The sequence below is a fragment of the Stenotrophomonas sp. YJH_SMC_25 genome (assembly GCF_059369595.1).
In genome coordinates, this window is sequence record NZ_JCAFSV010000014.1 from 1 (window position 1) to 56,988 (window position 56,988).

At 66.9% G+C, this 56,988-nt stretch carries 50 protein-coding genes, 1 other RNA gene and 1 riboswitch (1 of these 52 only partly in view); of the genes, 36 read left to right on the top strand and 15 right to left on the bottom strand.

The window, feature by feature from the left end:
• Nucleotides 1-572 precede the first annotated feature (572 nt).
• From AC5P7E_RS17050 to pncB, 3 genes are all read left to right on the top strand, one after another.
• Nucleotides 573-1,424, top strand: coding sequence for a glycosyltransferase family 2 protein (locus AC5P7E_RS17050; protein WP_005412209.1), 852 nt, complete (start codon nt 573-575; stop codon nt 1,422-1,424).
• Entirely contained in the window at nt 1,421-2,260 is an 840-nt protein-coding gene (locus tag AC5P7E_RS17055) for a glycosyltransferase family 2 protein (RefSeq protein ID WP_005408035.1), read from the top strand. The genes AC5P7E_RS17050 and AC5P7E_RS17055 overlap by 4 nt, the downstream gene beginning before the upstream one ends.
• Nucleotides 2,261-2,361: 101 nt before the next feature.
• Entirely contained in the window at nt 2,362-3,540 is a 1,179-nt protein-coding gene (pncB, locus tag AC5P7E_RS17060; protein ID WP_005412211.1) for a nicotinate phosphoribosyltransferase, read from the top strand.
• Nucleotides 3,541-3,550: 10 nt separating this feature from the next.
• Here pncB and AC5P7E_RS17065 read toward each other — a convergent pair whose 3' ends face one another.
• Nucleotides 3,551-3,916: a hypothetical protein gene (locus AC5P7E_RS17065; protein ID WP_044569511.1), complete on the bottom strand. Its 366-nt coding sequence runs from the start codon at nt 3,914-3,916 to the stop codon at nt 3,551-3,553.
• A gap of 459 nt (nt 3,917-4,375) precedes the next feature.
• Here AC5P7E_RS17065 and AC5P7E_RS17070 point away from each other — a divergent pair, with 459 nt between their 5' ends.
• The 8 genes from AC5P7E_RS17070 (at nt 4,376) to AC5P7E_RS17105 (ending at nt 18,031) form a co-directional block, all read left to right on the top strand.
• Complete coding sequence (locus AC5P7E_RS17070) at nt 4,376-4,915, top strand: fimbrial protein (RefSeq protein ID WP_005408038.1); 540 nt, start codon at nt 4,376-4,378, stop codon at nt 4,913-4,915.
• Nucleotides 4,916-5,000: 85 nt separating this feature from the next.
• Entirely contained in the window at nt 5,001-5,729 is a 729-nt protein-coding gene (locus AC5P7E_RS17075; protein WP_005408039.1) for a fimbrial biogenesis chaperone, read from the top strand.
• A gap of 92 nt (nt 5,730-5,821) precedes the next feature.
• A complete protein-coding gene (locus AC5P7E_RS17080; RefSeq protein ID WP_005412212.1) occupies nt 5,822-8,386 on the top strand; it encodes a fimbria/pilus outer membrane usher protein in 2,565 nt (854 codons plus the stop codon).
• Nucleotides 8,377-9,411, top strand: a complete 1,035-nt coding sequence (locus AC5P7E_RS17085; protein WP_005408041.1) for a fimbrial protein — start codon at nt 8,377-8,379, stop codon at nt 9,409-9,411. The genes AC5P7E_RS17080 and AC5P7E_RS17085 overlap by 10 nt, the downstream gene beginning before the upstream one ends.
• A gap of 267 nt (nt 9,412-9,678) precedes the next feature.
• A complete protein-coding gene (gene wecB / locus AC5P7E_RS17090) occupies nt 9,679-10,863 on the top strand; it encodes a non-hydrolyzing UDP-N-acetylglucosamine 2-epimerase (RefSeq protein ID WP_005408042.1) in 1,185 nt (394 codons plus the stop codon).
• Nucleotides 10,860-13,061 (top strand): hypothetical protein, encoded by a 2,202-nt coding sequence (locus AC5P7E_RS17095; RefSeq protein WP_062607822.1) that lies wholly within the window; start codon nt 10,860-10,862, stop codon nt 13,059-13,061. The genes wecB and AC5P7E_RS17095 overlap by 4 nt, the downstream gene beginning before the upstream one ends.
• A gap of 6 nt (nt 13,062-13,067) precedes the next feature.
• Nucleotides 13,068-15,215, top strand: coding sequence for a glycosyl transferase family protein (locus AC5P7E_RS17100; protein WP_049461019.1), 2,148 nt, complete (start codon nt 13,068-13,070; stop codon nt 15,213-15,215).
• The gene (locus AC5P7E_RS17105; protein WP_062607818.1) at nt 15,212-18,031 is read left to right on the top strand and encodes an NfrA family protein; all 2,820 of its coding nucleotides are present in this window, start codon (nt 15,212-15,214) and stop codon (nt 18,029-18,031) included. Before AC5P7E_RS17100 ends, AC5P7E_RS17105 begins: the two co-directional genes overlap by 4 nt.
• Here the strand turns inward: AC5P7E_RS17105 and AC5P7E_RS17110 are convergent.
• The 3 genes from AC5P7E_RS17110 to ettA all read right to left on the bottom strand — a co-directional run bounded on the left by AC5P7E_RS17110 (nt 18,025) and on the right by ettA (nt 22,362).
• Nucleotides 18,025-19,029: a DUF4434 domain-containing protein gene (locus tag AC5P7E_RS17110; RefSeq protein ID WP_062607816.1), complete on the bottom strand. Its 1,005-nt coding sequence runs from the start codon at nt 19,027-19,029 to the stop codon at nt 18,025-18,027. The genes AC5P7E_RS17105 and AC5P7E_RS17110 overlap by 7 nt on opposite strands.
• Before the next feature lie 250 nt (nt 19,030-19,279).
• Complete coding sequence (locus AC5P7E_RS17115) at nt 19,280-20,596, bottom strand: NCS2 family permease (protein WP_024957255.1); 1,317 nt, start codon at nt 20,594-20,596, stop codon at nt 19,280-19,282.
• Between the two features lie 101 nt (nt 20,597-20,697).
• Nucleotides 20,698-22,362 (bottom strand): energy-dependent translational throttle protein EttA, encoded by a 1,665-nt coding sequence (gene ettA, locus AC5P7E_RS17120; RefSeq protein WP_005408049.1) that lies wholly within the window; start codon nt 22,360-22,362, stop codon nt 20,698-20,700.
• 251 nt (nt 22,363-22,613) lie between these two features.
• On the opposite strand from ettA, the gene AC5P7E_RS17125 reads away from it, so the two are divergent.
• From AC5P7E_RS17125 to ribD, 7 genes are all read left to right on the top strand, one after another.
• Nucleotides 22,614-23,087, top strand: a complete 474-nt coding sequence (locus tag AC5P7E_RS17125) for an RcnB family protein (RefSeq protein WP_033834700.1) — start codon at nt 22,614-22,616, stop codon at nt 23,085-23,087.
• Nucleotides 23,088-23,273: 186 nt separating this feature from the next.
• Entirely contained in the window at nt 23,274-24,527 is a 1,254-nt protein-coding gene (gene glyA, locus AC5P7E_RS17130) for a serine hydroxymethyltransferase (protein WP_059036288.1), read from the top strand.
• Nucleotides 24,528-24,651: 124 nt separating this feature from the next.
• The gene (locus tag AC5P7E_RS17135) at nt 24,652-25,125 is read left to right on the top strand and encodes a hypothetical protein (RefSeq protein ID WP_012479129.1); all 474 of its coding nucleotides are present in this window, start codon (nt 24,652-24,654) and stop codon (nt 25,123-25,125) included.
• A 6-nt stretch (nt 25,126-25,131) separates the two neighbouring features.
• Nucleotides 25,132-25,551 carry a hypothetical protein gene (locus AC5P7E_RS17140; RefSeq protein WP_005412223.1) on the top strand — a complete coding sequence of 140 codons (420 nt, stop codon included), beginning with the start codon at nt 25,132-25,134 and terminating at the stop codon, nt 25,549-25,551.
• A gap of 27 nt (nt 25,552-25,578) precedes the next feature.
• Nucleotides 25,579-26,028, top strand: a complete 450-nt coding sequence (locus tag AC5P7E_RS17145) for a hypothetical protein (RefSeq protein WP_012479131.1) — start codon at nt 25,579-25,581, stop codon at nt 26,026-26,028.
• Nucleotides 26,029-26,177: 149 nt separating this feature from the next.
• Nucleotides 26,178-26,699, top strand: a complete 522-nt coding sequence (gene nrdR, locus AC5P7E_RS17150; RefSeq protein WP_004143350.1) for a transcriptional regulator NrdR — start codon at nt 26,178-26,180, stop codon at nt 26,697-26,699.
• 178 nt (nt 26,700-26,877) lie between these two features.
• Entirely contained in the window at nt 26,878-27,963 is a 1,086-nt protein-coding gene (gene ribD, locus AC5P7E_RS17155; protein WP_114619033.1) for a bifunctional diaminohydroxyphosphoribosylaminopyrimidine deaminase/5-amino-6-(5-phosphoribosylamino)uracil reductase RibD, read from the top strand.
• A gap of 35 nt (nt 27,964-27,998) precedes the next feature.
• On the opposite strand, the gene AC5P7E_RS17160 is transcribed toward ribD, so the two are convergent.
• The 3 genes from AC5P7E_RS17160 to AC5P7E_RS17170 form a co-directional block, all read right to left on the bottom strand.
• A complete protein-coding gene (locus AC5P7E_RS17160) occupies nt 27,999-28,358 on the bottom strand; it encodes a hypothetical protein (protein ID WP_232622057.1) in 360 nt (119 codons plus the stop codon).
• Nucleotides 28,359-28,522: 164 nt separating this feature from the next.
• Nucleotides 28,523-29,407 carry a hypothetical protein gene (locus tag AC5P7E_RS17165; RefSeq protein WP_111193732.1) on the bottom strand — a complete coding sequence of 295 codons (885 nt, stop codon included), beginning with the start codon at nt 29,405-29,407 and terminating at the stop codon, nt 28,523-28,525.
• Nucleotides 29,408-29,559: 152 nt separating this feature from the next.
• Nucleotides 29,560-30,180: a hypothetical protein gene (locus AC5P7E_RS17170; protein ID WP_005408058.1), complete on the bottom strand. Its 621-nt coding sequence runs from the start codon at nt 30,178-30,180 to the stop codon at nt 29,560-29,562.
• A 187-nt stretch (nt 30,181-30,367) separates the two neighbouring features.
• A riboswitch (FMN riboswitch) is annotated at nt 30,368-30,513 on the top strand.
• Nucleotides 30,514-30,587: 74 nt separating this feature from the next.
• Between AC5P7E_RS17170 and AC5P7E_RS17175 the strand changes: the two genes are divergently transcribed.
• From AC5P7E_RS17175 to thiL, 5 genes are all read left to right on the top strand, one after another.
• Nucleotides 30,588-31,214, top strand: a complete 627-nt coding sequence (locus AC5P7E_RS17175; RefSeq protein ID WP_049397406.1) for a riboflavin synthase — start codon at nt 30,588-30,590, stop codon at nt 31,212-31,214.
• The gene (gene ribB / locus AC5P7E_RS17180) at nt 31,211-32,311 is read left to right on the top strand and encodes a 3,4-dihydroxy-2-butanone-4-phosphate synthase (protein ID WP_099472890.1); all 1,101 of its coding nucleotides are present in this window, start codon (nt 31,211-31,213) and stop codon (nt 32,309-32,311) included. Before AC5P7E_RS17175 ends, ribB begins: the two co-directional genes overlap by 4 nt.
• A 147-nt stretch (nt 32,312-32,458) precedes the next feature.
• The gene (ribH, locus tag AC5P7E_RS17185) at nt 32,459-32,926 is read left to right on the top strand and encodes a 6,7-dimethyl-8-ribityllumazine synthase (protein WP_012479138.1); all 468 of its coding nucleotides are present in this window, start codon (nt 32,459-32,461) and stop codon (nt 32,924-32,926) included.
• A complete protein-coding gene (nusB, locus tag AC5P7E_RS17190) occupies nt 32,923-33,402 on the top strand; it encodes a transcription antitermination factor NusB (RefSeq protein ID WP_012479139.1) in 480 nt (159 codons plus the stop codon). The genes ribH and nusB overlap by 4 nt, the downstream gene beginning before the upstream one ends.
• A gap of 202 nt (nt 33,403-33,604) precedes the next feature.
• Entirely contained in the window at nt 33,605-34,567 is a 963-nt protein-coding gene (gene thiL / locus AC5P7E_RS17195; RefSeq protein ID WP_080334762.1) for a thiamine-phosphate kinase, read from the top strand.
• Nucleotides 34,568-34,680: 113 nt separating this feature from the next.
• Here thiL and AC5P7E_RS17200 read toward each other — a convergent pair whose 3' ends face one another.
• On the bottom strand, nt 34,681-35,403 hold the full coding sequence (locus tag AC5P7E_RS17200; protein ID WP_012479141.1) for a fimbrial biogenesis chaperone: 723 nt from the start codon (nt 35,401-35,403) through the stop codon (nt 34,681-34,683).
• 56 nt (nt 35,404-35,459) lie between these two features.
• Nucleotides 35,460-35,975 carry a fimbrial protein gene (locus AC5P7E_RS17205; RefSeq protein WP_043033817.1) on the bottom strand — a complete coding sequence of 172 codons (516 nt, stop codon included), beginning with the start codon at nt 35,973-35,975 and terminating at the stop codon, nt 35,460-35,462.
• A 198-nt stretch (nt 35,976-36,173) separates the two neighbouring features.
• On the opposite strand from AC5P7E_RS17205, the gene AC5P7E_RS17210 reads away from it, so the two are divergent.
• The 4 genes from AC5P7E_RS17210 to AC5P7E_RS17225 all read left to right on the top strand — a co-directional run bounded on the left by AC5P7E_RS17210 (nt 36,174) and on the right by AC5P7E_RS17225 (nt 42,490).
• Nucleotides 36,174-37,145, top strand: a complete 972-nt coding sequence (locus AC5P7E_RS17210; protein WP_158230244.1) for a fimbrial protein — start codon at nt 36,174-36,176, stop codon at nt 37,143-37,145.
• 86 nt (nt 37,146-37,231) lie between these two features.
• The gene (locus AC5P7E_RS17215; RefSeq protein WP_223846469.1) at nt 37,232-39,718 is read left to right on the top strand and encodes a fimbria/pilus outer membrane usher protein; all 2,487 of its coding nucleotides are present in this window, start codon (nt 37,232-37,234) and stop codon (nt 39,716-39,718) included.
• Nucleotides 39,715-40,218 (top strand): fimbrial protein, encoded by a 504-nt coding sequence (locus tag AC5P7E_RS17220; protein WP_012479145.1) that lies wholly within the window; start codon nt 39,715-39,717, stop codon nt 40,216-40,218. The genes AC5P7E_RS17215 and AC5P7E_RS17220 overlap by 4 nt, the downstream gene beginning before the upstream one ends.
• A gap of 271 nt (nt 40,219-40,489) precedes the next feature.
• The gene (locus AC5P7E_RS17225; RefSeq protein WP_087802842.1) at nt 40,490-42,490 is read left to right on the top strand and encodes an acyltransferase family protein; all 2,001 of its coding nucleotides are present in this window, start codon (nt 40,490-40,492) and stop codon (nt 42,488-42,490) included.
• A gap of 102 nt (nt 42,491-42,592) precedes the next feature.
• Here the strand turns inward: AC5P7E_RS17225 and AC5P7E_RS17230 are convergent, their stop codons facing one another.
• The 4 genes from AC5P7E_RS17230 to AC5P7E_RS17245 all read right to left on the bottom strand — a co-directional run bounded on the left by AC5P7E_RS17230 (nt 42,593) and on the right by AC5P7E_RS17245 (nt 46,743).
• Complete coding sequence (locus tag AC5P7E_RS17230) at nt 42,593-43,978, bottom strand: FAD-binding oxidoreductase (protein ID WP_012479147.1); 1,386 nt, start codon at nt 43,976-43,978, stop codon at nt 42,593-42,595.
• Nucleotides 43,975-44,553, bottom strand: a complete 579-nt coding sequence (locus AC5P7E_RS17235) for a metal-dependent hydrolase (protein WP_012479148.1) — start codon at nt 44,551-44,553, stop codon at nt 43,975-43,977. Before AC5P7E_RS17235 ends, AC5P7E_RS17230 begins: the two co-directional genes overlap by 4 nt.
• Before the next feature lie 110 nt (nt 44,554-44,663).
• Complete coding sequence (locus AC5P7E_RS17240) at nt 44,664-45,032, bottom strand: YraN family protein (RefSeq protein ID WP_012479149.1); 369 nt, start codon at nt 45,030-45,032, stop codon at nt 44,664-44,666.
• Nucleotides 45,022-46,743 carry a penicillin-binding protein activator gene (locus AC5P7E_RS17245; RefSeq protein WP_049459446.1) on the bottom strand — a complete coding sequence of 574 codons (1,722 nt, stop codon included), beginning with the start codon at nt 46,741-46,743 and terminating at the stop codon, nt 45,022-45,024. Before AC5P7E_RS17245 ends, AC5P7E_RS17240 begins: the two co-directional genes overlap by 11 nt.
• An 81-nt stretch (nt 46,744-46,824) precedes the next feature.
• Here AC5P7E_RS17245 and rsmI point away from each other — a divergent pair, with 81 nt between their 5' ends.
• Both rsmI and rnpB read left to right on the top strand, forming a co-directional pair.
• A complete protein-coding gene (gene rsmI, locus AC5P7E_RS17250; RefSeq protein ID WP_005408070.1) occupies nt 46,825-47,643 on the top strand; it encodes a 16S rRNA (cytidine(1402)-2'-O)-methyltransferase in 819 nt (272 codons plus the stop codon).
• A 155-nt stretch (nt 47,644-47,798) separates the two neighbouring features.
• Nucleotides 47,799-48,150: RNase P RNA component class A (rnpB, locus tag AC5P7E_RS17255), an RNA gene on the top strand.
• A gap of 138 nt (nt 48,151-48,288) precedes the next feature.
• Here rnpB and AC5P7E_RS17260 read toward each other — a convergent pair.
• Complete coding sequence (locus tag AC5P7E_RS17260; protein WP_049397418.1) at nt 48,289-48,759, bottom strand: DM13 domain-containing protein; 471 nt, start codon at nt 48,757-48,759, stop codon at nt 48,289-48,291.
• Between the two features lie 101 nt (nt 48,760-48,860).
• Nucleotides 48,861-49,637 (bottom strand): NRDE family protein, encoded by a 777-nt coding sequence (locus tag AC5P7E_RS17265; RefSeq protein ID WP_065183610.1) that lies wholly within the window; start codon nt 49,635-49,637, stop codon nt 48,861-48,863.
• A gap of 323 nt (nt 49,638-49,960) precedes the next feature.
• On the opposite strand from AC5P7E_RS17265, the gene mraZ reads away from it, so the two are divergent.
• The 7 genes in view from mraZ to mraY are tightly spaced (at most 14 nt apart) and all read left to right on the top strand, a layout consistent with a single transcriptional unit that may run on beyond the window.
• The gene (mraZ, locus tag AC5P7E_RS17270; protein ID WP_004143635.1) at nt 49,961-50,407 is read left to right on the top strand and encodes a division/cell wall cluster transcriptional repressor MraZ; all 447 of its coding nucleotides are present in this window, start codon (nt 49,961-49,963) and stop codon (nt 50,405-50,407) included.
• A gap of 14 nt (nt 50,408-50,421) precedes the next feature.
• Nucleotides 50,422-51,390: a 16S rRNA (cytosine(1402)-N(4))-methyltransferase RsmH gene (rsmH, locus tag AC5P7E_RS17275; protein WP_012479154.1), complete on the top strand. Its 969-nt coding sequence runs from the start codon at nt 50,422-50,424 to the stop codon at nt 51,388-51,390.
• Complete coding sequence (gene ftsL / locus AC5P7E_RS17280) at nt 51,387-51,650, top strand: cell division protein FtsL (protein ID WP_005412242.1); 264 nt, start codon at nt 51,387-51,389, stop codon at nt 51,648-51,650. The genes rsmH and ftsL overlap by 4 nt, the downstream gene beginning before the upstream one ends.
• Nucleotides 51,647-53,491, top strand: a complete 1,845-nt coding sequence (locus tag AC5P7E_RS17285) for a peptidoglycan D,D-transpeptidase FtsI family protein (protein WP_114619026.1) — start codon at nt 51,647-51,649, stop codon at nt 53,489-53,491. The genes ftsL and AC5P7E_RS17285 overlap by 4 nt, the downstream gene beginning before the upstream one ends.
• Nucleotides 53,488-54,996, top strand: a complete 1,509-nt coding sequence (locus AC5P7E_RS17290) for a UDP-N-acetylmuramoyl-L-alanyl-D-glutamate--2,6-diaminopimelate ligase (protein WP_150359471.1) — start codon at nt 53,488-53,490, stop codon at nt 54,994-54,996. The genes AC5P7E_RS17285 and AC5P7E_RS17290 overlap by 4 nt, the downstream gene beginning before the upstream one ends.
• Nucleotides 54,993-56,387 (top strand): UDP-N-acetylmuramoyl-tripeptide--D-alanyl-D-alanine ligase, encoded by a 1,395-nt coding sequence (locus tag AC5P7E_RS17295; protein WP_005412245.1) that lies wholly within the window; start codon nt 54,993-54,995, stop codon nt 56,385-56,387. Before AC5P7E_RS17290 ends, AC5P7E_RS17295 begins: the two co-directional genes overlap by 4 nt.
• Nucleotides 56,377-56,988: the 5' portion of a phospho-N-acetylmuramoyl-pentapeptide-transferase gene (gene mraY / locus AC5P7E_RS17300; protein ID WP_004154219.1), read on the top strand. Its footprint extends 474 nt past the window's final position; 612 of the gene's 1,086 nt are visible here — the first part of the coding sequence; it begins with the start codon at nt 56,377-56,379; the stop codon falls past the right edge of the window. The genes AC5P7E_RS17295 and mraY overlap by 11 nt, the downstream gene beginning before the upstream one ends.

Below are 56,988 nucleotides of genomic sequence, written 5' to 3' on the forward strand. Positions count from 1 at the left end.
GCTCCAGCAACTGTTCGGGCGGATCAAGGGAGATTCCGGCGTGGGCGCCAAGCTACATGGCGATCGTCGAGATCCAGGCTCGTACGGCGGCCCACGCCGGCTCTCGACACCTACGCTGACAGATTTTCATCAGATAAGGCTTGGTCGCCGCATCCATGCGGCTCACACCCCGCAAACCCACAGTGCCCCGCCTTCGACAGTTTCCTGCTGCTGTTGGTAGGTGTCGACCTTGGTCGACACGATCCACGCCATGCGTGGATGCTTTTCGATTCCAATTCGAAATATTCGATTCTGATGGAGATTCATCCACGCATGGCGTGGATCTACTGCAGATCGCGGAGATCTGTCGAAGGCGGGGTGGGTCCGGTTGCGGGGGTGTCCGCGGCATGGATGCCGCGGCCAAGCCTACAGGGACGTATTCACGGCGTCCCCCGCAACCGGACCCACCCCGCCATCCCACGGATAGCCGGCTTCTGCTGTTGCTTCGGCTTCGGCCTCTGCGGGTGCCGGGTGCAACCCGGCCGATACCCTCCCGGTGCTAGGCTGTGGCTAACGACAACCACGGAGGCGGGATGGGGGCGATCGTGTTGTTGCCGCTGTGCGTGGACGATGCCGCGCTCGACCGCTGCCTGGCCGCACTGGATGCCGGCACCGCGCCGGGCACGGCGGTCTGGTTGGCCGACGATGCGCAGACCGGGCCGCGCGCGCAGGCGGTGGTGGAACACTGGTTGGCGCATACGCCACTGCAGGCCGAGTACACCCGCCGCGCGCGGCCGCTGGGCGAGGTGGCCCACCTGGACGAGATGTTGCGCGCCTGCGATGGCATGGACGTGGCGGTGCTGGCACCGGACAGCGTGCCCGCGCCGGGCTGGCTGCAGCAGCTGCAGGACACCTTCGCCCGCGATGCCGCCATCGCCACCGCAACCCCGTGGTGCAATGCCGGCGAAACCGCTGCGTGGCCACGGCTGGGCGAAATCAATCCCGAACCCCATGATCCGGCCCTGCTGGCGCATACCTGTGCCACATTGCCAACCCTGCACCCCGAGCTGCCGTCCGCAGTCACCCATGCGGTGCTGGTGCGGGGCAACGCGCGTCGACGTGCCGGGGGCCTGGACGTGGACAGCTACGCCGGCTGGAACGCGGCGCTGGTGGACCTGAGCCTGCGCATGGCCGGCCTGGGATGGCGCAACGTGCTGTGCGAGACCGCCTTCGTCAGCCGGGCAGGGGAGGCGGTCAGCCGTGACGGCGATCTTGAAGCGCTGGCTGCGCGCTGGCCGGGCTGGGTGCCAAGGTTGGCGGACTTCCTGATGCACGACCCGCTGCACGGGCTGCGTGCCGACCTGCAGCAGCGCATGCGGCAGGCGATAATGCCGAAGGAACAGGGCGACCTGTTCGTTCCTTCCGCGCCGGAGCCACCCGTTTGAATGTTGCCATCGCCGCCATCGTCGTCACCTACCAGAGCGGCAGCACCATCGATGCCTGTCTCTCCCGTCTGCGCCAGGCGCAGGACGTGGCCGAGATCCGGGTGATCGACAACGGCTCGATGGATGGCACGCTGGATATCGTGCAGCGCCATGCCAGCCACGACCCGCGCGTGCGTTTCGTCGGCAATCCGGACAATCCCGGCTTTGCCGCCGCAAACAACCAGGGGGTGGCCGATTCGCACAGCCCGTGGCTGGCCTTCATCAACCCGGACCTGATGGTTGAGCCCGATACTCTGGCCGAGCTGCGCAGTCGTGCCGAACGGTTGGGGGATTGCCTGCTGGGTGTCGAACAGCTGGACGAGCATGGCCATGCCGACGAGGCCGTGCGCCGTCGTGATCCGGATTTCCTGTTGATGCTGCGTTCGCCCGGCAAAGGCTCGAAGCTGTCGGTCCCGCGCGATCCGCAGCAGGCGCTGCAGCGGGTGCCGGCGTTGTCTGGCGCGCTGCTGCTGATGCCGCGTGCGCTGTTCGACCGCATCGGTGGCTGGGACGCCGGCTATCGCCTGCACGCCGAAGACCTGGACTTGTGCCGGCGCGCGCGCGAAGCGGGGGCGGTGGTGGCCATCGCCAATGACCTGCAGGTCGTCCACGTTCGTGGCGTCTCCAGCCGTTCGCGGCCGTTCTTCGTGGAATGGCACAAGCACCGGGGCCTGTGGCGCTATTTCCAGAAGTTCGAAGCGAAGCAGCGTTCGCTGCCGGTGCGTGTTGCGGTATGGGGCGCGATCTGGGCCCACGCCCTGATGCTGGTGCCGCGCCTGGTGCGCAAGTCGTTGTAGAGCCGAGCCCACGCTCGGCTGCATGGATAGGGTCATCCACGCGTGGTGTGGATCCACTGGCCGCGCCCCCGGTTCACCCTGCTGGGCGCATAATCCGCCCCATGCCTATCATCCAGTCCCTGCTCGACACCGACCTGTACAAGTTCACCATGATGCAGGCGGTGCTCCACCAGCACCCCGGTGCCCAGGTGCAGTACCGGTTCAAGTGCCGCACGCCCGGCATCGACCTGGCCCATTACATCGACCAGATCGACGAAGAGATCGACCACCTGTGCAGCCTGCGTTTCAGCGACGCGGAGCTGGATTACATGCGTGGCCTGCGCTTCGTGAAGCCCGACTTCGCCGATTTCCTCGGCCTGTTCCACCTCGACCGCAAGTACATCCAGCTGCGCGCGTCGAAGACCGTGCCCGGCGAGATCGAACTGGACATCACCGGCCCGTGGCTGCACACCATCCTGTTCGAAGTGCCGCTGCTGGCGATCATCAACGAAGTCTGGTTCCGCAACACCACCACGCCTGACTTCGCCGAAGGCGAGCGCCGCCTGCAGGCCAAGGCCGCGCTGTTGCGCGATACCCCCGGTTTCGAACAGTGCCGCATCGCCGACTACGGCAGCCGCCGCCGCTACTCGCGCGACTGGCACGCGCGCCTGCTGCCGCTGCTGCGCGATGCACTGGGCCCGCAGCTGGTCGGCACCAGCAACGTGCACTTCGCCCGCCTGTATGGCATGACCCCGCACGGCACCATGGCCCATGAGTATCTGCAGGCCTTCCAGGCGCTGGGCCCACGCCTGCGTGACTCGCAGGTGGCGGCGCTGGAATCGTGGGCACGCGAGTATCGCGGCGACCTCGGCATCGCGCTGTCCGACGTGGTCGGCCTGGATGCGTTCCTGCGCGACTTCGATATGTACTTCTGCAAGCTGTTCGACGGTGTCCGCCACGATTCGGGCGATCCGTTCGACTGGGGCGACCGCATGCTGGCGCACTTCCAGCAGCGCCGCGTCGATCCGCGCAGCAAGGTGCTGGTGTTCAGCGATGGGCTCGACATCGCCAAGGTCATGCGCCTGTACGACTACTTCCGTGGTCGCTGCCAGGTCGCGTTCGGCGTCGGCACCCACCTGACCAATGATCTGGGTCCGACGCCGCTGAACATCGTGATCAAGATGGTCCGCTGCAACGGCCAGCCGGTGGCCAAGCTCAGCGATTCGCCGGGCAAGAGCATGTGCGACGACCCCGGCTACCTGGCCTACCTGCGCCAGGTCTTCGAGCTGCCGCCGGCATAAACACGTCGGCTTACAGGTAGTCGACCACCACCAGGTAGGCGCCCTGCAGCGGCTGCTGCTTCGAAGCCTGCACGCTGTAGCGCTCGGAGAAGGCGATATCGCCGGCGCGCATCGCGCTGGCCGACACCGACAGCTTCTGCCCCTGGCGCTTGCCGTCGCGCAGCGTCGCGGCCTGGCCATCGGCCAGCGCCGTCACGGCCACCGTCGAGCCCTTGGCCGACGGCGGGCAGGCCGCCAGGCTCAGCTCGCCCTGGGACAGGTTGGTCGTGCAGCCCGGCTCGGCGATACGGCCGCTGAAACGAATGCTGCCGCTGCTGGCCTGGGCCAGCGCACTGACGGACATCAGGGCCACGCACAGCAGAAGGGAGGTTCTCATGACACGTTCTCTGGTTCGGTGTGTCCTAGTTAGCGACAGGTTCGATCCGTCTTTAATAGGACGATTCCGAATCTGCTAGGGCCATCACCAACAAAGAGTGATGCGCATCAAATAAGGTGATTTCCACCTTAAAAAGGCCTGTTTCCGCGCATGCCGAACGCGCCACCAGGTGCGTCATGCAGGGTCGTTTGTGGCCTGATCCGGCTACCGTCAAATCCCTTGCGCTCCCCCAACCTCGATTTCGCCTAACACGTCACATTTGGGGCGTCAATGAATTGGCGTTCAGAAAAATAATGAGACTTTCATCACAGTTGTGCCTATACTTGCGTCACGGATTCAGGGGAAGGTATGTCCGAGTCCGGCCACAGGTGAGACGCAAGGATGGGTCTTGATAGCCCGGCAGTGCTCCTTGCTTCCTCCTCTACTTCTCATCTCTTCAGTAGGGTTAGGTAAAAGCGAATGCACAAGATCAACCTCATTGCCGCTCTGATGCTGGCCGCCGCTCCGCTGGCCGCCAACGCCGCCGACGGCACCATCACCTTCAACGGCAAGGTGACCGACAAGACCTGCACCATCTCGACCCCGGGCGGCAAGGACTTCGCCGTCAACCTGCCGACCGTGTCCAAGAACACCCTGGCCACCGCCGGTGCCGTTGCCGGTCGTACCCCGTTCGCCATCAACCTGACCAAGTGCAGCGCCGGCAACGTCGCGACCTACTTCGAGCCGGGTTCGACCGTCGACTTCAACACCGGCCGCCTGCTGAACCAGGCCTCGGCCAACGCTGCCACCAACGTGCAGCTGCAGCTGCTGGGCTCGAACAACCAGGTCCTGCCGATCAAGGCTGCTGGCGCTGGCCTGGCCCAGACCAACTCGCAGTGGGTCACCGTCGGCACCGACGGCTCGGCCGACCTGAACTACTACGCTGAGTACTACGCCACTGCCGCCGCCACCCCGGGCGACGTCACCAGCAGCGTCAAGTACACGATCATCTACAACTGATCGTAGCCGTACCCGCACTGGCCGGCGTACGCGCCGGCCAGTGCATCGCGGCCCCTGGCCACATACCTCGAGCGTAGTACTTCCGATGAAAGCATTCTTTCCCCGGGCGCTGCTGCTGGCAGCGTTCACGCTGCCCTTCTGCCAGAACGCTCTGGCCGGCGTGGTGGTCAATGGCACGCGAGTGATCTATCCGGCGCAGGCGCGCGAAGTCACCGTGCAGGTCGACAACGTGGGCGATTCGCCGGCGCTGGTGCAGGCCTGGATCGACAGCGGCGACGCCAACCAGACCGCCGATACCAGCGATGCCCCGTTCGTACTGACGCCGCCGATCGCGCGTGTCGAGCCGGGCCGCAGCCAGGCGCTGCGACTGATCTTCTCCGGCGCGCAGCTGCCGACCGACCGCGAGTCGGTGTTCTGGCTCAATGTGCTGGATGTGCCGCCGTCCCCGGACAACGCTGACAGCGGCGAACAGAATTACCTGCAGGTCGCGTTTCGTTCGCGCCTGAAGCTTTTCTACCGGCCGCAGGGCCTGAAGGGCGTCGCCAACGATGCACCGGCAGCGCTGCGCTGGACCCGCAATGGCGACCGCCTGCGGGTGGAAAACCCGAGCCCCTTCCACGTCACTCTGGCCGAAGTACATGCCGTGACCGGCAGCAGTGAAAAGGCCGTCGAGGACAAGGGCGCGATGGTCGCGCCGAAGCAGAGCCTGGAGTTCGCCGCACCGGCGGGCACCGACCAGGTCCGCTTCATCACCATCAACGACTACGGCGGCCGGGTGGAACACACCATCCGCCTCGGCAGCACCGGGGGCTGAACGCGCCGCGCCGGCCCCTGGCCTGCGCATCCCGCCACCGCCGCTGTGCGGCGAATTGAAGGAATGTCAGTGTGATCGGAAACAGATTGACATTGTCGATCCATCAGGCGCTTTGCCTGTTGGTTGCTGGCGTGGCCTGCCCAGGATGGGCGCTGGCTGCCCCGGCCAATCTCGGCGAACAGGCGCTCATGGCGCAGAGTGGTGCGGCCAATGCGCGTGCACCCGAATCGGCGCAGTTCAACTCCAGCTTCCTGTCTGGCCAGGCCAAGCAGGTGGACCTGGCGGCCTTCAGCAACGGCAACCCGATGGTGGCCGGCAACTATCGTGTCGACGTGTACGTCAACGGTGCCTGGCAGGGCCGTCGCGATCTGCAGTTCAAGGCCGATGCGCAGGGCCGTGTCGACGCCTGCCTGCCGCTGCCGATGCTGGAAGAAATGGGCGTGGACAGCGAGGCCGTGCTGCTGCAGCAGGATCCGTCCGTGCCCACCGACAAGACCAGCTGCGTGCCGGTCCAGCAGCGCATGGCCAACGCCTATGGTGTCTATGACAGCGGCAACCTGCGCTACGACCTGAGCATCCCGCAGGTGTTCCTGCGCCGCGAGGCGCGTGGCTACGTCAACCCGGCGCTGTGGGACCGTGGCATCAATGCCGGTTTCGTCGGTTACAGCTTCAATGCCATCGACAGCGACAGCCGCGTCGAAGGTGGCCAGCGCAACCGCAGTGCCTACCTCGGCCTCAACGCCGGCATGAACCTGGGTGGCTGGCAGTTCCGCCACGATTCGAACCTGACCTGGTCCGAGGGCGACGGCCGCCATTGGCAGAGCATCGCCACCTATGCGCAGCGCGGCATTCCGCAGGTGCGCGGCATGCTCACCATCGGTGAGGCCTACACCACCGGTGAACTGTTCGATTCGATCGGTTACCGCGGTGCCAGCCTGGCCAGCGACGACCGCATGCTGCCCGATTCGCTGCGCGGTTACGCGCCGGTCGTGCGCGGCATCGCCGAGACCAACGCGCGCATCGAAGTGCGCCAGAACGAGCAGCTGATCTACTCCTCCACCGTGTCGCCGGGCAGCTTCGTCATCGACGACCTGTACCCGACCGGTTACGGCGGTGATCTGGAAGTGAGCGTGATCGAGGCCGATGGCCGCCGCCGCGAATTCAAGGTGCCGTTCGGTTCGGTGCCGCAGATGCTGCGCGAAGGCGTGTCGCGTTACTCGCTGACGGCCGGCCAGGTGCGCAACAAGCTGCTGGCCGATGAGCCGTGGCTGGTGCAGGGCACCTACCAGCGCGGTATCGGCAACCAGCTGACCCTGTACGGTGGCAGTGCACTGAGCGATGGCTACCTGTCGCTGCTGTACGGCGTCGGCCTGTCCACGCCGGTCGGCGCATTCGCTGCCGACGTCACCCATGCGCGTACCTCGTTCGATCACTACGGCAACCACACCGGTGCCAGCGTGCGCTTGAGCTACAGCAACATGATCGGCGAGACCGGGACCAACCTGACGCTGGCCGCCTACCGCTATTCGACCGAAGGCTTCTACAGCCTGCAGGACGCGCTGTACGGCCGTGATTCGGACAAGCGCGGCATCGATCCGACCACCCGTGGCCGCCAGCGCAGCCAGTTCCAGGTAACGCTGAACCAGCCGCTGGGCCGTCGCGGCGGCGCGCTGTACGTGACCGGTTCGGTGCGTGACTTCTACGACCGTTCCGGCACCTCAAAACAGTACCAGGTGGGCTACAACAATGCCTGGCGTTCGGTGAACTACGGCTTCTCGGCGCTGCGCACCGAAGAGGGCGTGCTGGGCCGTTCCGACACCCAGTACCTGTTGTCGATGAGCGTGCCGCTGGGTCGTGGTTCCCACCCGGTGTCGTTCAGCGCCGATCTCGGCGTGCGCGACCGCGGTGGCTACGACAACAGCCGCGTCGGCATCACCGGTTCGGCCGGTGTCGACAACAACTTCAGCTACGGCGTGGCGCTGTCCGATTCCCGCGAAGGTGGCACCACCGCGGTCGGCAACGCCGAGTACCGCAGCCGCTACTCCGCGTTGAACGCGACCTACAGCCACTCGCGCGATTTCCGCCAGGCTTCGGTCGGTGCCAACGGCAGCGTGGTCGTGCATCCGGGCGGCTTCACCTTCACCCCGCAGCGTGGCGACACCATGGTGCTGGTGGAAGCGCCGGGCGCACGCGATGCGATCGTCAGCAACGCCCCGGGCCTGCGCGTCGATGGCCGCGGCTACGCGGTGGTCCCGTACGTTTCCCCGTACCGCCTCAACACCGTCACCCTCGACCCGCAGGGCATGGCCCACGACGTCGAGCTGGAAAGCACCAGCCAGTCGATCGCGCCGTTCGCCGGTGCCATCAGCTACCTGCGCTTCGATACCCGCAAGGGCAACGCGCTGCTGATCCAGGTGCGCAACCCGGATGGCCGCACCATGCCGTTCGGTGCGCAGGTCAAGGATGAGCAGGGCCAGCCGGTGGGCATGGTCAGCCAGGGTGGCCGCCTGTACGTGCGCAGTGAAAAGAACCAGGGCCGCCTGCTGGTGGAGTGGGGCGCCGGCGCCGACCAGCGCTGCACCGTCGATTACCAGGTTCCGGCGGGCGCCGATGCGTCCAAGACCGGCTTCATCCCGCTGGAGGCAGCATGCCGATGATCTCTTCCCGTGGCCGCAAGGCGCTGAGTGCGGTGGCCATATTGGCTGGTATTGCCGTGGCCAGCCCGGCGTTGGCGACCTGCTACATCACCCAACAGGGCTTTGTCGCGCAGGACGTGCAGATGGACATGGGGCAGATCGTAATCCTGCCCAGTCTGCCCGTCGGTGGTGTGATCAAGGAGCTGATCGTGCCTATCAACCAGCGCGACAGCATCGGTTACTGCGATCGCTGGGGCGGTAGTGCCAATGGCCGTTTCGTCAACGCCGCGCAGCAGAACGCGGTCCCGGGTTTCAGCAACGTCTATGCCACCGATGTAGCCGGGGTGGGCATTCGTGTCTATCGTGATTCGGGCACCATCCAGACTTACTACCCGCATACCCTGCAATTGGGGGGCAGCCGGACGTTGACCCTCAACGGTGGCCGCTTCCGGGTGGAGCTGATCAAGACCGCCGCGCAGACGGGCTCGGGCATCATCGCGCCTAACGGCCGCTTCACCACCTATTATCTCGACGGCGACGGCCCTGGCCGTCCGGAACTGACCTCGACCTTCAAGGGCTCGGGCACCACCGTGGTCAGCCCGACCTGTGAAGTGCAGGCCGGCAGCCGCAATATCGCCGTCGATTTCGGCAGCGTGCCCAACACTACCTTCACCGGTGTCGGTTCCAAGGCCGTTGACCGCGATTTCGAGATCCGCCTGAACTGCCAGGGCAGCAATGTCGCGCAGTACCAGAGCAAGATCGGCATCCGCCTCGATGCCGATCAGGACAGCTCGAACATGCCGGGCGTGCTGAAGCTCAGTGCGGCCACCAACAGCGCCACCCGCATCGGCATCCAGATGGTCCAGCGCGATGGCACCACCGAGCGCGAAGTGCGCTTCGGCCAGACCGTCAATGTCGGTACCACCACCCCCGGCACCAGCACGATGACCTTGCCGCTGCGCGCCCGCTATGTGCAGACCCAGGCCGGCACGGTCGGTGCCGGTGTCGCGAACGGCCAGGCCACCTTCACCATCCAGTACGAGTAAGGCGGCCCCAGGCCGCAGCCACTGCTGCGTTCCACCGCAACGTCGCCCGTGACACGGGCGGCGTTGACTGCGTCTTGATCTTCCAACGATGAAGATCAATGCCACGACGCGCGTACCATCATTCGAATGTGATGTACGTCGCGATTTTGGAGTTTCCTCATGAGGTGACCGTCTCCTGCCTGCGGGTATTGGACGGGAACGCCGAAAGGATCCAGACGTGGCTACAGCTCCTGGCATTTCCCCGCACCGGCTGTCCGGAGCGCTGCGGTGAAGGTCCTGTCGGTGTTTGGCACGCGACCGGAAGCGATCAAGATGGGGCCGCTGGTGCGGGCCCTGGCCGAGGCTGCGGACATCGAATCGGTGGTCTGCATCACCGGCCAGCACCGGGCGATGCTGGACCAGGTGATGTCGCTGTTCGAGATCACCGCCGACCATGACCTGGATGTCATGGTGCCCAACCAGACCCTCAATGGCCTGTGTTCCAGGCTGTTCGAACGGCTTGACGCGCTCTACACGCAGGTCCGTCCCGACCGGGTGCTGGTGCACGGTGATACCACCACGGCGATGACCGCCGCGCTGGCCGCGTTCCACCACCGCATTCCGATCGGTCATGTCGAGGCCGGACTGCGCACCGGTGACATCAACCGGCCGTGGCCGGAGGAAATGAACCGGCGGGTGATCGATGTGGTCGGCGACCAGTTGTACGCGCCCACGCCCAGCTCGCGCGCCAACCTGGCCGGTGAACACCTGGGCGGGCAGATCCTGGTCACCGGCAACACCGTCATCGATGCCCTGCAGCAGACCGTAGAGCGCCTGGATGCCGACCCGGCGCTGCGTGCGCGGGCTGACGAACCCTTCCACATGCTTGACCCCGATCGTCGCCTGCTGCTGGTCACCGGCCACCGCCGCGAGAGCTTCGGGCAGGGCTTCGAGGACATCTGCCGTGCGCTGGCTGAACTGGCACGGCGGCCGGACCTGCAGGTGCTGTACCCGGTGCATCTGAACCCGAACGTGCAGGGCCCGGTGAACGCCCACCTCGGCCATCTCGACAACGTGCACCTGGTGCCGCCGCAGGACTACCTGCGCTTCGTGCGGCTGATGCAGCGCGCCGACGTCATCCTCACCGACTCCGGTGGCGTGCAGGAAGAGGCACCGGCGCTGGCCAAACCGGTACTGGTCATGCGCGACGTCACCGAACGCCCGGAGGCGGTCGAGGCCGGTGTGGTGACGCTGGTCGGCACCGCGCCCTCGCGCATTGTCGAAGCTGTCAATGCGGCACTGGCACAACCACCGCACCCGACCCGCTTCGATCCCCACGCCAGCCCCTACGGCGATGGCCGTGCCAGCGCGCGCATCGTCGCCGCCCTGCGTGGCACGCCGCTTCCCGAATTCTCGCCCGGCCTCCGCAGCAGCGGCGCCGTCCACCCCCACCCACGCGAAGTGACGCCATGACCCAGACCGGCCGCTCTCCCCTGTTTGCATCCGCCGCCGCGTTCGTCCTGTCGGGCGTGGTTGGCAGTGCCCATGCCGCCGACAGCGTCGCCGGCCAGTTCGCCGAGTGGAGCGGTGACAGCACGGTCAGCCGGCAGATGACCCTGCGCGAACTCGGTTTCCGCCAACCGCTGGTGCTCAGCGGGCAGGAGAGCCAGCGCGAGATCTACCTGCCGGTGCCGGCCGGTGTCGCCACCCGCGATGCGCAGCTGCAGCTGGACGGGCGCTACGTGCGCGGCCATGCCGGGCGCACGTCCGGCCTGTGGTCGGTCGATGGCGATCCGATCGCCGCACGCTCGATCACCGATGCACAGGGTGACGCCAGCCAGCTGCTGGCCATCGATGGCGAACCCCGCCAGAACGGCTTCGTTCGGGTCGGCGTCGGCTGGTGGTCGATCGTGTCCGACTACCAATGTGCCGACCAGAGCGCGCCGGCCAACGTGCTGCGGCTGTCGCCGGACTCGCGCTTCAGCTACCGCTTCGACGGCCGCGCCGTGGACACCGTGGCCAAGGCCTGGGGCGCGCTGCCCCCGCAGGTGCGCCTGCTGGTGGACGGCAAGGCGCTGCAGGCCCCCATCTACGACGCGGCCTGGCGCATTGGCACGGCCCTGCAGGCCGGTGGCAAGCAGGTGCAGGTGCTGGCGCTGCCCAAGGTCGGTGACAGCGTCGACCTGACCGGCATCAGCATCCCGGCCAGCCTGCAGGTCGTGCCGGCCTATGCCGCGCTGGCCACTGGCGAGCGCGCGCATGCGATCAAGGATCTGGCCGAAGTGGGGGCACTGCTGTCGCTGCGTGACAGTGGGCCGCTGGCCGCCGAGGTGATGATCGGCAGCGATGCGCTGCGGGCCGGCGTGCGCGCGGGACTGGATGCGCTCGCTGCACAGGTCGGCGCCACCGGCGCCGATGCGGGCACCGCGTTCGCCGCGTGGCGCGGTACCGACATGGGCGGCCTGGAAAAGCCCGCGGCCACCGCCTCGGTCCGCGTGGTGGCCGTTGCCGGCCGTCCGACGCTGGTAGTCGACCCGGCGGCGGCGGGCAAGGTCGCCGGGCTGTTCGCCGAACAGTGGCGTAGCTATGCGCTGGGCCGTAGCCTGCAGGTCAGCGCAGCGGGCACGCCGAAGCTGGACGGTGACCAGGTGCTGCTGAGCCGGCTCGGCAACATTGCCGGCTCCATGGATGTGGTGACCCGCGCCGACCGCAGCGCCAGCTTTGATCTGGGGGCGCTGTCGGCCGACGGCCGCCTGCCCGAGGAAGTGGTGATCGATGTCTCGGCGGCCCCCAACGCGGCCGGGCAGGGCGCGGTGGCCACGATCTACTTCAACGACTATCTGCTGGGCGGCAAGGTGCTGTCGGCCAACGGCCAGCCGCAGCGGCTGGTGGCCAAGGTGCCGGCCTACGCGCTGTCGGCACGCAACGAGATCCGCGTCAGCTTCCTGCGCCAGCCGGCACGCCCCTATTGCCACGATCCGGCCACCGCGTATCCGGTCTCGATCCTGCCCAGCAGCCACCTGACCCTGGCCAAACGGTCGCTGGGCAGTGACTTCGTCGGTGCCAGCAGCCAGCTGTCACGCGGCAACCAGATGTTCGTGCCCGCTACGTGGCTGCAGGACGCGCCGGCATCGCTGCGCAAGGTGATCGCGGTGGCCAGTGCAGTGGGGGCCTCGCCAGAGGCGTCGGAGCTGAAGGTGGTCGATGCCGGTGCGGCGATCAGCCCGGATGCGCCGTGGCTGGCTTTCGGTGTGGCGCCGTCGGGTGTCGATGTGGCCGGCCTGAAGGACGGCCACCTGCTGATCGGCGGGAAGCCTCAGCCGCTGCTGGATGTCAGCGGCCTGGATCGCGCCGCGGTGGTGCAGGTCGGCACCTCCGGCGGCCAGCTTGGCGTGCTGTACAGCGATCTGGGTGCACAGGCACCGTCGTTCGGCGCACCGTTCCGGCTGCTGCGCGGTGATCTGGCGGTGCTCGACGGCAGTGATGCCGTGCGCGAGTTCGATCGCCAGGATCCTTACGGGGGCCGAGTTGCCCAGGATGGCAATCCACAATCGAAGTGGGAACGGCACATGGTCTGGTTGCTGCTGCTGGTCGGCGTGATCGTGTTCGCGCTGCTGGCCGCCCGCGTCACCCAGGTGCGCCGCCGCAAGTCCGCCAACACAGGGCACTGATCCACCGTGGACGGTCTGTTCTGGAACATCCAGCTGGCCAACTACTACGCCGTCCTGGAAACCACGGCGGCGGCGGTGGCCGTGCTGATCCTGATCTCCAGCCTCGATGATCTGTTCATCGACGTCTGGTACTGGGTGCGCGAGAGTTGGCGCGCGCTCACCATCAAGCGGCGCGAAGCGTACCGGCCACTGACCCAGGAAGACCTGATGCAGCGGCCGCAACAGCCGCTGGCAATCATGGTGCCGGCGTGGATGGAGTACGACGTCATCGCGCAGATGGTGGAGAACATGATCAACGTGCTCGACTACCGCGAGTACGTCGTGTTCGTCGGCACCTATCCCAACGACCAGCAGACCATCGATGAAGTCGAGCGCATGCGCCGCCGCTACAAGCGCCTGCGCCGCGTGGAGGTGCCGCATGACGGGCCGACCAGCAAGGCCGACTGCCTGAACTGGCTGATCCTGGCGATCTTCGATTACGAGAAGCGCCACGACATCGAGTTCGCCGGCGTGATCCTGCACGACAGCGAGGACGTGCTGCACCCGATGGAACTGCGCTTCTACAACTACCTGCTGCCGCGCAAGGACATGATCCAGCTGCCGGTCACCTCGCTGGACCGCGAGTGGTACGAACTGGTGGCCGGGGTCTACATGGACGAGTTCGCCGAATGGCACGCCAAGGATCTGGTGGTGCGCGAGAGCGTGTCCGGCATGGTGCCGTCGGCCGGTGTTGGTACCTGTTTCTCGCGGCGCGCGCTGCTGGCATTGAGCGCGCAGACCGACAACCAGCCTTTCAACACCGACAGCCTCACCGAGGATTACGACGTCGGCGCGAGGCTGGCAGCCATGGGCATGCAGTCGATCTTCGCCCGCTTCCCCGTGCAGTTCCGCGTGCGCCGCCCATCCTGGTTCGGCTGGGGGCCGGTGCGCGAGCGCACCCAGCAGATGGCGCTGTGCGTTCGCGAGTACTTCCCCGACAACTTCCGCGCGTCGTACCGGCAGAAGGCGCGCTGGGTGCTGGGCATCGGCCTGCAGAGCTGGGAGTCGCTGGGCTGGCGCGGATCGCTGGCCACCAAGTACCTGCTGGCGCGCGACCGAAAGGGCATCATCACCTCGTTCGTCAGCATCATCGCCTACATCATCTTCCTGCAGCTGCTGCTGTTCTGGCTGTTGAAGATGACCGGGCTGTGGACGATGCAGTTTCCCAGCGTGTTCCAGGCCGGTACCTGGCAGATGAATGTCGCGCTGCTGACCACCGCAGCGCTGGCGACCCGGGTCGTGCAGCGCTTCTACTTCGTCAACCGGTTGTACGGCTGGGAGCACGCGCTGATGTCGATCCCGCGCATGGTGGTCGGCAACATGATCAATTTCATGGCCACCGCCCGTGCCTGGAAGGTGTTCCTGGCCTACCTGCTGTTCGGCAAGCGCATGGTCTGGGACAAGACCATGCACGACTTCCCCGATGCGGCGCAGCTGGTGCAGACCCGCAAGCAGCTCGGTGAGCTGTTGACCACCTGGCAGGCGGTGGAACCCGAACGCCTGCAGCAGGCGCTGGAGCAGCAGCAGGCAGGCCGCCAGCAACCGCTGGGCCGCATCCTGCTCACCCAGGGCTGGTTGGATGATGAAACGCTGGCCGAGGCCATCGCCTTCCAGGGTGACCTGCCACGCGCGGTGATCGACGTGGACTACCTGCGCGCCTGCCAGTTCCCGATCAGTGCCGATGCCTGCGTGCAATGGCGCATGCTGCCGCTGCCGCCGCGCCAGGAAGGCACCCTGCGGCTGGCCGTGGCCAGCCCGCTGCCCGAAGACGCGTTGGCCCTGCTGAAGCAGGAAACGCGCAGCAACCACATTGAACAGAGCATCGCCCGCGAAAGCGAGATCAACGCCGGCCTGCGGCTGATCGGTGGCGACCGGCAATGGCAGCTGGACAACGTGCCCCTGCTGGGCGATCTGCTGGTGGAAATGCGCCTGATCGATCACGCACGCTTCGAGATCGCACTGGACGACTACATGCCGCAGCGCGACGGCCGCATTGGCGACTACCTGGTCAAGCAGGGCATCACCACTGAAGAGGCCGTGGCCCAGGCCATGCAGGAGCAGCGCCGGCGTGCGGCCACGCTGCAGTCACCGCCGCCCGGAGCCTTGCCGGCATGAAGACCACGCTGCTGTCCACTGTCATCACCGTGGCATTGGCCACGGCCGCCGCGCCGGTGCTGGCACAGACCGATGCACCACTGCCATTGTCCGGTGCCGCCTACCGCATCGCCGAGCAGGCGTTTGCCGCCTATGAACGTGGCGATTACCCCGCGGCCTACCGGCAGTCCAGCGAAGCGATCCGGTTGCGCCCGGACGTGGTGCGGCTGCGCCTGCTGCAGATCTATGCGCTGCAGAAACTGGGGCGGGGTGCCGAGGCGCAGCAGCAGGCACGTCGTGCACTGGATGCGGGGTTGAAGGATCCGGCCTTGCCGGCGCTGGCCGCTGCGCCCAGGACGAGCACAGGTGCGGCGCGTACCGGAGCGGTACCGCGTGCACCCGCAACGGTGACCGACCGCAATAGCCGGCAGGCCTATATGCTGGCAACCGAAGCCTATGCGGCCTACGACGCCGGCCAGATGGGCGTCGCCGCCAGCAAGGCCGAGCAGGCGTTCCGGCAGCAGCCGCAACAGGGCGCATGGGCGCTGCTGTGGGTGGCGGCGCTGGAGGCACAGCAACAGCCCGGACAGGCCGACGCCGCCATCGGTACCGCGCTGCAGCTGGGCGCACCGAACGTCGAGGAGTTGCGCGCGCGGCGGGTGGCACTGGGCCGCCAACGCGCGCTGCTGCTGGCCCAGCAGGCCTATCAATCGCTGTCTGCAGGCGAGAATGCCGCCGCCATTGAGCAGGCGCACGCTGCCGTGGAGCTGGCCCCCGACGTTGCTTCATACCGGTTGCTGCTGATCACCGCGCAGCTGCAGGGCGATCAGCTGGCCGACGCTGAGCGCAGTGCCGACCAGGCGTTGCAGGCCGACGGCCAGGATCTCAATGCACGGGTGATGCGCGGCTACCTGCGCCAGCGCCAGGGCAATACCGTGCTCGCCAATGAGGACTTCGACACCGCACTCGCTGCGCCGGGGTCAGCAATGCAGCAGCGCAACGTGCGCCTGCTGGCGGTGGATGCGGCGCTGGCCGCAGGCGATCGGTTGCGCGCAGCTGCACTGCTGGCACCGTTGCAGGCGGCGGTACCGGCAGGTGAAGGCGATGCACGGTCACAGCAGCTTTTGCAGCAGGGCATCGAGCAACGCAGCCGGGCGATCCGCTCCAGTCGCGAGCTTCCCCGCATCGGTGCCGAAGCGTACCTGGCACCAGTCCAGCACTGCCAGTCCGTTGACAGCGGCAGCGTCTGCGAGCTGATGCCGGCCGACCTGCAGGGCGATGGTGGTGCCGCACAGCGTGCCTACGCTGCCTATGCGCGCCAGGATTACGCCGATGCCATCGGTGAGGCACGGCAGGCCGTGCAACTCGCGCCGGACGACGCGAACCTGCAAGGCCTGCTGACCACCACGCTGGCGGCGGGCAACCGTGCCCAGCAGGATGAAGCGCGGCAGCGCCTGGATGCGGCACTGGCACAGCACCCTGATGACGCGGGGGCGCTGATGCAGCGCGGCTACCTCAACCAGAAGGCCCATGAGCCGGCGCGCGCACTGGCCGACTTCCGGGCCGCCGAGGCCACCGGCAGGGCACCGAAAAGCGTAGTGCTCGACCAGGCCTACGCCAGCGCAGCCAACGGTGACCATCCACAGGCGGTGACGCTGCTGCGTAGCGCCATTGATCGCACCGATGCCGGTGAGCTGCCACTGGATGAGCGCCAACGCTACAACGTGCGCAATGCCATCGCCAATTACTCGCGCGAGTGGGGCGTGATCGCCTCGGCGGGTTTCCGTGGTGCGCGCCAGGCGGCGACCAATGTCGGCGGTGCAGCGATCAGCACGCCGGGCGATTCGGTGTTCAGCACGCTGGAGGCGTTCTGGCGGCCCCCGGCCTTCAACGACCAGCATGGCACGCTGGAACTCTACGCACGCCTGCTCAACACGCTGTACGACGAGGGTGGCACTTACGAATCGATCCGCGCGGTGGACCCGTGCACCGGCGAATCAACGCCGGATGCGCGTGCACGCGCCGAACGCCTCAGCCATTCGCGTTCCACCACCGGCTGGCCGTCCACCATCGCTTCGTTCGGCATGCGCTACGCCTTCGGCCAGACCGGCCTGAGCGCCGGCCTCGAGCGCCGCCAGTTCCTCGGCAGCGCAACCCGCCAGGGCGAGGTCTACCCCGCCTCGGCGGCCGTGCAGTGCCGCCTGCAGTTGGCCCGGAACCCGCCACTGGAAGCCAGCACGCTGGCCCGCTACCGCTTGGCCAGCGGTTCCGGTGGCTGGATGTCCTACCTGACCTATGGCTATTACCACGGCACCGATCTGCGCACCGACGTCAACCGGTGGTGGATGGTCAGCGGCTACGCGCAGGGCGGCTATACCTGGGATGACAACAGCGCGCACTTCACCCTCGATGCACTCGATGCCAATGGCGCGCCGGTGCGTCGAATCGGCGATGCCAACGGGCGCCTGCATCGCGAACAGTGGTTCGCTGCCGGTGAACTACGCGCCGGCCGCAGCTTCCGCTTTGGTGCCGGGCAGACCCATTGGGTGGTCACGCCGTATGTCGTGGTGGGGGCGGACTGGCTGGACCAGCGCTCGCGGGTGCGCGACATCCGTTACCCGCTGTTCCCGGCGCAGTCGTTCGCGCTCAACGATACGCAGCGCAGCTGGTCACTCGGCGCAGGGCCAGGCGTGGGCGTGCGCTACTGGTTCCGCGAGGACCACTACAACACGCCGCGTTCCTACCTGGACCTGACCGTGCAGTACCGCTTCGCCATCGGTGGCGGCGATACGCAGCGCGCCAAGGGCCTGTTCGCCACCGCCATCCTCTACTACTGAGGCAGGCCCCAACGTCGTCGCAGCGCGGCGGCCTGCGGTGTGTCCTGGGTCAGCCATGGCTCCAGCGCATAGACCAGCACGTGCTGTGCGCCGCTGGCGCGTGCCCATGCCAACTGCCGCTGGACGCGTGCGGCATCGGCCGTTTCGCCCTTGAATCCGCTGCCGTCGGCGGGACCGCCAGGCAGTTCGCGGAACAACTCAACGATCGCATCGAAACCGATGCCGTGTGCGTGGAAATGATCGAGCAGCGGTTGCAGCTGCTGCACGTTGCCAGCGCCGGCAACGCCCACGCCGTCCTGCACCATCGGCCGCAGCGTGGCCTGTGCCAGCACCGCCTGCCACAGCATGACCAGGTTGCCGTCGGTCTGCAGGCGGCTGAAGTAGCAGGAAATCGCACAGTCGCCGCCGCGCGCGCTGGCGGCCTGCACCAGCCGGTGCAGCCATTGCGCCAGCCACTGCTGGCGGGCCGGGTCAGCCCAGTGGTACTGCTCCAGTTCGTAGGGCAGGTACCAGCCCTCGAAGGCCGGCTGCTGCGCCCAGGGGGCCTGTGCCAACCAGTTGCGTGCATGCGCGAGGCTGTCGGCCAGGAACGCCTGCAGCGTGGCATCGTCGGCCCCGATCGCCTGCCACCAGCGTTGCTGGAAGGGCAGGCCGACGCGGATGCGGATGTCGTTCTCGCTGGCCGCGGTGAACAGCTGCTGCAGGCTGCCGTCGGGCAGCGACCAGTCGCCGTCGCTGCCACCGACGATGCCAGTCCACTGCAGCACCAGCTGACGGCAGCCCAGCGTATGCGCAAGCTTCAAGGATCGCTGCCAGTCGGCCAGGCACCACTGCAGGTGGCTGCGCCACGGCTGCAGGAAGGTGCCATCGACCTGCACCGGCAGCGAGCAGCCGGGCAGGGTGGCGAAAGTAGCGGCCAACGGCGCCAGCACCGCCGCGCGCAGCAGCCGGCGGCGCAACGGCGAAGACGGATCCGCGGGAAGGTCGGGCCGAACCATGCCTGCATCATCCCAGAGCGGCGTGCGTGGCGGGTGAACCCCGCGCCTGGTAGTGCCGGCCGCTGGCCGGCATCGCGCCCAAGGTGGCAGGTGAATCACCACCCGGTAGTGCCGGCCGCTGGCCGGCATCGCGCCCAAGGTGGCAGGTGAATCACCACCCGGTAGTGCCGGCCGCTGGCCGGCATCGCGCCCGGATGGCAGGTGAATCACCATCTGGTAGTGCCGGCCGCTGGCCGGCATCGCCTACCGCTTATTCCAACGCGTAGCGCAGGGTGAACAGCACCGCAACCAGCCACACCGCCGGATGCACTTCGCGCCAGCGCCCGGTACCCGCCTTCAGCGCGGCATAGGCGATGAAGCCGAACGCCAGGCCGTTGGCAATCGAGTAGGTGAAAGGCATCGCCAGCGCACACAGCGCCGCCGGCACCGATTCGGTCAGGTCGCTCCAGTCCACTTCCACCAGTTCGCGCAGCATCAGGCCGGCCACGAACAACAGGGCCGGCGCGGTGGCATAGCTGGGCACCATCGACGCCAGCGGCGAGAACAGCAGCGCTGCCAGAAACAGCGCCGACACCACCAGCGCGGTCAGGCCGGTACGGCCGCCTACCTGCACGCCCGAGGCGCTTTCAGCGAAGGCGGTGGTGCTGCTGGTGCCCAGCATCGAACCCGCCACGATGGCGGTGCTGTCGGCCAGCAGCGCGCGGCCGAAACGCTTCTGCGCGCCCGGCAGCTTCAGCAGGCCGGCACGGCCGACCACGCCGTACAGCGTGCCGGTGGCATCGAACACCTCCACCAGCACGAACACCAGCACCACCTGCAGAAGTACTGCGATGGGTGCGCCGCCGTCATGGTGCAGCAGGCCCGGCAGGTCCAGCTGCAGGAAGGTGGGTGCAAGGCTCGGCGGCAGCGAGACCAGGCCCTGGTACTGCACGTCGCCCAATGCCCAGCCAGCGCCGGTCACGGCCAGGATGCCGATCAGGATCGCACCGCGGATGCGGCGCGCTTCCAGCACCGCGATCAGCAGGAAGCCGGCCAGTGCCAGCAGCGGCGGCGCCGTGTTCAACGGGCCCAGCGCCACCAGTGTGTCTTCATTGCCGACGATCACGCCGGACTTCTGCAGCGCGATGATCGCCAGGAACAGGCCGATGCCGGCCACGATGGCCGAGCGCAGCGATGAGGGAATACCCGATACCAGCCACGCGCGTACTCCGGTCAGGGACAGCACCAGGAACACCAGGCCTGAGATGAACACCGCACCCAGTGCCTGCTGCCAAGGCAGGCCGGCAGCGCCGACCACGGTGAAGGCGAAGAACGCGTTCAGGCCCATGCCTGGTGCCATGCCGACCGGGAAGTTGGCGGCCAGCGCCATCACCGCCGAACCCAGTGCGGCGGCCAGGCAGGTGGCCACGAACACCGCGCCCGCGTCCATGCCGGTGGTGCCGAGGATTTCGGGGTTCACGAAGACGATGTAGGACATCGTCAGGAAGGTGGTGACACCGGCCAGCAGCTCGGTGCGCACGGTGGTGCCGTGCTGCTGCAGCTGGAACAGGCGCTCGAACAGGGACATGGGGTCGCTCATGGGTAGATGCCGGCCGCTGGCCGGCATGCATGGTCGGTACACATTGCAAAAATGAGAAAGGCCGCGCGAGCGCGGCCTTTCCGGTTGCCTTACTTCAGCGCCTTGAAGCGCAGGCGCTTCGGCGCGGCGTCGTCGCCCATGCGGCGGCGCTTGTCTTCTTCGTACTCGCGGTAGTTGCCCTGGAAGAACTCCACGTGCGAGTCGCCTTCGAACGCCAGGATGTGGGTCGCGATGCGATCCAGGAACCAGCGGTCATGCGAAATGACGAAGGTGTTGCCCGGGAACTCCAGCAGCGCATCTTCCAGCGCACGCAGGGTTTCGATGTCCAGGTCGTTGGACGGTTCGTCGAGCAGCAGCACGTTGCCACCCTGCAGCAGGGTCTTGGCCATGTGCAGGCGGCCACGCTCACCACCGGACAGCGAACCGACCATCTTCTGCTGGTCCTGGCCCTTGAAGTTGAAGCGGCCGATGTAGGCGCGCGACTGGATCTCGATGCCGTTGATGTTGAGGATGTCCAGGCCGCCGGCGATTTCCTGGAAGACGTTGTGGTTGCCTTCCAGCGCGTCGCGGCTCTGGTCCACGTAGGACAGCTTCACGGTCGGGCCGACCACGATCTCGCCCGTATCCGGCTTTTCCTGGCCGGTGATCATCTTGAACAGGGTCGACTTACCGGCACCGTTCGGGCCGATGATGCCGACGATGGCACCGGCCGGCACCAGGAAGCTCAGGTTGTCGAACAGCAGGCGGTCGCCGAACTTCTTGGAGACGTTCTTGAACTCCATCACCGCATTGCCCAGGCGCTCGCCCGGCGGGATGAAGATTTCGTTGGTCTCGTTGCGCTTCTGGTAATCGACCGACTGCAGCTCTTCCAGGCGGGCCAGACGGGCCTTGCCCTTGGTGCGGCCGCCCTTGGCGTTCTGGCGCGACCACTCCAGTTCCTTCTGGATCGCCTTCTGGCGGGCCTTTTCCTGGTTGTCTTCCTGCTTCAGGCGCTCGTCCTTCTGGGTCAGCCAGTCGGTGTAGTTGCCCTTCCACGGAATGCCGCGGCCGCGGTCCAGTTCCAGGATCCACTCGGCGGCGTTGTCCAGGAAGTAGCGATCGTGGGTGACGGCCACCACGGTGCCGGTGTAGCGCGCCAGGAATTGTTCCAGCCATTCCACCGACTCGGCGTCGAGGTGGTTGGTCGGTTCGTCGAGCAGCAGCATGTCCGGCTTCTGCAGCAGCAGGCGGCACAGGGCCACGCGGCGCTTTTCACCACCTGACAGCTTGCCGACGATGGCATCCCACGGCGGCAGGCGCAGCGCGTCGGCGGCCACGTCCAGCTGGTTTTCCAGCGTGTGTGCGTCGCCAGCGGCCAGGATCGCCTCCAGGCGCTCCTGTTCCTTGGCCAGCGCGTCGAAGTCGGCGCCTTCCTCGGCGTAGGCGGCGTACACCGCTTCCAGCGCGGCCTGGGCCTGCAGCACTTCGCCCACGCCTTCCTCGACCGCTTCACGCACGGTCTTGGTCGGGTCCAGTTCCGGTTCCTGCGCCAGGTAACCGACCTTGATGCCCGGCTGCGGGCGGGCCTCGCCCTCGAAATCGGTGTCCACGCCGGCCATGATCTTCAGCACGGTGGACTTGCCGGCGCCGTTCAGGCCCAGCAGGCCGATCTTCGCGCCCGGGAAGAAGGACAGCGAGATGTCCTTGATGATCTGCCGCTTGGGCGGGACCACCTTGGACACGCGGTTCATGGTGTAGATGTATTGCGAGGACATGCGGTCTCCGTAGGCGCGGCCCTGCGCCCGACCCGTCACGGGTAGATCCCGTTGCGGCAGCGGGCACAGACTGAATGGAATACCGCCAATTATAGCCGGAACCGGTTCCGGGCCGCTCCCGGGAGGCGCCGCCGGGCTGGCTATCGCCTGAATACTCGGTCACAGTCCTGCAGCGGGAAGCGTTTCCAGCCGGAAACGGTTCAGATCGGTTGCGCAATATGGGCTCACCACCCACCAAGCAGAGGTCTGACATGCGCATCAATCGAGTAATGGCCAGTGCCGTGGCCTCTGTGCTGGCACTGGGCGCCGTGGCCCCGGCATTCGCCGACAACGACCATCGCCGCGACCACGATCGCCGCGAGTGGCGCGAGGATCGCCGTGAGTGGCGCCAGGACCGCCGCGACTGGGAGCGCGACCGCCGCGAGGCCCGTCGCGACTGGGAACGCGACCGCCGCGACTGGCATCGCGACCATGACCGCTACTACCGCCCGGCACCGCCGCGCGTGGTCTATCGTCCGGCCTACGGCCCGGGCTATGGCTGGAAGGTCGGCCACCGCTATCGCGACTACTACCGCGGCCCGATCTACGTGGTGAACGACTACCCGCGCTACAACCTGCGTCGCCCGCCCTACGGGCACCAGTGGATCCGCGATGACCGCGGCAACATGCTGCTGGTAGCCATCGCTACCGGTGTGATCGCCCAGTACGTGCTCAGCAGCCGCTGAGGATCGCGGCCGGGGTCGGATCCCTGTCCATCGGAAAGGGCTCTGACCCCACAACATCCCTCGAAACCATACGGGGCCGGATTCCTTCGGGGATGCCGGCCCCGTCCATTTCGGCCCCAGTGGCGCGGCGCGGGGCTACAATCGAGGGCTGAGTCGTACCCCTTTCCCTGCCTGCTGGAGTACCCGATGTTCCCGCGTGACGTCCGCATCGAATCCTACGATCCCGAACTGGCCAAGGCCATCGCCGCTGAAACCCAGCGCCAGGAAGACCACGTCGAGCTGATCGCCAGCGAGAACTACACCAGCCCGGCGGTGATGGAAGCCCAGGGCAGCCAGCTGACCAACAAGTACGCCGAAGGCTACCCGGGCAAGCGCTACTACGGTGGCTGCGAGTACGTGGACATCGCCGAGCAGCTGGCGATCGACCGCCTGAAGCAGCTGTTCGGCGCCGACTACGCCAACGTGCAGCCGCACAGCGGTTCGCAGGCCAACCAGGCCGTGTACTTCGCCCTGCTGCAGCCGGGTGACACCATCCTCGGCATGAGCCTGGCCCACGGCGGCCACCTCACCCACGGCGCCAAGGTGAACGCCTCGGGCAAGCTGTTCAACGCCGTGCAGTACGGCGTGAACGATCAGGGCCTGATCGATTACGACGAAGTCGAGCGCCTGGCCCTGGAGCACAAGCCGAAGATGGTCGTGGCCGGCTTCTCGGCCTACTCGCAGGTGATCGACTGGGCGCGCTTCCGCGCCATCGCCGACAAGGTCGGTGCCTACCTGTTCGTCGACATGGCCCACGTTGCCGGTCTGGTGGCTGCAGGCGTCTACCCGAGCCCGCTGGAACACGCCCACGTGGTCACCTCCACCACCCACAAGACCCTGCGCGGCCCGCGTGGCGGCATCATCGTCGCCAGGGGCGCCGACGAAGACCTGGTCAAGAAGCTGCAGTCGATCGTGTTCCCGGGCATCCAGGGCGGTCCGCTGATGCACGTCATCGCCGGCAAGGCCGTGGCCTTCAAGGAAGCGCTGGAACCGGGCTTCAAGGCCTACCAGCAGCAGGTGGTGAAGAACGCCCAGGCGATGGCCAGTACGCTGATCGAGCGTGGCTACAAGATCGTCTCCGGCGGCACCCAGAACCACCTGATGCTGGTCGACATGATCGGCAAGGACGTGTCCGGCAAGGACGCGGAAGCGGCGCTGGGCAAGGCCCACATCACCGTCAACAAGAACTCGGTGCCGAACGACCCGCGTTCGCCGTTCGTGACCTCGGGCCTGCGCCTGGGCACCCCGGCGGTGACCACCCGTGGCTACGTCGAACAGGACTGCGTGGACCTGGCCAACTGGATCGCCGACGTGCTCGACGCGCCGAACGATGACGCCGTCATTGCCCGCGTGCGCGATGCCGTCAGCGCGCAGTGCCGCAAGTACCCGGTCTACGGCTGATCAGGGCCGGGGTCAGAGCCCTTTCCTGGCGGAAAGGGATCCGACCCCGCCTTCCGGATCGACGCAGGGCTCGGATCCCTTCCCGCAGGGAAGGGCTCTGACCCCGTCATCAGGAATCCCGCGCATGGATGAGCGCCGCCTCAAGTACCTGTACATCGCACTGGCGGTGCTGTTCGGCCTGCCCAGCCTGTTCTTCGGCGGTGCCGGCGCCTGCATCGCCGTGGTCATGGGGGTGATCGGGCTCGTCTCGCTGGACGCGGACAAACTGTGGTTTGCCGCCTGCATGTTCGCGTGGGGATCGTGCGCGATCGCCGGCCTCGTGGCCTGGGTCGCACTGAGCATCGTCTGGCTGCGCGATGGTGCACGCGGGCTGCACATGGCATCACGCCGCTGGTGGCTGCTGCTGGGCCTGGGCGTGCTGGCAGGCCTGCCCTTGCTGGCGATGGCGCTGTATTACTTCGCCGAGCTGGGTTCGTCCGTGCTCAGCGGGCTGTTCGCCGGGCCGTCCCTGCTGGTGCCCACCGGTATGTTGATCCTCCTGCGGCTGCGTGCTGACGCCCTGGGCGAGCCATCCGGCCCGGTACGGTCAAAGGAGTAGGCCCGCGTGGATGAGCGCCGCCTCAAGTACCTGTACACCGCGCTGGCGGTTCTGTTCGGTCTGCCCAGCCTGGTGATGGGGGGCGCGGCGGCGACAATGCTGCTGCTGATGGGGCTGGGCCAGTTCGGCCATGGCACGCTGGCCTCGGTGACGGTGATGCCGCTGTGGGGCCTGGCCGGCATTGCCGGCTGCCTGGCCTGGTTGTGGCTGAGCGCGGGTTTTCTGCTGCAGGGGCGTGCCGGGCTGCAGGTGCGACCGGTCTGGTGGTGGATGCTGCTGGCGGGTGGTCTCGCTGCCTTGCCGCCGCTGGGGCTGGCGCTGTGGTGGGGCATCGCCGTGAACGCCGAAGGCATCGGCGTGTTGCTGTTGGGCCCGTCGATGCTGGTGCCGGCCGCGATGCTGCTGTGGATCAAACGCCGCGCATGACGTGGCCCATGGAAGGAAATCGAACGCATGGATGAGCGTCTGCACAAACGCTGGATGGCGATCGCCGGCCTGTTGGTAGGCCTGCCCACCGTGGCGGCAGGCGGTACGGGTGCCGTGCTGGGGCTGATGGTGGTATGGGACGGCAAGTACCTGACGGGCGACGAGCACAGGCTGTTGCTGCTGTGGTCGTCGGCCGGAATCCTGGGCGCGTTGTCCTGGTTGTGGCTGAGCGGCCTGTTCCTGTGGCGCGGTGTCACCGGCCTGCGCCACTCCCCGGTTGTTGCCTGGGTAGGGCTGGGGGTGGGGGCGCTGGCCGCGTTGGGCGTCGTTGCCGCCACGCTGTACTTCACCTTCAAGCACGGGGAAATCTCTACATTGGCCTTCCTCGGCTTTGGCCCGCCGCTGCTGGTGATGGCAGGGCACCTGGTGTGGTTGCGTTGGGCGCGCGCGGCCTCGGCGCCGCCGGCACCCGCTTGAACGCGCAGCGCTGACCGCGCTGAAGGCTCGGTTCGACCGAAATGCAGGCACTTCCGCGGAGACAGCATTTGCTGCCGGGCCCCTTCTCAGGTACCTTTGCGACGCTGCCATGACCGTGGCAATAGGTACTTCCCTGAGCCAGGCGTTCCATGCATTGCCCCTTCTGCCAACATGCCGATACCCGGGTCATCGACTCGCGCGTCTCTGAAGACGGCGCGACGATCCGCCGTCGGCGTGAATGCGAAGCCTGCGGCGAGCGCTTCAGTACCATGGAAACAGTCGAGCTGAAGCTGCCGGCCATCGTCAAGAGCGATGGCACCCGCGAGGCGTTCGACCAGCGAAAGGTGCGTGCTGGCTTTGACCGCGCGCTGCAGAAGCGTGCGGTGGCCGAAGACAAGATCGAAGCGGCGGTGCGCGCCGTGGTCCACCAGCTGCGCATCAGCGGCGAGCGCGAAGTGCCCTCCATCAAGGTCGGCGAGTTCGTCATGAACGAACTGCGCAAGCTCGACCATGTCGGCTATGTGCGCTTCGCTTCGGTCTACCGCAGCTTCGAGGACGTGGCCGATTTCCGCGAGGAGATCGAGAAGCTGGAGCGCGACCTGCCGTCCAGTACCGAACAGCTGCAGCTGCTGGGCGACGTCATCGCCCTGACCAAGAAGAAGAAGGGCTGACCGCCTCTGCCTTGGTGGGTGCCAACCTTGGTTGGCACCGACGGCGTGGATCTCCTTTGCTCTGGTGGGCGCCAACCTCAGTTGGCGCTGATGGCGTGGATCTCCTTCGCTCTGGTGGGTGCCAACCTTGGTTGGCACTGATGGCATGGATCCACACCGGCAGCGTTACCATGGCCGCATGACCACTTCGTTCTCCGTCCTCGACCACCTGCACATGGCCAACGCGCTGCGCCTGGCCGAGCGCGCTGCCTATACCACCCGCCCCAACCCGATGGTCGGCTGCGTGATCGCCCATGGCGAACGCGTGGTCGGGCAGGGCTGGCACCAGCGCGCCGGTGGACCGCACGCCGAAGTGTTCGCGCTGCGCGAGGCCGGCAGCGAGGCGCGTGGTGCCACCGCCTACGTCACCCTGGAACCGTGCGCGCACTACGGGCGCACACCGCCGTGCGCGCTTGCCCTGATCGAAGCGGGCGTGTCGCGCGTGGTTGCCGCAATGCGCGATCCGTTCCCGAAGGTCGATGGCGGTGGCTTCGATCTGCTGCGCAACGCCGGCATCGAGGTTGCCGAAGGACTGATGGCGACGCAGGCGCGTGAGCTCAACAAGGGCTTCCTATCGCGCGTGGAGCGCAACCGGCCGTGGCTGCGGGTGAAGCTGGCGGCCAGCGTCGACGGTCGCACCGCGATGGCCGATGGCAGCTCCAAGTGGATCACCGGCCCGGCCGCGCGCGAAGACGTGCAGCACTGGCGCGCGCGTGCTGGTGCGATCCTGACCGGCGCCGACACCGTGCTGGCCGACGACCCGATGCTGACCGTGCGCCTGGCCGATACCGAAGTGATGCCACCGTTGCGCGTGGTACTCGATTCGCGCCTGCGTTCGCTCGAGTGCGGCCGCGTGCGCGAGGGCGGGGCACCGACGCTGTACATGCACGATGCGGCGGTGAGTGCGCCGGATGCGGCTGACGCAGAATTTGCCAGCGTGCCCAGCGCAGAGGGCCGGTTGGATCTGGGCGCGGTGCTGGCGCTGCTGGCCGAGCGTGGCATCAACGAAGTGCATACCGAAGCCGGCGCCACCCTGGCCGGTGCGCTGCTGCGCGGTGGCTGGGTGGACGAACTGCTGCTTTACCAGGCCCCCACGCTGCTGGGCGACAATGGACGCCCATTGCTGGCCGGCCTCGGCATCAATGCGATGGACCAGCAGCGCCGCCTGCGTGTGGTTGACCAGCGCCAGGTGGGTGGGGACATCAGGCTGCTGCTGCGCCCATGAAGGAATGACGCAGAGCAGGGGCTGGGCCCTTGGCGTCAAGCCGCTTCGTCGTCTTCTTCGCCGACCGGGCACTGGCCCTTCCACTGCTGCTTCCACAGCACATGCAGGTCGCGGCAGTACGCGCCGAGCGCCTCGCCCGGCAGTTGCCTCGCCTTGAACCGCAACTGGCGACGCGTAAAACCGTCGTCGTACTCATCCGGCAGTACCAGCACGGCACACTGATCGTGGTACATCAGGAAATCGCGGCAGTGGTCGTCATTGCTCATCCACGCATCCAGGTGCCTGTCGCTCAGCTGGGTTGACTCAAAGGCAACCGAGGGTTTGACGACGAAGATCCTGGTGGCTTTGAACCTGGACGCTTCGGCCTGCCAGCACACCATCAGCGCCAGCAACATGAGCGAGGTCGACGTCATACGGTGTTTCATGCGGTTGCCCCGGTGGAAGAGGGCAACAGCATTGACCATGCAGGCCGCGCAGAGCCATGCAACGGTTCTGAAAGTGCAGTGGCCCTTGTCGTCGGCGACGATGAGCCGAGCGCGGACTCGGCTCTATACGTGGCTCACGCGCACGCGTCGGTCCACATCATCTCGGCGATCGGGCGCAGTGCCTTGCACTCCTGCGTCATCTCATCGGCCGACTTCACCTGCGCCTTGGCCTTCAATTCCTCGGCCATCGCATCCACGCCGCTGATCTGGTCCGGTGCGATCTTCGCCACGCAACTGCGGTGCTGCTGCAGCAACAGGTCGCAGCCCGGAACGCCGGTCACCTTCGGCGCGTTGGCCGCCTGCGCGTCCTGCATCCAGTCCTCGAACGGTGCCAGCGCACTGGCCACGGTGCCTACCAGATCATCGAAGTTGCCGCTGTACCAGTAGCCATTGTCCTTGGCCGGGTACAGGGTGAAGGTGCCGCTGGCCGGAACGCGCGCGCCAGTCTGCAGTGCCTGGGTATAGGCATCGGTAAACTGCTTGCGCGCGGCCGGGCTGGCATCGTCGGCCAGGCTGGCGGCGAACAGCGGGCGGACCTTGCCCAGGTCGGGCACCTGGCAGCTGTAGCTGATCCGCGCCAGCTTCTGGTCTTCAACGTATTCGTTGTCTTCGATCACGCTCTTGGTCGCGCGGCACTTCGAATCGCGCAGCGCCTTGGCATACAGCGCTTCGGTGGCCGCAGCGTCGACCTTGGCGCCGGTGCTGGCCAGTACCGTCTGCCAGGGTTCGGCCAAGGCCTTGGCCAGCGCACCCGGGTTCGGGGTCACGGCATCCTGGCCCTCGAACGCCGGCTTCAGTGCGTCGTTGAGCGTGCGCGTGGCGGCCGCGTCGTCTTCCAGCAGCACGCGTGCATACAGGTCGAAGGCCTGCTCGGGCGTCAGTTGGGCCGGTGCCGCGCTGGCAATCACCGGGGCGCACAGCAGCACGCTGGCCAGAAGGGTTCGGGTGGGGGTCTTCATGACGGTGTTTTCCTGTTCGAGACGCGCGCAAGCCTAGCGCATCTGCCCACACTTTCGATGGCGCGATGCAGCCAGGTGACGGTGTGCAGCGGACAAAAAAACGGGCCCCTTGCGGGGCCCGTTCGATCGCACGACGAGGAGCGATCGTTGGATCAGAAGCTGGCGCGCACGCCAACCGAGTACTGGGTGACGTCGCGGTAGCCGGAGATTTCGCCCACCAGACCCCAGGTCTTGGTGAAGTTGATCTGGCCGCCGACGGTGCCGACCCAGGTGCCCTTGTAGTTGTTGCCGCCGTCCATGTAACCGGCCTTGGCCCAGGCTTCGGTCATGCGCGACGGCTTGCCGCGGATGCCCATGGTGACGCGGCCCAGGTTGGTGTGGTCCTTGCCGTGGTAACGCACACCGTCATAGCGCAGGGTCGATTCGGCGTTCTGGCGAACCCAGGCGGCATCTGCGGTGAAGTCCACGCGGTCGGTCCACGGCATGTGGTAGCCGATGCCGAGCTCCGGCTGGTTCAGTTCCAGTTTCAGCGAATCTTCGCCGTAGTGGCGGGTCTTGCTGGTACGCGACCATCCGCCGAACACGTAGACCTGTTCAGCCAGCGCGACCGAACCACGCAGGTAGCCGCCGTCGACCTTCGGGTCGTCCAGTGCGTTGTCGTCAACCTTGACCTGCGTCCAACCACCTTCAACGTAGGTGTAGCTCAGGGCGTCGGCCGACGCGGTGAACGGGGCGGCGGCCAGCAGGGCGGCCACGATCAGGATCTTGCGCATGGGAATTCCTGTGAATTTCAGTCCATTGGCGGGCCTGCCCTCGCGGCTGCCCGTGGCGACATCATGTCGTCCGGGGCGGAATTTTAATGAAAGTTTTACAAATTGCGAGCGACGGCCGTCACAGCTGCGGCATCCGACCCCGTTCAGCCTGGGCTGTTACACTGGTCACGCCGGTTCGCCGGTATACAAACGTCTTCAGGGCGGGGTGCAATTCCCCACCGGCGGTAGGTGCGCAAGCACGAGCCCGCGAGCGCCCCGGCCCACGGCCGGGGGTCAGCAGATCCGGTCCAATGCCGGAGCCGACGGTCATAGTCCGGATGAAAGAAGACGGTGCCACAGGGCGAATGCCCTGCGTGCGCCTGTTTGCCTTGCGGCGTTTTTCGCTCACATCCTGCGGAGAACGTTTCTTGTTTACTGGAATCATCGAAGGCGTCGGCCGTCTGGCCGCTCGCGAACCCATCGGCGGCGATGTCCGCTTCACCTTCAATGTCGGGAATCTGCCGTTCGACAACGTGCAGATGGGCGAGAGCATCGCCATCAACGGTGTCTGCCTCACCGTCATCGCATTCGACGCCAGCAGCTTCCAGGCCGATGCCTCCACCGAGACCCTGGGCCTGACCACGCTGGGCCAGCTCGGCGAGGGTGCGGTCATCAACCTCGAACGCGCCATGCGCCCGACCGATCGTCTCGGCGGCCATCTGGTCAGCGGCCACGTCGATGGTCTCGGCCAGGTGCTGTCCATCCACGAAGACGCGCGTGCCCAGCGCTGGCGCTTCGCCGCGCCGGCCTCGCTGCGCCGCTACATCGCCAAGAAGGGCTCGATCTGCGTGGATGGGGTCAGCCTGACCGTCAACGAAGTGGACGATGAAGGCTTCGAAGTCGCCCTCATCCCGCACACCGTGGCCAACACCGCGTTCTCCGCCGCTGGCGTGGGCAGCGCGGTCAATCTTGAAATCGATCTGGTCGCCCGCTATGTCGAGCGCCTGATCAGCGTGCCGGCCAACGGTCAGCACCCGCAAGGAGATGCAGCATGAATTTCGCCCCTATTCCGGAAATCCTGGAAGACATCCGCCTGGGCCGCATGGTGGTCATCGTCGATGACGAGGACCGCGAGAACGAAGGCGACCTGATCATGGCCGCCGAGCTGGTCAAGGCCAGCGACATCAACTTCATGGTCACCCACGGGCGTGGCCTGGTGTGCCTGCCGCTGAACCGTACCCGCGCCGCCGATCTGGGCCTGGCGCCGATGGTGCAGGCCAATACCGCGCAGTTCCAGACCAACTTCACGGTCAGCATCGAGGCCGCCGAGGGCGTCACCACCGGCATTTCGGCACACGACCGCGCCCATACCATCCGTACCGCGGTGAAGCCCAACGCCAAGCCGTCGGACCTGCACCAGCCGGGCCACATCTTCCCGCTGATTGCCCAGCCGGGCGGCGTGCTGACCCGCGCCGGCCACACCGAAGCCGCGGTGGACATGGCCATGCTGGCTGGGCTGGAGCCGGCCGGCGTGCTGGTGGAGATCCTGAACCCGGACGGCAGCATGGCGCGCCGCCCGGAACTGGAAGTGTTCGCGCGCGAGCACGGGCTGAAGATGGGCTCCATCGCCGATCTGATCGCCTACCGCCTGGCCACCGAAAAGACCGTTGAACGCGTGGACGAGCGCGAGATCGACACCGAATTCGGCCGCTTCAAGCTGGTCACCTATCGCGACCGCATCGCCCACGACCTGCATTTCGCGCTGGTCCGCGGCACGCCGGATGCCGATACCCCGACCCTGGTGCGCGTGCAGGTGGAAAACCCGCTGGCCGACCTGCTGCACTGGCGCCGTGACGATTTCGGCGTGGCTGCCACCGATGCCCTGCGCGCGATCGATGCCGAAGGCGCTGGCGTGATGGTGGTGCTGCAGGCCCCGCGCGATGGCGAGGCCCTGCTCGCCCGCCTGCGCCAGCAGCCGGCGCCGGTGGTGCCGGGCAAGGACAAGGACGTGAGCCAGTGGCGCCGCAACGGTGCCGGCGCGCAGATCCTGTCCGACCTGGGCCTGGGCAAGCTGCGCGTGCTGGGCACCCCGCGCCGACAGATCGGCCTGGCCGGCTACGGCCTGGAAGTGGTGGAGACGGTCACCCCGTAAGCTCCACCGCACGTGGGATCGGTAGTGCCGGCCGCTGGCCGGCAACCATGTTCCCCGGGTTGCCGGCCAGCGGCCGGCACTACCCACGGGCGCCCTGGGGCCCATCCACGCTAGAATTACCCCTTAATCGAATCCCCCAAGCCGCATATGAGCCACTACGAAGGCGATCTTCGCACTCCCGAATCGGCGCGCTTCGCCATCCTGGCCAGCCGCTGGAACGCCCGCATCACCGATACGCTGGTCGCCGGCGCCCGCCAGAGCCTGGCCGGCAACGGCATCGCCGAAGCCAACATCGACGTGATCCGCGTGCCGGGTGCCTGGGAGCTGCCGCTGGTGGCCGCGCGCCTGGCCGCCGCCCATGAACACGCCGCCATCCTCACCCTGGGCTGCGTGATCCGTGGCGACACCCGCCACTACGAACACGTGGCCGACCGCTGCGCCGAAGGCCTGATGCGCGTGCAGCTGGACTTCGGCGTGCCGGTGCTGAACGGCGTGCTGGCGGTGGAACGCGTTGAAGACGCCGAGGCCCGCGCAGGCGGCAGCCACGGCAACAAGGGCGAGGAAGTCGCACTCGCCGCATTGGAAATGGTCAACCTTCTGGAGCAGCTGCCATGAACAAGAACACCCAGGGCAAGCCCTCCGGTAAACCCGTCCGCCGCGATGGCGTCGACCCGGTGCTGCGCTCGCGCGCACGCCGTCGCGCCGTGCAGGCCATCTACGCCTGGCAGATCTCTGGCGGCAACGCCCAGTCGCTGATCGCCCAGTTCGCCCACGAGCAGGCCCGTGAAATCGCCGACCTGGCGTATTTCGAGGCGCTGCTGCACGGTGTGCTCGACAACCGTCGTGATATTGACGAAGCCCTCGGCCCGTACCTGGACCGTGGCATCGAGGAAGTGGACGCGATCGAGCGCGCGGTGCTGCGCCTGGCCGGCTACGAGCTGCGTTATCGCCTGGACGTGCCGTACCGCGTGGTGATCAACGAAGCCATCGAATCGGCCAAGCGCTTTGGTTCCGAACATGGCCACACCTACGTCAACGGCGTGCTGGATCGTGCCGCCGTGGAATGGCGCAAGGTCGAATCGGGTCACTGACCCGCTGCGTCCCGCATCGTTCATTGAACGGCGCGGGAATCTGCTTCGGTAGAGTCGACTGTCAGTCGACTGCCTTTCGATCAGCAGTCGTAGTGTCGGACCGGAGAGCAGTCGACTGACAGTCGACTCTACCCCCCCCAGCCGGTTCACCTGGTCGGCATCCGCGCCCGCCGCCCATCCATGCAACCCGCCGGAACGCCCCATGTCCCTGGCCGAATTCGCCCTCATAGACCGTATCCGCGCCCGCACCCTCGAGCGCGACGACATCCTGCTCGGCATCGGCGATGACGCTGCGCTGCTGCAGCCGCGGGCCAACGAACAGCTGGTGGTCACCGCCGACACGCTCAACAGCGGTGTGCATTTCCCGGTGGAAACCCGGGCCTTCGACATTGGCTGGAAGACCTTGGCGGTCAACCTGTCGGACCTCGCCGCGATGGGCGCGCGCCCGGCGTGGTGCACGCTGGCGCTGTCCCTGCCGGAAGCCTCTGAAGACTGGATCGAGGCCTTCGCCGATGGCTTCTTCGCCCTCGCCGACCAGCATGACATTGCACTGATTGGTGGCGATACCACGCGTGGCCCGCTGTCGCTGTCGGTTACTGCGATGGGACAGGTCGGCCGTGGCCAGGCATTGCGCCGCGACCGCGCGCAGGTGGGCGACGACATCTGGGTCAGTGGCACGCTGGGCGATGCCGCCGGTGCGCTGCGCCTGTGGCAGCAGGGCGCGCTGAACCTGGCCACCGCCACGTTGCTGGCCGACTACGAGAGCCTGCGTCTGCGCCTGCTGCGGCCGACGCCGCGCGTCACCCTCGGCCTGCGCCTGCGTGCGTTCGCGCATGCGGCGGTGGACGTGTCAGACGGCCTGCTGGCCGACCTGGGCCACATCGCCGCACGCAGCAACGTGGCCGCGCATGTGGATGCCGATTCGCTGCCGATCTCGCACGCGCTGCGTGAGCTGCTCGGCCGCGACGATGCACGCGACTGCGCACTGCGCGGTGGCGACGACTACGAACTGTGCTTCACCGCCGCCGCCGACCAGCGCGACGCACTGCACTACCTGGCCGAATCGCTGGACCTGCCGCTCACCCGCATCGGCCGCATTGCCGAAGGGCAAGGCGTGCACGTGGATGGCGAAGCCGCCGACGGCGGCTACCAGCACTTCGCGTGACCGGCAAAGGTCTGCACACGATTCGTATCCTGTAGAGCCGAGTCATGCTCGGCTGCTTCTACGCAATACATGAAAGGTGGGCGCAAGCTCGGCTCTGCATCAGCGACACGGGTCTACCGCTCAACGCGGGCTTCCGAATCGCGAGGTGTGCCGTAGTCATCCAGCCATGTGAATGACACTGACGCTGGGATGACTGCGCCATCCGGCAGTGCATAGCGTACCTGTGCTCCCGGCGCGATCATGTCCACCTCGACGCTGCGGCCGTCGGCAAGCGTCAACGAACTCAGCGACACGTGGTACGCGCTTGGGTTACGCACCTGCAGGCCATCGCCATCGCCGGACCACAGCAGGGCAGCTGCTGCATCGCGCGCATTGCCCGGCAGCCCTGCCGGGCGATGGAACAGCTTCACCCGCGTGCGCACTGCGAACTGAAGCAGGTTGCGGTCTGCAGTTCCGGAAGGCTTGGGCGGTATGTCCAACAGATTGAAGTAGAACACCGACTCGCGATCCATGGGCACCGGCGGATCCGAGGGGCGCGGTGCATAGGTGATGCGAAATGCCTGGGCATGCTGTGACAGCAGCAGGCGCGGTTCGGCCGGCGTCAGCCGGAAGGGCGTGCGTACATCTTCCGGTCGTGCGTGGCTGTCGCCATCGTCGATCCAGACCTGGGTCATGGCAGGCTGCTCGCCGACGTTGCTCGCTTTCACTGTGACATCGCGGCCCTTGGCGGCATCGTGCACGATGCGGGTTCCCTGCAGTGTCACGGCGGCCTGGCCGGGAAGGGCGAATAGGGCAGCCAGCAACGCGGACAGCCCCGAAAGGAATGAGAATTTCATGCGGCGCCTCGCTGGACGACGACAGCCTGGCGCATCCGGCCAGGCTGCCACGGAAGTCAGTCGTAGAGAACGACGAAGTCACCGGATGCGTTGGCCTGCCCGGCCTGCGCATTCTGTGAGGGCGATGCGTACCAGGCGCTATACGTCAGCTGTCCACTGCCACCGGCGGCAATCGTCAGCCACCGCGTCGGGTCATCACCGATGCGCTGGTGATTGTCGTCCGCGTCATACAGCGCAACCCCGACGTTGCGTGCTGTCGAGGCCGCTGTCAGTGCGAGATTGCCGGTGCTGTCATGCTGCGTACCACCGAAGCGGACGCCAACCTTCTGCGCGGCACCGGAGCCGCTGCAGTCAAGGTTGATGGTGAAGTTCTTCTGGCCTGCACGTGTTGCCGCGTTCACCGAGACAAGATCAACCTTGCCCATCGGCACGGTGATCGCGCCACCGGTCGTGCCGACCGTACAGGTGGACGTTTCCAGCGATCCGGTGATTTCCAGGCGCTCGGCGTGGGCCAGGGAGGGAATCGTCAGGGCCAGGAAGGCCCCGCACAGCAGTTGCGTTTGAAGGGGCATGGACTGTTCTCTCTGCAATGGAATCCTGCACGACAGCGATGTCGTGGGTTGGCGGGAGTCTGTCCGGGTGTAGTCCCCAACGATATGAAGAATGTTGCAAAAGCCCGTCATTGCGGCAATTGCAACTTTCTGCATGGGCGATGGCTCGGCAAGCGCGTACGGTGCGTGTCCCCGCCTTTGCCCCAGTAGATGCCAATGATGTCGCTCTGTCCTGCATACGCTGGCTGCCTCGCCCTGTTGGGAGCGACGGTTGCTTTCAGTGCGAGCGCGACCTGCCGCGCACCGGGGGGCGACGCACAGCTCGATCACGTTTTCGACGTCGCCTTTACCGACCGTGCCGATATCACTCTGGGCTTCCATTCTGGAATGCTGACCCTGGTCTGCGACGCAGGTGAAACGCAGATGGAGGAGCTGCTTCAGCTGACCGGAATGAAGTACGTTCGCGACGTGCCCTGGGGGAGCCGCGCGATTGCCGCCTACGAAATGGATTCCACCTCGCCCTTGTTGGCCTTCAGCTACAGCTATGGTGGCTGCGAAATATCCGATCCCGAATGCCCGATCGAGGAGGTCGAGGAAGGTGGCGTTCCGCTGCGCGACGGTGTTCCGAGCCGGTACTCGCTGAATGGAGCAAGAAAGAACGTCACCGTGCAGGTCATCGCGTTCTCACGGGGCGGACCAATGCACGACGTGGCCCGCCGGCCTGCGGGCTCCCTGCGCACGACGTCTGGCGGCACGGGTGGGTTCCATCGTTTCAACCTTGGTTTCCGCTTTCGTGCCCAGACCTGCGCGGTCACTCCGCAGAACGTCGACCTGGATCCGGTGGACGCGGTAACCCTGCAGCGCAACGGCAGCGCGGGCGAGAAGTCGTTCAATGTGCGCGTCAGCTGTGCCGCCTCCGGGCGCCGACTGGTTCTGGAGCTGGTGGACGTTCACGATCCTGCCAGCACGTCAAACACGCTGAAGGCGGCGCCGGGCAGTACCGCCAATGGTGTGGCAGTGCAGATCCTCAGTGGAGGGAATCCTGTGCGGATGAAAGCCCCCTGGACCCATGGCGCCGCATCAGGCAGTGCCCTGCCGGTTCCATTCAGTGCGCGCTACCTGCGCACGACCGGGACGCTGCGCACCGGATCGATACGTGGTGAAGCAACGTTGCTGGCAGATTACTACTGAGGTGCGTCGCGCATGAATGGAATGCGGGCATGATCCCTTCCACTACGCCGCGTCCAGGTCTGTGTGCTTCACGGCTTGCATCGGCCATGGCATTCGCTCTGTCGGGACTGGCGTTACCTGCCCACGCGGAGACCGAAACGGGCCTTGAATTCAGTGACGGCTTCCTCGTGGGTGGGCGAACCATCGATATGCGTCGCTATGTGCGCGGCAACCCCATGCCCGCAGGCGACTACCGCGTTGATGTGCTGGTCAACGGCCAGTACCTGCAGACACGCGACATCACCTTCGTAGCGGGCGACGACCCTGACCGGGCGGGTGCCTGCCTGTCTGCGGATCTGCTGCGGGAGCTGGAACTGCAGGCCACCTATCGAATGGCGCTGGAGCGGGCAACGGGTTGTATCGACCTGCCGTCCGTGATCGCGGGGGCAACAGTGACATTCGACAGCGGCACGCTGCAGCTGCTGATCTCCGTGCCGCAGGCTGCACAGGCGAGGGCGGCACGAGGCCTGGTGCCGGTTGAGCTACGTGATCCAGGCATCAACGCCCTGTTCGTGGACTACAGCGCCAGCCATGGCCGTAGTGCAGGCGTCGATCGCAGCCACCTCGGCCTGCGCATGGGTGCGAACATCGGGAGCTGGCGCTTCCGCCATCGCACCGCCTTCAACCATGCGCGGGGGCAGGTGCGCCGTACCACCATCAACAGTTACGCCCAGCGTGACATTCCCGGGTGGAACAGCCAGCTGTTGCTGGGTGAGGGCAACACCAGTGGGCAGCTGTTTGACAGTGTGCCGTTCACGGGGGTGCGTATCGCCAGTGATGAACGGATGCTGCCTGATTCACTGCGCGGATATGCACCGGTGGTACGTGGCATTGCCGACAGCAGTGCAGTGGTGCGCATCGAGCAGGACGGTGTTGTCATCCATGAAGTAAACGTCGCTCCAGGGCCGTTCGCGATAGACGATCTGTATCCCACCAACTTTGGTGGTGACCTGCAGGTGATCGTAATGGAAGCCGATGGCCGGCAGCAGCAGTTCACCGTCAGCTTCTCGGCGGTGCCACAGGCGCTGCGCGCGGGTACGTCCCGCTCAAGCGTGACCGCCGGTGCACTAAGAGGCCGTCACGTCCTGCAGCGGCTGGGCTTCGCCGAGGCCACCCATGCGCATGGACTGAACAATCGACTGACAGCTCTCGGGGGATTGCAGCTGGCTGAAGGATACGGTGCCGGCCTGCTGGGGGTGGCGGTCAACACTCCTGTCGGCGCGCTGGGCATGGACGTCACCCATTCGCGCGCCCGCCAGGCGGACGGGCGGCCCCTGATCGGCAACAGCTACCGGGTGAACTATCAGCGCTACCTGGCAGAAAGTGGCACCAACTTCGGGCTTGCGGCGTATCGTTACAGCACCCGGGGCTTCCTCACGCTGCACGATCTGGCAACGGCCCGCTCGGACGAGTGGCATCCAGTGGGACGTGCGCGCCAGCGCTACCAGCTGAACTTCTCACAGAGGATCGGGGAGCGCAGCAGCCTGCATCTCGACGGCGGCCACGTCGCGTACTGGGACAGCACGCAGCGCCAGAATGATCTGCAGCTGAGCTTCAATACCGTTGCGGGGAAGGTCAACTACGGCGTATCCGTCATGCGTTTCCGGCAGGGAAACGGTCGTCAGGACACCCGCTACGACCTCACGGTCAGTCTGCCCTTGGGATCCCACGGCAGCACGCAGCGGACCAGCACCCGCGTGGGTCGCTCTGACGGTGGAGGCCAGGCCCAGCTGAGCCTGACAGGTGCGGTGGGAGAGCGTCGCGCGCTCAACTATTCACTGTCTGGAGAGCAGCGGGCGGGCGGGGTACGCAGCAGCACTGCATTCGCCGATTATCAAGGCCGCTACGCACATCTCAGCGCGGGCTTCACCCGAGCCGGGCATTTCAGCAGTCACACGCTGGGGGCCGCCGGCAGCATCGCCTTGCACCGTGGTGGGATCACCCTGGGGCAGCCAGTGGGAGAGGGATTTGCGCTGGTGCAGGCGCCCGGCGCGCACGGCGCCCGCATCGGAGCCGGCGCTGATCTCCGTGTTGATCGCCGTGGTTATGCGCTGCTGCCGCACATCAGCCCTTACCGCTGGAACCGCATTGATCTTGACCCGTCCGGTTTGCCGCTGGAAGTGGAACTCCTACAGACCTCCCGGCGCATCGCGCCGACAGCGGGCAGCATCGTACGTGTTCCGTTCGAAGTGCGACGCGAGCGCTCCTTGTTCATCGATGCGACGGACGCGCTTGGGCAGCCGTTGCCGTTTGCCGCGCGCGTGCAGGAGGAGAACGGCACGCCGCGCGGAGCCGTTGGGCAGGGGGGCGTGATTCATCTGCGCGGTGCCCAGGATGAAGGAGCATTGATCGTCGATGCCGATGGCCCCAGCCGCTGTCGACTGCTGTACCGCATGCCCGCCAAACCTGACGCCTATGGCCTGTCCTGGACCCAGGCGCTGTGCACGCCAATGGGCGACGCCGGGTTGCGGGTAGAGACCGCGATTCCAGGTCCTGACATTCAATCTTCGCTTGCTCCAGGAGAATCTCCATGATCGATCAGTACCGTCATCTGCCGGCCATGCTTGCATTGCTGATGGCCGCATCGCCGGCCAGCAGCCAGACACTTTCCATCAGTGGCCGAGTGTTGCCGGGTACCTGTGCGCTGGCCACCCCCGCCATCACGCTCGACAGCGTCAAGGCCGATGCACTCAATGTGGGCAACAACAATCTCAAGACCAGCAATCTGAATTTCACCGGATGCATCGGCGTCACCAAGGCACTGCTTTCCTTTGATGGGACCGCTGCGGAGGGCGATGCCCTGCGGTGGAAAAACACGGCGACGAGCGAGCCCGCCAAGGGCCTTTCCATTGTGCTGCTGGCAGGCGCGAGCGGATCGACACCTCTGAAGAAGGGAGACAAGGACATTCCTGTCATAGTGACTGGAGCGACGGCCAGCTACACGCTGCGTGCGGGCTACTACCTGCCCTCCACCAGTGGTATCAACGCGGGCTCGGTGCAGACCGAGATCACCATCACAGCAACCTACCAGTAGTCTTCATCCAGTCGCTGCATGGGGAAGAACTCAGGTTCCAATGAGCTTGCCATTGCGAATGGATGCTTCACCTCCATGCCGGATGACGTGCGCGTACGGCAATGACGACCTATCTCGCCTTGCCGATGTGCCGGCGAGGGGGGGAATGGTCGTCAGTCGACTGGGGTACACCGCGCGGAGAAGCAGATGGCAGGATCGAAGTCTTGACTGTATCTGAACGAAGGCCCCATCTGTCGTGATTGTCCATTGAGTGACTGTGCAGCCGGTGGCGATGCTGCCGGATCGCTCGCTACTGACCACGCGCATGTCCCCTCCCGAACGTTCCCACAACGCCGCCATCGATGGCCTGCGTGCATTGGCGGTGCTGGCCGTCGTGGTCTTCCACACCAATGCGGCGTGGTTGCCCGGCGGTTTCACCGGCGTGGATCTGTTCTTCGTGGTGTCCGGCTTCGTGATCAGCCAGTCGCTGGCCTCGCGCGCCAATGCGTCGCTGGGCGCAATGCTGCTTGATTTCTACCGGCGCCGCGTGCTGCGCTTGTTGCCGGCGCTGCTGGTGATGCTGATGGCGACCTTTGTGCTGTCGGCGCTGTTCATTCCCCGCGCGTGGCGCAACGAGCAGTTCGACCAGACCGGCTGGGCCGCGCTGATCGGCTTCAGCAACATCGTGCTGGCGGGTCAGCAGGACGATTACTTCTCACCCGGCGTGGAACTGAACCCTTTCCTGCACACCTGGACGCTGGGCGTGGAGGAGCAGTTCTACCTGGTCTTCCCGCTGCTGTTCTTCGTGTGGTTGCGTGGGCGTGAGCGCTGGCCATGGTCGCGTTGGCTGTTGCCGGTGTTGACCCTGCTGTCGCTGGCGTGGGCAGGCTGGCAGGCGCAAACGGCACCGGCGGCGGCGTTCTATCTGCTGCCCGCACGGTTCTGGGAGTTGGCCGCGGGCGCGCTGCTGTACCAGTGGATGCGCACGCGCACGCCGGGCCAGAACGGGGATGCGGTTGCCGTGGCCGGTCTGGCGCTGCTGGGTGCAGGCGTGGTGATTGCACCGCAGCTGGCGATGCCGGTTCCGGGCGTGCTGGCTACCGTGGCTGGCACGTTGATGCTGCTGGCGAGTGTGTCGGCGCCGGGTACATCGCGCATCGGCCGCGCATTGGGGTGCGCGCCGCTGGCGTATCTGGGCAGGCTGTCCTATTCGCTGTACCTGTGGCATTGGCCGCTGCTGGTGCTGCTGCGCTGGACCTGCGGCCTGCACGGTGCTGCGCTGTGGCTGTATCCGGTACTGCTGCTGGCGGTGTCGGCCGCGTCCTACCACTTCATCGAGCGCCCGCTGCGCAGTGCGGCGCCGCTGCTGCGGCTGGCACCGGCCAAGGTGCTGGCGATGGGGCTGCCAGTGGTCGCGCTATGCGGCGCAGGCGCGTGGGCTACGGTGGAATACCACGAGCAGATCTCGCTCAGCGTTACCCGCGATGGCTACGCATGGCAGGCGCGTCGCTATCCCGCATGGCGGTCGCTGGAGCCGGTGAGCGCGCCGGCGCTCGAAGGGCGGCGCCTGTTCGTGGTGGGGGATTCGCATGCGGCGGCCTACCGCACCATGACCAGCATGGTCGCGCGCCAGACCGGCATGGAGATGCGCCAGGATGACCGCGGTGGTTGCAGCTTCGTCAATCTACTGCGGGCCAGCCCGGCCGACTGTCGGGACTTCATTGAAAACGCATTGTCGAATATCGAGCGTGAGGCGCGTCCGGGTGACATCGTGCTGCTGGCAGCATTGCGCATGCCGGAGCTGCGTGGGTTCGATTGGCAGCGCCAGGATGCACAACAGATCTATCAACAGCTGTTGGACGAGCGCACCCCGGCCCATGCACAGGCCGCGCGTGACGAGGCTGATCGTGTTCTTGGGCGTTTGCAGGAGCTGGCCGTGCACGTGGTTGTGGATGCACCGCTGCCGTTGTTCAAGGCCGGGGCCTACCGTTGTTCGGATTGGTTCAACCGCCGCAATCCTGCCTGTGCCGGTGGCCTGAGCATGCCGCGTGCCGATCTGGAAAGGCTGCGCGCGCCGCAGATGGCGTTGCTGGCCGAGCTGGCGGCGCGCTATCCATGGCTCACGGTGTGGGACCCGCTACCGTTGCTGTGCGGGCCGCAGACCTGCTCGGCGGTGGAAGAGGGTGAACCGCTGTTCTTCGACAATGATCACCTGAGTGGGCATGGCAACCGCGTGCTGCTGCCCAGCTTCCGGCAGACGCTGATCGATAGTGCAAGCGACAAGTCCTTGTAGAGCCGAGCCCACGCTCGGCTTGCCACGCGCAGCGCGGGCTTGATCGGGACCGGGACGACGAGCAGCCGAGCATGGGCTCGGCCCTAAAGGAGTGCACGCGGCCTATGCCAGCGGCAGCACCTTGCCTGGATTGAGGATGCCGTCCGGGTCCAGCGCGGCCTTGATCGCGCGCATCGTCGCCAGCGTGGCCGGGCTGAACGCCTGGGCCATGAAATCGCGCTTGGCCAAACCAATGCCATGCTCGCCGGACAGCGTGCCGCCCAGTGACAGCGTCAGTTCGAAGATCTTCGGCAGTGCGGCATGCGCGCGTGCGTTCTCGTCGGCGTCGTCCGGGTGGTAAAGAATGTTGACGTGCAGGTTGCCGTTGCCAGCGTGACCGAAGGTGACGATGGTCAGCGTGTAGTCGCGCGCCAATGCCTGTACACCGGCCACCAGTTCCGGAATGCGCGACACTGGCACCACCACGTCTTCATTGATCTTGCCGGGCGCGACCGTCCGCAGTGCCGGCGACAGCGCCTTGCGCGCCGCCCACAGCTGGTCGCGCGCGCGGCCTTCCATCGCCACGTCCAGCTCGATCATGCCGTCGCCTTCGGCGGCGCTGGCCAATGCCTGCAACAGATAGGGCAGGGTGTCGTGGTCACCATCGGCCTCGACCAGCAGCATCGCACCGGCCTCCGGAACATCGGCGCCATTGAGCCGCAGCAGCTCCAGGCTGCGTGCGTCCATGAATTCCAGGCGGGTGGGTACCACCGGCTGCGACATCAACCGCGACACGGCGGCTGCGGCGGCATCCGCATCGCGGTACAACACGCGCAGCCCGGCCTGGCTGACCGGCAGCGGAGTGAGCTTGAGGGTGGCTTCCACGATCAGCGCCAGCGTGCCTTCGCTGCCCACCAGCAGGTGGGTGAGGTCGTAGCCGGTGGAATCCTTGGTGTAGGCACCACCGCAGCGGATCACCTCGCCGGTGCCGGTGACGGCGACCAGACCGAGTACGTTGTCGCGGCTGGTGCCGTACTTCACCGCGCGCGGGCCACCGGCGTTGCAGGCCAGGTTGCCACCCACGCTGCAGATCTCCGCGCTGGATGGGTCCGGTGCCCAGAACAGGCCATGTGGCGCCAGCGCCTGCTGCAGCGTTCCATTGAGCACGCCGGGCTGCACCACGGCGCAGCGATCACCGGCACGGATCTCCACGATGCGGTCCATGCGGGTGAACGACAACACGATGCTGCCCGGCAACGGCACGGCTGCACCGGTGGTGCCGGTGCCGGCGCCGCGCGCGACCAGCGCTACGCCATGCACGCGACAGGCACGCACCAGTGCCTGCACCTGTTCGACGCTGGCGGGCAGCGCGACGGCAGCGGGGCGCTGGTGGCGCCACGAGTTGTCCTGCGCGTTCGCCTCCAGCGCGTTGTCATCCATGCGCCAGCCCTCCGCGCCCAGCAGGGCAGACAGTTCGGCAATCAATGCGGCGGGCAGGGCAGTACTCATGACAGATCTCGTGGGGCAGCAGGAGCGGGTTGGATCAGTTTCCAGGCAACAACGGCGCCGGCCAGCGGCAGCCAGACCCAGCGCAGTTCAGAGAGCAGGGTAGCGATGCCGCGCGCGCTGAAGAACTGCGGGGCAAACGGTGAAACGCGGATCGGCCGCCACGGGGCGAAGAAGCGCTGTTCGCTCCACGGCCAGGCCAGGGCAACGCCAAGGCCGCCGGAGGTCATGGCGTCGAGCAGGGGATGGCTGGCCGCGCAGATGAAGACGAACACGGTGGCTTGCATGGTCGATGCCACCGTTGGCCGCGCCTTGGTAGGTGCCAACCTGGGTTGGCACAATGCAGACCACAACGCCGCCAATGCGGCCAACACCCCGGCAAACAACAACGAATGGCTGGCACCGCGATGGCCGAACGCATCGGCATAGGGAATATGCAGGGCAAAGGCCAGTACATCGGCATCGGGCAGCATCGCGGCGACCACACCGGCGGCCAGCAGCCATGCCGGAATGCGGCCACGATCCGCGGCGCACCACAGCGCCAGAGGCACAGCGGCATGGGTGATGATCGAAGGCATCAGTCACGCACCATGGTCGTGCCGGCCAGGCTGCGCTTTGGTAGCTGCCAACCTTGGTTGGCACAGAAGCGCCGACCAAGGTCGGCCTCTACCAAAGCAAACGGTAGCCATCAGCAATCATCCAACCGGAACGCATCGCGCAGCCACTGCAACTGCGGCGGCTCGCCCGTAGCTTCCACCACATCAAAGCGGCACGGCGCATCGGCCAGCGCGGGATGGTCCTGCAGGTACAACAATGCGGCATGTGCCAGGCGCCGACACTTGCGCACATCCACCGAGGCCGCGCCGCCACCGAAATCAGATCGCGCGCGGTAGCGCACCTCCACGAACACCACGGTGCCGGCGTCGTCCATCACCAGGTCCAGCTCACCGCCACGATAACGCACGTTGCGCGCACGCGGCTGCAGTCCGGCCCGTTGCAGATGCTGCTCGGCGGCGGCTTCCACCGCCGAGCCCCGTTGGCTGCGCTCAGCGACCACCGACGATCGGCATCGGCCGGCCGCCATTGAAGGTGGACCAGGCCGGCTGGCGCAGGATGTTGCCGTTGCTGTCCAGGAACAGGGTGCCGGTGGCACCGTCCAGGCCACCTTCGTTGGACAGCTTGTCCAGGTAGGCGGTGATCTTCCAGGCATCGGCGCCGAAGGCGAACAGGCGGCCGGCCGCACCGCGTGCGCTGGGCAGGGTGCTGGCGACCTGGCTGGCCGACGGCAGGCCCGACACGCTGCGCACGTTCCAGGCTTCGTTCGGGTAGACGATGCCGTCCAGCGCCACGTCTTCTTCCATCTTGCCGCTGCCGACGGTCAGCTGCGAGGTGCCGACGCGGGTGGCGCCACCGGCACCGGCCAGCGCCAGCTGCGGCGCCAGCAGGCGAGCCTGCGGGGCGCGCACGGCGAGGAACACGGCATCGACCTGGCCGGCATTGCGCACCTGCGCACCGACATCGCCAACCGCATCGCTGACGCCGACCGTGGCCACCACCTGGCCGCCGCGCTGGGCGAAGCGCTGGGCGAAGGCGGCGGCGGCACGGCGACCGGTATCGTCGGCGCTGTTGATCACCAGCGCCTTGCCGCGCTCGCGGCCACGCAGGTATTCGGCGGCGACGATGCCGTCGTCTTCCGGCGCCAGCGAGAAACCGGCGCTGCCGGCCGGCGGCGCGTCCTTGCCACGGTTCAGTGCCAGCACCGGCACCTGCAGCTGCTGGCGGCCGTACACCGCGTCCACTTCGTCGCGGCCCAGCGGACCGACCACGAAGTCGGCACCGGAGGCGACGGCCTTGTCATATGCGGCCAGCGCACCGGCCGGGGTACCGGCGGTGTCGATGAAGTTGATGTCCGGGCGGCGGCGGGTCTCGCCGTAGTAGGCGGCGAGCAGGCCATCGCGCACCGGCTGCGCGGCGGTGGCCAGGCGGCCGCTGAGCGGCAGCAGCACGGCCAGCTTGGCCGGCGGGCGGTAACCGTCGCTCATCGCCGGCGGGCGCTTGCTGGTATCGAACTGGGCGGCGCCGTCGCGGTCGAACGGGCGCGGCAGCGGCAGGCCGCGTGCGATCAGCGCACGGCCAGCGAAGTTGTACAGCGGGTCGTTGGCCGGCAGGGCGGCGGCACGGCTGCGCAGGGTAGCGTCGTCGAGCGTGCCGAGCAGGCCGGCAATGGCGGCCTGGTTTTCGCTGCGGGCGCTGCCGGTCAGGCTGGCGTGCGCGCGGGCGCGCTCGGCGGCGGCGCCGAAGCTGTCGCCGGTGCCTTGCAGGGCATTCGCGCGTGCCACGTACCAGCGCGTGCGCAGGGCCGGCAGTACGTTGTCGCCGCTGTCCTTCAGCAGTGCCAGCGCCTGCGCCGGCTGCTTGTCGGCCAGTGCCAGCTCGGCGCCGGTCAGCTGGTAGCGCTGCAGGCTGGCGCCGGTCAGCTGGCGGGCGGTGAGCTGGCCCAGCAGGCTGCGCGCGCGAGCGCTGTCGCCGGCCAGGTGCCAGGCCCAGGCGGCATCGGCTAGGGCGTTGCTGCGGGCGCCACCTTTCAGGGTTGCGGCCAGCGCTTCCAATTGCAGGGCGGCGTCGCGCGGTTTGCCCTGTTCGATCAGCGCCAGCGCCTGGCTCTGGGCCGGCGATTCGGGCGCGCTGGTCAGGCTGGTGGTGGCACAGCCGGCCAGCAGCATCAGCGACAACGACAGGGCGGAGATCCGTGCGGCGGGCTTGTTCATGATCGGGTCCATGCGATGAGGGCAGCGGCCTTGGCCGGGTACACGCTACGATTCTACCCTTGCCCCGTGAGTACCGCTGAAATGAGTGTCCCAACCCTGTACGTCGTCGCCACCCCGATCGGCAACCTGGCCGATCTGAGCCCGCGCGCGCAGGAGGTGCTGCGCTCGGTGGCGGCCATCTGTGCCGAGGACACCCGCCGCAGCGGCCAGCTGCTGTCCCATTTCGGCATCCAGCAGCCGCTGGTGGCCCTGCACGAACACAATGAAGAGGCCCTGTCGCAACGCCTGGTCTCGCGCCTGCAGGCGGGCGAATCGCTGGCGCTGGTCAGCGATGCGGGCACCCCGCTGGTCAGCGACCCCGGCTTCCGCCTGGTGCGTGCTGCCCGTGCGGCCGGCATCAAGGTCAGCCCGATTCCCGGTGCCTGCGCCGCCATTGCCGCGCTGAGCGTGGCGGGCCTGCCCAGCGACCGCTTCAGTTTCGAGGGCTTCCTGCCGGCCAAGGCCAGTGGCCGTCGCGACCGCCTGCAGGCGCTGGCCGGCGAAGTGCGCACGATGGTGTTCTACGAATCCTCGCACCGCATCGCCGAATCGCTGGCCGACATGGCGGCGATCTTCGGCGGCGAGCGCCCGGCAGTGCTGGCACGCGAGCTGACCAAGCTGTTCGAGACCGTGCTCGATGGTGATCTGGCGGGACTGCTGGCCAAGGTGGAAGCCGACGAGAACCAGCGCAAGGGCGAGTTCGTGGTGATGGTGCAGGGTGCTGGTGACGACGAGGAAGCGCAGCTGGCGCATGGTCGCCGCGTCTACGCGAAGCTGAGCGAGCACCTGCCGCCGTCGACCGCCGCCAAGCTCGCCGCCGAGTTGACCGGTGCACCGCGCAAGGCGTTGTACGGGAGTTGATGGATCGTGCGGACCAAGGTCCGCACCCACCAGATCGGAATCTGCACCCACTAGGGCAGCGACATCGGTAGATCCACGCCATGCGTGGATGGATGAACCGGACGCCGCGATCGGCACGGCAGGAAGGACGTGCGTGCGCTAGAATATGCGCTGGCGGAGCCGGCCAGACAGTCGCGTCATCCCTTCGGGGGTGCCGAGGAAAGTCCGGGCTCCATAGGGCAAGGTGCCAGGTAACGCCTGGGCGGCGCAAGCCGACGGAAAGTGCAACAGAAAGATACCGCCTACGTCTTCTTCGGAAGGCCGGTAAGGGTGAAATGGTGCGGTAAGAGCGCACCGCGAGTCTGGCAACAGACCGGCACGGCAAACCCCACCTGGAGCAAGACCAAATAGGGATCCTTTGGCGCGGCCCGCGTTGGATCCGGGTAGGTTGCTTGAGCGTTGCGGTGACGTAACGCCTAGAGGAATGACTGTCCACGACAGAACCCGGCTTATCGGCCGGCTCCGCCTCTTTCTTCCATCCACGCATGGCGTGGATCTACTGATGCCATGCGTGGGGGATCTACCGGCGCCCATGCGTGGCGTCGGTGCGCCAGCATTACGGGGCCGGCTCCCTTTCCGCAGGAAAGGGAGCCGGCCCCTTTTTGATCAGCGGTACTGCCCAGCGGAAATGAACTGCTCGAACCGTTCGCACCACACCACTACGGTGGTGTAGTCGTCCACGTTGATGCTTTCGGGCACGTCCACCAGGAAGCGGTTGAAGGTCTTTACCTCGCCGATGCGCTGGGCCTGCGCCTTGGTCTTCAGGAAATCGGCCTTGTTGTCGACGAAGTCGCGGACCAGGTAGACCTTGTAATCCGGTCCCGGGCCCATCTTGCCGTCGAAGGCGACCTGGCGCGGGCTGACGCTGACCTTGCCTTCGGCCCAGTGCACCGCGTCGCTGCCCTTGAGGTGGCGACGGAAGGTGGTGTGGTAGCGGGCTTCGGCCATGGCGGCCTGCACCTGTGCGACCGGCGGGTCGTCGGGGGCGATCAGGATCGGCAGCAGGTAGATGCCCAGGCCGAAGCCCAGGCCGAGGGCGAGCAGGTGGGTGGCGGCAAGTACAAGAACACGGCGCATCGATGACTCCCTGTGGATCGGTGGGGCGCGCGGCAGGACCGCGCCGGGTCATCGTGTGGCGTGTGTGCAGACATTTATAGACACAGAAAACAGGTACAGGGTCAGAAATCGACCTGGCTCTGGCCAAGTGCGACGCCCTGTGGGCCGAAGCGGCGCTCGTGGATCTCGCCGTGGCCATCGGCATCGATCAGCAGCACGGTGCTGGCGCGGGTGCCGTAATCGTCGCCGCGGATGAAGGCCGGGCTCAGCCAGCGCTCGCGTTCCAGGCCGATGCCGGTGTCGGGCAGGTCGCTGTCGGCCGGGCGGTGTTCGTCGGCGAGGGCGTTCCAGAGCGGGGTCAGATCCCTTTCCCCTTGGGAAGGGGATCTGACCCCGTCTTCCTGCAGCCACGCGGAAAGCGCAGCCATCAGCCGTCGGGTCTTCGGCCAGGGCGCGTCCAGCGCGCCGTTGGACATGCCATGCACACCCGGGCCCAGGCTCTGGCGCTCGGCGGGGTGGTTGCCCAGGTACTCGAGGCTGTCGCCATCGGCCAGCAGCAGGTTGAAGGGTGCATACGCGCCCGCCACGGTGGCCAGCTGGTCGATATGCACGGCGGCGGGGTCGCGGCCGCGCAGGAAGTCGGCCACCAGTGCACCCCGGGACGGGCCGGTCTGTGCGGCCAGCGGATCACGGACATTGGTGACCACGGCCATGCGGCCGCCGGCGCCGACGCCGGCCCAGCCACCGCCGGAGCGCAGGTCGCGCCCTCCGATGACGGAGGTCTCATCCTGCCAGGGGGCCAGCGCCGCGGTCGGGCGGGCGTGGAACTCATCACGGTTGCCGGTCATCACCAGCCGCCAGCGCGGGTGGTGCATCCAGCCAAGAGCGAGCAGGCACATGGCCTCATTGTGCATCGTTTGCGCAGTCCGGCGGCGTTTCCGGCCGGTTCCGGATGAATGCGCGGGCGATGTTTCACGCCTTGTCCACAGCCCTGAACTTCCGTTCAATCTCAAAAATTGAGACGGATCAGCAACTTGTGGATAAGCCTTGAACAATTCTCTAAAGGTTGTTGCAAGCCATTGATGCGGCTGGCGATTTCCCCGCTGAAAAGTTGTTGACAACCCTTCGGCCGCTGCTAAGGTGGGCATCAGAGGGAAATCCGGGTGTTTTGTGGGTTTTCGTGGTTCAATGTTTCACCGGGCGAAGGATAGGTGCACGCGTCGTGTTCCAGGGCGAGACGGCCATCACAGTTGACGATAAAGGGCGCATGGCGGTTCCCACCGCTTACCGCGACCTCGTCGCGCGCGCCAGCAACAACCGTCTCGTGCTGACCTACAACCCGTTCGAAGCCGGCTGCCTGTGGCTGTATGCAGAGTCGGAATGGGAGCGGGTCCGCGACGACGTCATGTCCAAGCCCAACACCCAGCGCGTCGTGCGCCTGTTGCAGCAGAAGCTGGTCGGCTCGGCCGCCCATCTGGAACTGGACGGCAACGGTCGCATCAGCATCCCCGCCAGCCACCGCGGTGCGGTGGGCATTGAGAAGAAGGCGGTATTGCTCGGTATGGGCGACAAGTTCGAATTGTGGAGCGAGCAGGCGCATCGGGCCCTGATCCAGCAGACGTTGTCTGACGAGGATCTGGGTGATGGGTTGCTCGACCTGAAGTTGTGAGCCGGGGTGCCCGGATGCGCCCAGAAGCGCAGACCGGTCACCTTCCGGTGTCGCAGTCGCCGGCGGTGCACCTGCCGGTCCTGTACACCCAGGTCCTTGAAGGCCTGAGGGTGATCGAAAACGGACGTTATCTGGATGGCACGTTCGGTCGTGGCGGTCATGCACGTGGCGTGCTCACCCAGCTCGGTCCCGAGGGGCGCCTGCTGGTCATGGACAAGGATCCGGAAGCCATCGCCGTTGCCGAGCGCGATTTCGCGCCGGACCCGCGCGTGTCCATCTTCCGTGGCAGCTTCGCCCAGCTGCTGCAGTGGGATGCGACGGCCGAAGGCCTGGACGGCGTGCTGTTCGACCTGGGCGTGTCGTCGCCGCAGCTGGACGTGGCCGAACGTGGCTTCAGCTTCGGCAAGGACGGCCCGCTGGACATGCGCATGGACCCGGACAGCGGTGAAAGCGCCGCGCAGTGGATCAACCGCGTGGAAGAGCGCGAAATTGCCGACGTGCTGTGGACCTATGGCGAAGAACGCCAGAGCCGCCGCATCGCCCGTGCCATCGTGGCCCGCCGTGAGAAGCAGCCCTTCTCCCGCACCGCCGAACTGGCCGAGCTGATCGCCTCGGTGATGCCGCGTGGGAAAGACAAGATCCACCCGGCCACGCGCAGCTTCCAGGCCATCCGCATCCACATCAACCGCGAGCTGGCCGATCTGGAAGCCGGGCTCGATGCGGCCGTGGAACGGCTCAAGCCCGGTGGCCGGCTGGCGGTGATCAGCTTCCATTCGCTGGAAGACCGCATCGTCAAGCAGTACATGAACCGCCTGGCCAAGGCGCCGCCGGCCAACCGCCGCCTGCCTGAGGCGGTGGCGTTCGTGCCGACGCTGGACCTGATCGGCGGTGCCATCAAGGCTACCGACGAGGAACTGGCCGCCAACCCGCGTGCGCGCAGCGCCGTGCTGCGCGTGGCGCAGAAGCGGGAGGCCGACGCATGAGCCGGCTGCTGCTGATCATCCTGCTGGCGTCCACCGTGGCCTCGGCGATCGGCGTCGTGTTCGTGCGTCACCGTCATCGGCAGACGTTCATCGAACTGTCGCGCGCCGAGCGCAAGCGCGATGACATCAACCTGGAATTCGGCCGCCTGCAGCTGGAGCAGGCGACCCTGGCCGAAGCCAACCGTGTCGATCGCATCGCCCGCGAGAAGCTCGGCATGAAGTTCCCCGAGGCCGCCGATATCGTGGTGGTGCGCCCATGAGCAAGGCCGGCCGCAACCGCCCGCGCAATGCCTTCAACCTGCGCCAGCGCCTGCGCTGGGTCGCGCTGGCGCTCGGTCTGTGCTCGGTGTCGCTGGTCGGCCGCGCGGCCTATGTGCAGATCATCAACAGCGACTTCTACCAGCGCCAGGGCGAGGCCCGTTACCTGCGCGAGCTGCCGATCAAGACCTCGCGCGGCATGATCACCGACCGCAACGGCGAGCCGCTGGCGGTATCCACGCCGGTCGCCTCGATCTGGGTCAATCCGCAGGACCTGCTGCGTTCGCCCGAGCGCATCCCGGAGCTGGCCCAGGCGGTCGGCATGTCGGTGGATGAGCTGAGCAGCCGCCTGTCGCAGAAGTCGGACAAGGAATTCATGTACCTGCGCCGCCGGATCAATCCGGACGAGGCAGAGAAGGTGGTCGCGCTGAAGATTCCGGGCGTGGCCGCGCAGCGCGAGTTCCGCCGCTTCTACCCGCAGGGTGAAGCGATGGCGCACGTGCTGGGCTTCACCAACATCGACGACCGCGGCCAGGAAGGCCTGGAGCTGGCGTTCGACGAATGGCTGCGCGGCAAGGCCGGTGCGAAGCGGGTGATCCGCAACCGCAAGGGCGAGACCGTCGAGAGCGATCTGCTGCGCGCCGCTGAGCCGGGCAAGGACCTGACCCTCAGCATCGACCGCCGCATCCAGTACCTGGCGTTCAAGGAACTGCGCAACGCGCTGGTGGCCAACAAGGCAGCGGGCGGTTCGATGGTGATCATGGACGTGACCACCGGCGAGATCCTGGCCATGGTCAACCTGCCGACCTACAACCCGAATTCGCTGACTGGCGCGCTGCCCGATGCGCGCCGCAACCGTGCGGTGACCGACCTGGTCGAGCCGGGTTCGACGATGAAGCCGTTGACCATCGCTACCGCGCTGCAGGCCGGTGCGGTGACCAAGGACACCATCATCGACACCAATCCGGGCTACATGCAGGTGGCCCGCTTCACCATCCGCGACGTGCCGCGCAACAACGGCGTGTTGAACGTGACCGGTGTGATCACCCGCAGTTCCAACATCGGCGCGGCCAAGGTCGCGGCGAAGATGCCGGACCAGGTGTTCTATGACGGTGTGCGCCGATTCGGCTATGGCTCGGTGCCGCACAGCGGCTTCCCGGGTGAATCCGGTGGCGTCGTGCGACGCCCGGCCAACTGGGACGGTGCCACCAAGACCACCATGTCCTACGGCTACGGCCTGAACGTGACGCCGCTGCAGATCGCTACCGCCTATTCGGCGCTGGCCAATGGCGGCAAGCTGATCGCGCCGACTTTCGTCAAAGGCCAGCGCAACGAAGCGCATCAGATCATCGACGAAAACGTCGCCAGGCAGGTCGTGGCGATGATGGAAACCGTGGTCACCCAGGGCGGCGCCAAGCAGGCGGCGGTGCTGGGCTACCGCGTGGCCGGCAAGACCGGTACTGCGCGCAAGGCTGGCCCGGGTGGTTACGAGCGTGGCCATTACAACGCGCTGTTCGCTGGCGTGGTACCGGCCACCAACCCGCGCTTCGCCACCGTCATCGTCATCAACGATCCGCAGGCCGGCAAGTTCTACGGCGGCCTGGTGTCGGCGCCGGTCTACCACAACGTGATGGAAGGCACCCTGCGCCTGATGGACGTGCCACTGGACGACCTGCAGTCGTGGCTGGCCGCACAGCAGTCCGGCAAGGTCGGCCACTCGGCCTCGATCCTGCCTGCGCCGCCGGCCGAGACCGCGCTGCCGGTGGATGCCGCCGCTGAATTCGATGCTGCGCTGCCGAGCGCGCACGCCCAGACGCCGCCCACTACGGGAGGCACGCAATGAGTCCTTCGATGTTGCTTTCGCAGTTGCTTCCGGACGTTGCCCTTGCAGGGCACGACCCCGTTCTGACCGGCCTGGTGCTGGACAGCCGCGCCGTGCGTCCCGGCAATGCCTTCGTCGCCATCGCCGGTTTCGGCGCGCATGGCCTGGGCTTTGTCGAGCAGGCCCGCGCCGCCGGTGCCAGCGTCATCCTGTTTGAACCGCCGGCGCCTGTCGAACTGCCGGCACCGGCCGATGCGATCGCCGTGCCGGGCCTGCGCGCACGCATGGGTGCGATGGCCGACCAGTTCCATGGCGCGCCGTCGCGGGCGATGGCGATGGTCGGTGTCACCGGCACCAACGGCAAGACCTCCACCGTGCAGCTGCTGGCCCAGGCCTGGCACCTGCTCGGTACGCCCAGTGGCAGTATCGGCACGCTGGGCGCCGGACTTTATGGTGCGGTCGAGCCGACCGGCTTCACCACGCCGCTGGTGCTGCAGATGCATGCGCTGCTGGCGCAGCTGCGCGACGCCGGTGCGCGCGCGGTGGCGATGGAAGTCAGCTCGCATGCGCTGGACCAGGGGCGCGTGGATGCCGTGCACTACGACGTGGCGGTGTTCACCAATCTCACCCGCGACCATCTGGACTACCACGGCGACATGGCCAGCTACGGCGCGGCCAAGGCGCGGCTGTTCCACCGTCCGGGCCTGAAGGCCGCGGTGATCAATCTGGACGACGCGTTCGGCCGTCAGCTGTTCGCCGGCCTGCCGGCGGGCGTACAGCCGATCGGCCTGAGCTCGCGCGGTGCCACCGACGCCAGCGTGCGCGCCGAGGCGCTGCAGCTGGATGGCCGTGGCATTGCCTTCGAACTGGTCATCGACGGTCAGCGCGCGGCGGTGCTGTCGCCGCTGCTGGGCCGCTTCAACGTGGACAACCTGCTGGCGGTGGCCGGCACCCTGCACGCGCAGGGCCAGCCGCTGCCGCGCATCGCCGAAGTACTGTCGGCGCTGCAGCCGATCCGTGGCCGCATGAACCGCCTGGGCGGCGAAGGCGGCCTGCCGACCGTGGTGGTCGACTACGCACACACCCCGGACGCGCTGGAACAGGCGCTGGACAGCCTGCATGGCCACCTGCAGGGCACGCTGTTCTGCGTGTTCGGCTGCGGCGGCGAGCGTGATACCGGCAAACGCCCGCAGATGGCGGCCATTGCCGAGCGTCTGGCCAACCAGGTCATCGTCACCGACGACAACCCGCGTGGCGAGGATGGCGACGTGATCGTGGCCGACATCCTGGCCGGCTTCACCGATGCCTCCGCCGTGACCGTGCAGCGCAGCCGCGCGCGTGCGATCGGCCTGGCGGTGAAGCGTGCCGGTGCCGGTGACATCATCCTGATCGCTGGCAAGGGCCACGAGCCGTACCAGGAAGTGAATGGCGTGCGCCATGACTTCGACGACACCGAAGTGGCCGCCGCTGCACTGGCGGCCAAGGCCGGTGTACTAGAGGCGCAGGCCGGGGAGGGCACCGCATGAAGCGCACCCTGCTTTCGCTGATCGCACACTGGGCCGGCGGCGAGATCCACGGCGACGACGTGGCCATCGATGCGGTCAGCAATGACACCCGCAGCCTCGGCCCGGGCAGCCTGTATGTGGCGCTGCGCGGCGAGCGTTTCGACGGCCATGACTTTGCCGCCGACGCGCAGGCGCGCGGTGCCAGTGCGCTGCTGGTCGAGCGCCTGCTGCCGATCGAACTGCCACAGGTGCTGGTGGCCGACAGCGAACTGGCACTGGCGAAGATCGCCACCGGCATGCAGCGCGACCGCGGCACCGAGGTGTTCGCGATCACCGGCAGCAACGGCAAGACCAGCGTGAAGAGCCTGCTGCTGTCGATCCTGCAGCAGGTGGCACAGCACGCCCACAAGGTGGTCTACGCCAACCCGGGCAACCGCAACAACGAGATCGGCCTGCCGCTGGCGGTGATCGATGCGCCGGAAGATGCCGACTACGCCGTCTACGAGATGGGCGCCGGCAAGCCGGGCGATATCGCCTACCTGACCGACATCGCCCGCCCGCGCTATGCGCTGGTCAACAACATTGCCCCGGCGCACCTGGAACGCATGGGCAGCCTGCTCGGCGTGGCGGTGACCAAGGGTGCGATCTATGCCGCGCTGCCGGCCGATGGCGTGGCGGTGATCAATGTGGACGATGCCTACGGCCGCTGGTTCGAACAGCACTTCGTCGGCACCCCGCCGCGTTGCCGCGTGCTGCGCTACGGCCTGGAACATACCGCCGAGGTGACCGCGCGCGACATCCGCGCCGGCGCGCAGGGCAGCCAGTTCACCCTGGTCGCACCGAGCGGCGAAGCCCGCGTGGTGCTCGGCCTGCCCGGTCGCCACAACGTCAGCAATGCGCTGGCCGCCGCCAGCCTGGCGCTGGCCGCCGGTGTCGACCTGGCGCTGATCGCGACCGGCTTGGCCGAAGCGCAACCGGTGCCGGGCCGCCAGATTGCCCATCAGCTGCGCAATGGCACGGTGCTGGTGGACGACAGCTACAACGCCAACCCCGGTTCGCTGGCTGCGGCCATCGACGCCCTGGCCGCCGCGCCGGAAGAGGGCTGGCTGGTGCTGGGCGACATGCGCGAGCTGGGTCCGGACGGCGAGGCGCTGCATGCGCAGGCCGGCATCCGTGCACGCGCCGCCGGCCTGAAGCGGCTGTATGCACTGGGTCCGCTCAGTGCCGCCGCTGCGGCCGCCTTCGGTGAAGGCGGACGCCATTTCGATACCCATGGTGCGCTGTCACAGGCGCTGCAGGACGAGTTGCACGCTGGTGTGCGCTGCCTGGTCAAGGGTTCCCGTGGCAGTGCCATGGACCTGATCGTCAAAGCGCTGCTGGCGCAAGGAGAGGAATCCCCGCATGTTGTATGAACTGGCTCGATGGTTGCAGCAGTTGGAGAGCCTGTTCGGGCTGTTCAACTACCAGACGTTCCGCGCCATCCTTGCCGCGCTGACGGCCCTGTTCCTGTCGCTGTGGCTTGGCCCGGCGATGATCCGCAAGCTTGCCCAGTTCAAGGGCGGCCAGCCGATCCGCAAGGACGGTCCGCAGACCCATTTCTCCAAGGCCGGTACGCCGACCATGGGCGGTTCGCTGATCCTGCTCACCATCACCCTGTCGGTGCTGATGTGGGCCGACCTGCGCAACCGCTACGTGTGGCTGGTGCTGGCGGTGATGCTGTGCTTCGGCGCCATCGGCTGGTATGACGACTGGATCAAGATCGTCCGCCGCGACCCGAACGGCCTGAAGTCGCGCTGGAAATACCTGCTGCAGTCGATCTTCGGCCTGGCTGCTGGCCTGTTCCTGTTCTACACGGCCGACGTGCCGGCGGCGCTGACCTTCTACATCCCGATGTTCAAATCGGTGGCGTTGCCGCTGGCCGGCATCGGCTTCGTGGCCATCGCCTACTTCTGGATCGTCGGCTTCTCCAACGCGGTGAACCTGACCGACGGCCTGGACGGCCTGGCCATCATG

Bases quoted from the DNA above. Each gene is read 5' to 3' on its own strand.
- AC5P7E_RS17050 (WP_005412209.1), top strand. From the start codon at position 573: ATGGGGGCGATCGTGTTGTTGCCGCTGTGCGTGGACGATGCCGCGCTC.
- pncB (WP_005412211.1), top strand. From the start codon at position 2,362: ATGCCTATCATCCAGTCCCTGCTCGACACCGACCTGTACAAGTTCACC.
- AC5P7E_RS17065 (WP_044569511.1), bottom strand. From the start codon at position 3,916: ATGAGAACCTCCCTTCTGCTGTGCGTGGCCCTGATGTCCGTCAGTGCG.
- AC5P7E_RS17070 (WP_005408038.1), top strand. From the start codon at position 4,376: ATGCACAAGATCAACCTCATTGCCGCTCTGATGCTGGCCGCCGCTCCG.
- AC5P7E_RS17075 (WP_005408039.1), top strand. From the start codon at position 5,001: ATGAAAGCATTCTTTCCCCGGGCGCTGCTGCTGGCAGCGTTCACGCTG.
- AC5P7E_RS17085 (WP_005408041.1), top strand. From the start codon at position 8,377: ATGCCGATGATCTCTTCCCGTGGCCGCAAGGCGCTGAGTGCGGTGGCC.
- AC5P7E_RS17095 (WP_062607822.1), top strand. From the start codon at position 10,860: ATGACCCAGACCGGCCGCTCTCCCCTGTTTGCATCCGCCGCCGCGTTC.
- AC5P7E_RS17105 (WP_062607818.1), top strand. From the start codon at position 15,212: ATGAAGACCACGCTGCTGTCCACTGTCATCACCGTGGCATTGGCCACG.
- AC5P7E_RS17110 (WP_062607816.1), bottom strand. From the start codon at position 19,029: ATGGTTCGGCCCGACCTTCCCGCGGATCCGTCTTCGCCGTTGCGCCGC.
- AC5P7E_RS17115 (WP_024957255.1), bottom strand. From the start codon at position 20,596: ATGTCCCTGTTCGAGCGCCTGTTCCAGCTGCAGCAGCACGGCACCACC.
- ettA (WP_005408049.1), bottom strand. From the start codon at position 22,362: ATGTCCTCGCAATACATCTACACCATGAACCGCGTGTCCAAGGTGGTC.
- AC5P7E_RS17125 (WP_033834700.1), top strand. From the start codon at position 22,614: ATGCGCATCAATCGAGTAATGGCCAGTGCCGTGGCCTCTGTGCTGGCA.
- glyA (WP_059036288.1), top strand. From the start codon at position 23,274: ATGTTCCCGCGTGACGTCCGCATCGAATCCTACGATCCCGAACTGGCC.
- AC5P7E_RS17135 (WP_012479129.1), top strand. From the start codon at position 24,652: ATGGATGAGCGCCGCCTCAAGTACCTGTACATCGCACTGGCGGTGCTG.
- AC5P7E_RS17145 (WP_012479131.1), top strand. From the start codon at position 25,579: ATGGATGAGCGTCTGCACAAACGCTGGATGGCGATCGCCGGCCTGTTG.
- nrdR (WP_004143350.1), top strand. From the start codon at position 26,178: ATGCATTGCCCCTTCTGCCAACATGCCGATACCCGGGTCATCGACTCG.
- ribD (WP_114619033.1), top strand. From the start codon at position 26,878: ATGACCACTTCGTTCTCCGTCCTCGACCACCTGCACATGGCCAACGCG.
- AC5P7E_RS17160 (WP_232622057.1), bottom strand. From the start codon at position 28,358: ATGTTGCTGGCGCTGATGGTGTGCTGGCAGGCCGAAGCGTCCAGGTTC.
- AC5P7E_RS17165 (WP_111193732.1), bottom strand. From the start codon at position 29,407: ATGAAGACCCCCACCCGAACCCTTCTGGCCAGCGTGCTGCTGTGCGCC.
- AC5P7E_RS17170 (WP_005408058.1), bottom strand. From the start codon at position 30,180: ATGCGCAAGATCCTGATCGTGGCCGCCCTGCTGGCCGCCGCCCCGTTC.
- ribB (WP_099472890.1), top strand. From the start codon at position 31,211: ATGAATTTCGCCCCTATTCCGGAAATCCTGGAAGACATCCGCCTGGGC.
- ribH (WP_012479138.1), top strand. From the start codon at position 32,459: ATGAGCCACTACGAAGGCGATCTTCGCACTCCCGAATCGGCGCGCTTC.
- nusB (WP_012479139.1), top strand. From the start codon at position 32,923: ATGAACAAGAACACCCAGGGCAAGCCCTCCGGTAAACCCGTCCGCCGC.
- thiL (WP_080334762.1), top strand. From the start codon at position 33,605: ATGTCCCTGGCCGAATTCGCCCTCATAGACCGTATCCGCGCCCGCACC.
- AC5P7E_RS17200 (WP_012479141.1), bottom strand. From the start codon at position 35,403: ATGAAATTCTCATTCCTTTCGGGGCTGTCCGCGTTGCTGGCTGCCCTA.
- AC5P7E_RS17205 (WP_043033817.1), bottom strand. From the start codon at position 35,975: ATGCCCCTTCAAACGCAACTGCTGTGCGGGGCCTTCCTGGCCCTGACG.
- AC5P7E_RS17210 (WP_158230244.1), top strand. From the start codon at position 36,174: ATGTCGCTCTGTCCTGCATACGCTGGCTGCCTCGCCCTGTTGGGAGCG.
- AC5P7E_RS17215 (WP_223846469.1), top strand. From the start codon at position 37,232: ATGGCATTCGCTCTGTCGGGACTGGCGTTACCTGCCCACGCGGAGACC.
- AC5P7E_RS17220 (WP_012479145.1), top strand. From the start codon at position 39,715: ATGATCGATCAGTACCGTCATCTGCCGGCCATGCTTGCATTGCTGATG.
- AC5P7E_RS17225 (WP_087802842.1), top strand. From the start codon at position 40,490: ATGCTGCCGGATCGCTCGCTACTGACCACGCGCATGTCCCCTCCCGAA.
- AC5P7E_RS17230 (WP_012479147.1), bottom strand. From the start codon at position 43,978: ATGAGTACTGCCCTGCCCGCCGCATTGATTGCCGAACTGTCTGCCCTG.
- AC5P7E_RS17235 (WP_012479148.1), bottom strand. From the start codon at position 44,553: ATGCCTTCGATCATCACCCATGCCGCTGTGCCTCTGGCGCTGTGGTGC.
- AC5P7E_RS17245 (WP_049459446.1), bottom strand. From the start codon at position 46,743: ATGAACAAGCCCGCCGCACGGATCTCCGCCCTGTCGTTGTCGCTGATG.
- rsmI (WP_005408070.1), top strand. From the start codon at position 46,825: ATGAGTGTCCCAACCCTGTACGTCGTCGCCACCCCGATCGGCAACCTG.
- AC5P7E_RS17260 (WP_049397418.1), bottom strand. From the start codon at position 48,759: ATGCGCCGTGTTCTTGTACTTGCCGCCACCCACCTGCTCGCCCTCGGC.
- AC5P7E_RS17265 (WP_065183610.1), bottom strand. From the start codon at position 49,637: ATGTGCCTGCTCGCTCTTGGCTGGATGCACCACCCGCGCTGGCGGCTG.
- rsmH (WP_012479154.1), top strand. From the start codon at position 50,422: ATGCGCCCAGAAGCGCAGACCGGTCACCTTCCGGTGTCGCAGTCGCCG.
- ftsL (WP_005412242.1), top strand. From the start codon at position 51,387: ATGAGCCGGCTGCTGCTGATCATCCTGCTGGCGTCCACCGTGGCCTCG.
- AC5P7E_RS17285 (WP_114619026.1), top strand. From the start codon at position 51,647: ATGAGCAAGGCCGGCCGCAACCGCCCGCGCAATGCCTTCAACCTGCGC.
- AC5P7E_RS17290 (WP_150359471.1), top strand. From the start codon at position 53,488: ATGAGTCCTTCGATGTTGCTTTCGCAGTTGCTTCCGGACGTTGCCCTT.
- AC5P7E_RS17295 (WP_005412245.1), top strand. From the start codon at position 54,993: ATGAAGCGCACCCTGCTTTCGCTGATCGCACACTGGGCCGGCGGCGAG.